Here is a 52,960-nt window from a genome sequence, read left to right as displayed (position 1 = left end):
GATGGCGCGAGATAACATGCACGAAGGCCGGCGCAAACGCCGTGCGACGTTTTATCCCCCGAGCGCGTCGCCGATCGAGGCAGACAAAGCCGGCCTGTGGCTCAATTCTCCAGCGTGCCGGCCTTGCGTGAAGCCTCGCTGGGTTCGTCGCAGGCGATCTTCATCAGGTCGCCGCGCCGCCGCACCAGCCGGTCGGATGTTCGGGTCAGGATCAGCCCATCCTGTGGCGCGCTGAGTTCGATGCTGCCGCCCGGCTGCCCTGGCCGGGTAATGATCGTCACTAGGCGGTCGCCTTCCGCAATCCTCTCGCCGATATTGCGATGAAAGAGCACGGCTCCGCCTTCCGGAGCGCGGATGATCTCGACATTGTCGAGCGGCACGGCCGGACCGGAAAATGCCGTCGCCGCCGGCTTTTCGTCGGCGACGATCCCCCGTGCCGCGAGGAAACGCCAGAGCCCGTCGGCGTCCTTTTTCGCCAATACCGGATCGACGTCGCGTTTGCCGCGCAGCTCGACGGTGACGGAAAGTCTGCCGGGCGGCTCGAATAGGCGTTCGCCGGGAATTTCATATTTCCATGCAAAGCCGACGGCCTCCTCGAAGGCCGAGCTTTCGCCATCCGAAAGCAGCACGGCTTCCATGTCGAGTGCAGCGGCAAGATCGGCCGCCTCCGGCCAGAAGGCCTCGTCGATATAGGCATATTGCAGCGATTCATCGTCGCAATGCAGGTCGAGCACGAGATCGGCCCCGAGCGCCAAATGCAGCAACTGTCGCTTCAATCTGTCGGTAGCCGGATAATCGTCGAGGTCTTCGATCAGCGTCGGGCGATCGGCCAGGGAGATCCGCGGAAAGTCCCGGTTGAAATTGGTGCGCGAGCCCAGGTCGAAACGGCCCTGCAATTCGCCGAAATGCGATTGCGCTGCACCGATCGGATTGGCCTGCGGCACGATGGTGATATTGCCGGCGATCCCGCCTTGGCTTTCCGCCTGCCGCAGCCTCTCGCAGAGGAAATGCAACAGCACCGTTCCCGGCAGCTCGCCGGCATGCAGTGCCGCCTGGATATAGGTCTTCGGCGCCTTCGGATCGCCGCCCGTAAAGCGCAGCACCGGCAGCCGCCACTCCGCTCCCGGCGTATCGCCCGGGATGATGATCTCTGAAACGTCCATGCTGATTTCGCTCCCCGTTTTGACCAATGTCGGAACAGGCTTTCGGAGCTTTATGCGCGGAAATCAGGCAAGCGCAAGCCGAGATCCGCGGACTCTTTGCCCTTAGCCCAGCAGTGGCCAGCGATCGATAATCCGATGTTCGGTTTTTCCGAGAACACTGTGGATGAGCAGGAATTCGGACGCCGTCCATGAAACGGGTGTGTCGAGGGTCGTCGGCGGCACGGCCTTGCGGTCGTAGAGCAGCGTCATATGCGGCGTGAAATCCCGGCTGATATTGTGCCGTAATCCGGCATTGTGCATGCCGATGCCCAGTTGGACATGCACTCGGGTGAGCGGTTTGCGTCCGCCCTCGCCGCAAAGCACAAGCGCTCGCGCCTGCGGGAATCGCATGATCCGGTCAAAGGTCACTGCGATCGGCGCACTTTCGACCGTGGCGCCGGCCTGCCGTGCCGCGAAGACCACATCCTCCGGCAGCTTCGGATAGTCTCCGACCCCGATGATCGACACATGCAATGTCGTCAAGCGCGGCCTGCCGGAAAGGGAGAAGGCTCGACGATAGTCATCGGCGATTGCGGCCGCCTGCTGCTCGATGGCATCAGGAGGACAGAGCGCAAAGAAAAGCCGGTGTCCGCTGGTGTAGCTTTCGTTCCGCTGTCCGCGATCATTTTTGTCGTCTCCGAAGTCGAGGGGCATTTGGTTCATGGAATTTCAGGTCGTCATGACCCGCCTCGTCGTTTCCAAACCGCGCCGAAGGATACTCCGAAAGAAGGCGATATTAAGAACAAAAAGAGAACATAATTTCCTGATAGGCTCGGCGTCACACTCATCCGAGCCGTCGCGGCAAAAGGGGCTGACTTGGAGGTTCGGGCAACAGTGCAGGGGTGCATCGCGATCTTTCCTGAAAGCCCGGCGCGCGCAAGAAACGGGTTGAAACCGACGCCATCCCATACGATTTTGAGGGTCATCGAAAACGCGGAGGCTGTGTCATGGCTGAGACAACGCACCACTATCTCATCTTCGAAACCGCGGGCGGTTTCTGCGGCATCGCCTGGAGCGACGCCGGCATTGCCCGCTTCCAACTACCGACCAAATCGGCAGAGGCGACTGAACGGCTGCTGCTGCGCCGCCTGCCGGATGCCGAAGCCGGCGCGCCGACGCCTGCCGTGCTGGAAACGGTCGCGGCCGTGAAGCGCTACTTCCAGGGCGAAGAGACGGATTTTTCCGGCGTCGAACTCGATCTTGCTGGGCAGGATGCCTTCTTCCGGGATATTTATGCGGCGGCAAGGCGTGTCGGCTGGGGCCGCACCACGACTTACGGCGCGCTGGCCAAGGAGCTCGGCGTCGGGCCGGAAGCCGCCCGCGACGTCGGCCAGGCGATGGCGAAGAACCCTGTCGCTTTGATCATCCCGTGTCACCGGGTGCTCGCGGCCGGCGGCAAGATCGGCGGCTTTTCCGCGCCCGGCGGTTCGTCATCGAAGGCGCGGATGCTGGAGCTCGAAGGCGTCAACCTCGCCCCACCGCCGCCTGCCCAGCAGTCGTTGGGGTTTTAGGCGGCTGAGCTTTTTTCGTTTTCCGCAATTCCCGGCAAAATCGCTTCGCGCTTTGCCTGGCAAAACCGCTCTACACTTTTGCTGGAATTGCTTTGGCAGGGTCTCAGCCGATCAATGCGGGCTGGCTGTGGGCCGGATGATGATCTCGCTGACATCGACGTCGTCAGGCTGGCTGACGGCGTAGAGGATCGAATTGGCGATGGCCTCGGGGCTGATGGTGATCGCCCTGAACGCCTTCATGGCGTCCCGCGCGGTTGGATCGGTGATCGTCTCGGCCAGTTCCGATGTCGTCGTGCCGGGCGAGATGACGGTGACGCGGATACGATCGGTCTCCTGCCGCAATCCGTCCGAGATCGCCCGCACCGCGAATTTTGTCGCGCAATAGACGGCGGCCGTCGGCGAGACGCTGTGGCCGCCGATCGAAGACAGGTTGATGATCTGACCTGATCTCTGCGCCTTCATGATCGGAAGTGCGGCCGCGATGCCGTAGAGAACGCCCTTGATATTGACGTCGACCATCCGGTCCCATTCGTCGACCTTGAGGGCTTCCAGCGGCGACAGCGGCATGACGCCGGCATTGTTGACGATGACGTCGAGCCGGCCGAATTCGGACCTGGCAAAGCCTGCAAAAGCTTCCACGTCCGCACGGTCGGTGACGTCAAGCTTCTGCAGGCGCACCGACCCGCCCTTTGCGGCGATGTCACCGGCGAGTTCCTCCAGGCGCTCGGTGCGGCGGGCGCCGATCACGATATGGGCGCCTGCGGCAGCCAGCACCTTTGCCGCCGCCTCTCCGATGCCGCTGCTGGCTCCGGTGATGGCAATGACTTTTCCTTCGATATCAGGCATTTCAAGCTCCGTTGTACGCCGCTCGCTTGGCGATGCGGCCCGGGGGTGGTCAGGTGGGAATATCGGCGCTGAGCGATGTCTCCGCCCAGGCGTCGAAGTTTGCGCGCAGCGCATCGAGCCGTTCGCGGGCGATCTTCAGGGCGGGTGCGCCGAGCAGCAGGCGCAGCGGCGGTTCGTCCGCTTCGAACGCCGATATGATCGCGGTTACCGCGCGCGCGGGATCGCCTGGCTGGTTGCCGGAGATCGAGCGGGTGGCCCGGCGCCGCTTGCCGGATGTTTCCGCATAGTCGTCGATGATCGTGCTGGATTCGACCATCGACCGACCGGCCCAATCCGTGCGGAAGGCGCCGGGTTCGAGGATCGTCACATCGATGCCGAGCGGCCTGACCTCATGCGAAAGCGATTCCGACAAGGCTTCGACCGCAAACTTGGTGGCGTGGTAGTAGCCGGTTGCGGCAAAAGCGACGAGCCCACCGAGCGAGGAGACGTTGAAGATATGCCCCCGTCGGCGTCGGCGCATGCCCGGCAGGGCCTGCTTGGTGACAGCGATCAATCCGAAGACGTTGGTCTCGAACTGGGCGCGTATCTCGGCGTCGTCGCCCTCTTCGATGGCCGAGAGGTAGCCGTAGCCGGCATTGTTGACGAGGACGTCGATCGCACCGAAATGCGTTTCGGCATCACGGACCGCGCCGGCGATGGAGCGGCTGTCGGTCACATCGAGTGCAAGGGCAAGCGCGCGGTTTCCGTGCGCTGCCGTGAGATCTGCCAGGGTCTCGGGTCTGCGCGCCGTCATGGCGGCACGCCAGCCGCGGGAGAGGACGGCTCCGGCAAGTGCCCGGCCGAGGCCGGACGATGCGCCGGTGATGAACCAGATGGGTGTTGGGGAAGACATGATTGTCATCCTTTCCGGCCGGCAAATGCGGCCTTCTCCTGTGGGATGTTGCCTTTCGGGCGGCACGTCATCTGCGCCGAAGCACCATGCCGCCGTGATGGAGGGTATTGCCGTCGACGAAATCGCCGTCGGCCGTGAAGCCCGTGTCATCCCAATATTCGATGTGGCTTCCGGTGACGTCGTAGCGTCCTCGATAGGCGCTTTCCCGGCTGCCGCGGGCCTCATCGTAGCGGCCATTGGGCAGAAGTTCGTGGCGGACGCGGCCATCATCCGTAACCCACATGCCGACATAGGGATGTTGCTGCATTCTGTTCTCGCTTGTTTGTTGCTGCTGATCTCTGCGGTTCACGCCATCGGTGGCGGACGAACTGGTCGCCGCGCAAGCCAGGGTGACCGCCGTGAAAAACTGCAGGACCGGGCTTTTGAAAATCTTTCGCATTGCCTTGCCTTTCGAAGCCTTCGTTGACCTCGACCGAAAGATAGTACGGACAACCTGAGTGATTAAGTTGCCAATCCGAGATGCCTTAGTTAGAAATGCTAACCAATGGTCGACGAACTCGAAGGCATTTCAGTTTTTCTTGCGGTGGCCGAGGCGCGGAACTTCCGGCTCGCCGGCGAGCGGCTCGGCGTCACCCGCTCCGCTGTCAGCCAGGCCCTGCAGCGCCTGGAGGATCGGCTCGGCGCCGCCCTGGTCCAGCGCACGACGCGCAGCGTCAGTCTGACCGAAGCCGGTGAAGTGTTCTTCGACGCGGTTCGTCCATCGCTCCGCCAGGTCAGGGATGCGATGCAGACGGTAAGGGAAATGCAGGCGCGTCCGAGCGGCCTGTTGAGGATCACCGTCTCCTCGATCGCCGAGAGTTTTCTATCCGGCACCTTGCTGGCCGGCTTCATGGAAGCCTGCCCTGATATCAAACTCGATATCACCATCACCGATGACGAATTCGATATCGTCGAGGCCGGCTTCGACGCCGGTGTCCGGCTGGGTGAGGTGATCGAAAAGGACATGATCGCGATCTCCGTCTCCGAAGAGCAGCGACAATGCGCGGCCGCCTCCCGCAGCTATCTCGAGCGCCGCGGCCATCCCCGCCATCCCCGCGAACTGCCGGATCATGCCTGCATCGGATGGCGGCCACGCCCGGATACGGCGCCCTATCGTTGGGAATTCACCGAAAACGACCGCGACTTCGACGTCTCCGTCGATCCCACTGTTACGACCAACGACATGGGAATGATGATCCGCATGGCCTGCGCCGGAGCAGGCATCACCTTCGGCATGGTGGAGACCTTCCAGTCCTATATCGAACGGGGCGAACTCGTGCCGCTGCTGGAGGATTTCTGTCCGCCCTTCCCGGGCTTCTATCTCTACTATCCCAGGCGCCAGAGGCAGCCGCTGAAGCTGCGCGAATTGGTCGATTACGTGCGCAGATTTGACGGGCGCTAGAGTTGCGATCTTCGATCGCAAGGTGCGACGCACGAGATGGCGGAGTTTAAGATACTGGTACCTCGGCGGCGAGCGACTGCATTGCCTTAGGCCGAGGACGCAGCAGCAAATAGAATGCGAAGACATGGCTGATCATCAGCAGCGGCACGTAAATGATCGGGATCGCATATGCGGCGCCCAAATCTCCCGCCCGCGCGGGAAGGCCGGCCTGGATCGCGTGATAGTAGTCGAGGATGAGGTCGCCCATTCCCACGAGATTGAAGGCGATGACGAATAGCCAGAAGATCTGAGGTATCCTGATTGTGATGAGCGCCAGCATGGCAAGCAGCCCGGCCGCGAGATCGCCGTAGGCAGCGAAGGTGGCGAAGCTGGCGGGCAGGTTGGGGCCGACGACGCCTGGGAGAAGGAAGACGAGCCCGAAGAAGCGGAAGCTGTGCAGAGTGGCGATGGCGCGGTGCGCCCTGACCCTGTCCATCGACATGAGCCAGGGCAGAATATACGCGCCGAAGCAAAGCAGCCACGCGACATAGCCTAGGACGAGATGGGTTTGGAAGATGGATTCCGTCGACATCGGGGTACTCCTGATTTGTGGGATCCAGATATACGGCCGCTTCCCGCGATCGACTATTCGCGATAATATCAATGCGGTATGAAGCAGAACTTCACAGTCAGGCAAGGCGCGCTCGATGGCGTTGAGGCGTTTCTGAGCGTTGCCCGGCACCGCAGTTTTCGCAGGGCGGCTGCGGAGCTCGGGGTGACCCCATCGGCAATCAGCCAGGCCGTACGCGCTCTCGAGGAGCGTGTCGGCGCAGTACTCTTCATCCGCACGACGCGCAGTGTCGGCCTGACGGAGGCCGGTGAGCGGTTCCTTATGCGTGCAAAGCCCGCCTTCGAGGAACTGGTCGCCGCAAGCGAAGTGGCGCGTGAACTCGGGCAGAGGCCGGCTGGACTATTGCGTCTCACGGTGCCGCCGGCAGTGGTGCCGATCCTGCTGGAGCCACTGATCGCATCCTTCTGCCAGGCCTTTCCCGAGATCGAGGTCGAGGTCGCCGCGAATGAAGAACTGGTCGACATCGCCGCCGAGGGATTTGACGCCGGTATCCGGCTCGGCCAGTTCATCGCAGCCGACATGGTCGCGGTCCGGCTGACGCCGTCCTTCCCGCTGGTGGTCGTCGGCAGCCCCGAATATCTGCGCCGGAGAGGGCGGCCCGAGCGTATCGACGATCTCCGTCAACATGCCTGCATCCGCATGCGCCGCTCGCACGGCGCAATCGCGCCGTGGTCGTTTGTCAGCGGCAAAAAGCCGATCGAGGCTGTTGTCTCCGGGCCGCTGATCGCCCACGACTTTCCCACCATGCTGGGAGCCGCTGTCGAAGGTATGGGGCTTGCGCAAGTGCCGGAGCCAATCGCCGCCGGACTCGCGAAAGCGGGAAAACTCGTCCGCGTCCTGGAGGCGTTCGCACCGGTGGCGCCGGGTGTGTTCCTCTATCATCCCAGCCGTCATCAGATGATGCCGAAGCTGCGGGCCTTCATCGATCACGTGAAAGGCCGAGCGGATGCCGCCGACAAAACCCGAATTCACATCGATGACTAAATGACGCTCACGATTGCCCATCACACGCGATTTTGGTATTCCCGATCCTCCAGGGATCGGTGTGGCGAGGCGGACGTCTTCATGCCGGTTCTACCGATCATGGCTGCAGTCTCACGGCCCGGCAGCCGGAGCCCCACGATCATTCATCCTTTTGCCGGAGAACATATGCTCGACGAGGTCTTTCCCATTCCGGCCAGGGCCTTGATCCGCCAGGGCGGGCGGGCCTGCTTCTACCGCCTCGTCAATACCACTCCCCTGTTGATCCAGGTCCAATCGGGAACGAAGATCGTCATGTCGGATGACAAGCCTTTGCGCTTCGAGGCGGGCGCCTATGGCTTGCTGCCCGACTACAGACCGTTGACGATGGAGAACATTCCCAAGGCGCCGCAGAAGTATCAGACCCTGGCGCTTCCCGTTCCGCGACCGCTGTTCGAGGAGGCCTATACCAGGATGGGATCGATTGCCGCTCCATCGAGGCCTGTGCCGGCAGGCACCTCATGCCTGCCGGAGGAAGCTGCGGCATTGTTTGAGTATTGCTGCCAGCCGGGCAATCTGGCGCGCCTTCCTGGCGCTATCGCCAAGGCTCGTCTGATGGAACTCGTCACCTGGTTCGCGCTCCACGGGGCGGTGCTCGGTCGATGCGAAAGCTCCCGGCTTGAGGACCGGCTGAGGCAGATGATCGAAGCTGATCCCGCCTCCGCCTGGACGTTGGCGCAAGCTGCGCGCTTGTTCAACATGAGCGAGGCGACGCTGAGGCGCAGGCTCTCCGCAGAGAATACCGCCTTCAGCGAGATATTGAGCGATACCCGAATGAACCGCGCTCTTGCACTCATTCAGACCACGACATTGCCGATGGCCCAGGTTGCGCTGGAGGTCGGCTATGACTCACCTTCGCAATTTTCCGCACGTTTCAAGGAGCGGTTTGGCGTCAGCCCGCGCCATGTACGCAGCGGCACCGAGCACTTTGAGCGGATCGGGGCAGAAATTGCGCAGAGCGGGGCAGATGCGCTTGCGCGGTGACGGTAGTTTCCCGGCATCGTCAACCACAGGAGAACAGCAATGCGTTTGATCACAGCAGCACTTATGGCCGCCTCATTCTTCGGCGCCACGGCCGCCCACGCCGAAATGAAGCTCACCTCTAAGGACCTGGTCGCCGGCAAGGCCATGGCCGACGCGCAGGTCTTCAACGGTTTCGGCTGCTCGGGCAGGAACATTTCGCCGGAACTGACCTGGTCGGGCGCTCCCGAAGGTACCAAGAGCTTCGCCGTCATGGCGTACGATCCGGATGCGCCCACAGGTTCCGGCTGGTGGCATTGGTCGGTGTTCAATATCCCCGCAGACGTCTCGCAGATTGCCACCGGCGCAAGCGGTGACAAGAAGCTACCCGCAGGCGCCGTGGAAGGCCATACCGATTTTGGCACGTCGGGATATGGCGGCGCCTGCCCGCCGGCCGGCGATAAGCCGCACCGCTACCAGTTCACCGTCTACGCGCTCAAGGTCGACAAGCTTCCGCTTCCCGAGACCGCGCCGGGCGCCATGGTCGGCTTCTATGTCAAGGCAAACACGCTCGACAAGGCCTCCGTCGAGGTTACCTACGGGCGCTGAAGCCGGCTTCGGATCGTAGTCGTCATTCCCTTTATGACAACGGTCGGCCGAGGTGACTGAACCTCGGCCGACCGTTTCCTGTGCGGGCTTCTCTAGCCTGTAAACCTAGACAGTCATTGCTTGCCAGCAGATCAACGGACCGTCTTCAGCATCGATCCGCTCGCCGATTTGGACAAAGCCATTGCGTTCAAGGACACGCTGGGACGCGATGTTGTCGACCCCGGTCTCTGCAGAGATCAGGGCCACGCGAGGATCGTTTCGCCCCCACTCCAGCAACTGCCTTATGGCCCGCGTGGTGCATCCGCGGCCCTGGCGTGAAGGCGCAACCCCATAACCTATATGGATGTTTCCATCATGTGGAACCCGAACGATGGAGCAGAGGCCGACGATCTCGCCATCCTCCACGATCATCCAGGCCGACGGCGAAAATTCGGCGCCGATGTCGGCCGCGAGGCGATTCAACATCGCCAGTACTTCAGGAGGCGCAATGGCGCTGTCTTGGACACGGCGCAGATTGCGAGGCGCGGTGCCCTTCAGCAGCGCGTCAAAATCACTGGAAATGAGTTCGATGATCATAGTTTTCCCGACATTGGACATGCGCCAGCATGGGCGCGCTAAGGCCGAGCGATAAGAGTGAGGATCAGCTCTCAGTGACGATGCCGAGCATCTTTACCCCTAGCGCCGCAGCCGGTGAGTTCTGGATCGTTGCGACGGCAAACAAAGGCATTCTCCTCTAAGATGGAAATGCGAATAACAGTGCCGGGCGAGGATCGCAAGATGCTCCGATCGGGCGGCACGCCGGGTGATCCATGCCAAACCGCAAGATCGGTCGAGCGCTGCGTTGCTGAAGGCAACTAGTTTGAGCTGCCACGGGGACCAAGACGAATGACCGCAGCGCTTCGGAACTATCATGAGCGGATGCAGCGAGTGCTGGATTATATCGATCAGCACCTCGATGACGATCTCGATCTTGACATTCTGAGTAGTGTCGCGGCCTTCTCGAAGTTTCATTTCCACCGGCAGTTCACGGCGACCTTCGGATTGTCAGTGCATCGCTATATCGGGCTTGCCCGCATGAAGCGCGCTTCATACCGGCTGGCCTACAGGGACGAAGAACGCGTCACTGAGATAGCGATGGATGCCGGTTACAACGCACCGGATGCCTTTGCCCGCGCCTTTCGGCAACGGTTCGGGCAATCGCCTTCGTCGTTTCGGAAGTCTCCCGATTGGGAGCCGTGGCTTGCCGCCTTCGGGCCTCTCGACAATGCAAGGAGCAAGCTCATGCAGAAGACCTTTACCACTGACGACGTGATAATTCGCAATGTACCCACCACGCCGGTGGCGATCATGGAGCACCGGGGCGACCCGGCGACGCTCGGCGCCACCATCCAGCGGTTCATCGCCTGGCGCAAGGCCGCTGGCCTGCACCCCAGGACAAGTCCGACCTTCAACGTCTGGCGTTCCGAGCGGCGTCCTCAGTCGCCCGCCTGCTATAGCGTAGACCTTTGTGTCGAGACCGACCAACCGATCGAGGCGAACGGCGAAGAAATCAAAGCCGGCGAGATCCCTGGCGGACGCTGCGCGGTGCTGCGCGTCGTCGGCAACACCGACAATCTGGAGCCCGCCGCGCTCTACCTTTATCGCGACTGGCTTCCGGCCAGCGGCGAGGAAGCACGCGACTTTCCGTTCTATTGCCAGCGGCTGAGCCTCTTCCCGGAGGTGGCGGAGCATGAGGCGGTGGCGGAACTGTTTCTGCCGCTGAAATAGCGCCCTCTGACGGCGGCTTGTCCATTCTGATCGCCGGAAGCGGAGAGGCCGTTGTCACGCCAGGCCGGCCGGTTGGCGACCATCAGGTCGCGGACTTATGCGCACTCAAAAACCAATTGCGATATAAAACCAGTTGAGCTAACTATAGCCGATTGCATTATGCAATCAGACATGCGCGGATATGCCGGTTAAGGAAAGGAAGTGAGGATGGCTAAGCTTGTGTTCGGAATGAACCAGTCCCTGGACGGCTACGTCGATCATATGGGGTTTGCGCCAAGCCCCACGCTCTTCCGCCACTTCATCGAGGAGGCGGAGCGGCAGGCGGGCAGTGTGTACGGTCGCCAGATGTATGAGGTCATGCGTTACTGGGACGACGAACATCCTGAATGGGATGCAGAGCAACAGGCCTTCGCGGCGGCGTGGCGGAACCAACCGAAATGGGTCGTCTCGCGCTCGTTGAAGTCGGTCGGATCTAATGCCCGGCTCGTTGGGGAAGATCTTGAGGCCGCAATCCGCGAACTGAAGGCGGAACGCGACGGGGAGATCGAAGTTGCCGGCCCCAATTTGGCGCAAAGCCTCACTCAACTTGGCCTGATCGATGAGTATCGGATCTACCTGCACCCCGTGGTGCTCGGTCACGGCAAGCCATATTTCGCCGGACCCCGGCCGCCGCTCCGCCTGATGGCTCATGACCGGATTGCCGAGGATGTGATCAGGTTGACCTACGTTCCGGCTTGATCACGCGACTCGCCAGATGAAAATCGCGGCTCGGCTTCTGACCGGATGACGGCAAGCGTCGCCGGCGACCTGCCGGGTGTCAGTCGCGCGATATGGACAGCCCCGCGAGAAGCGGAGCGTACGCGGCGAGCCTGTGGGATACGAACTCCGTGAAGAGCCGCACGCGCTTCGTTTTGCGTGTCTCCCCCTGTGTGAGAAGCCAGAGCGTTCCGTACATGTGCAGGTCGGTGCCCGGCACCCTAACCAGGTGGGGGTCGGCGTCTCCGACGAAGCACGGCAGTGTCGTGATCCCAAGCCCTTGCCGTACAGCAACGATCTGCGCCTCGGCGTCCGTGATCCTGAATGGAACCCCCGTGGTGCGAACCTCACCCTCGCTGGCCCAATCCGGAATTCCATGAATGCTTATGACGATCCACCGGATGGGATCAAGCGCGCCCGCACGCCATGCGGCTAGTCGATCGCAGGACATGTAGACGCCGCCGAACAGCTCCGGTCCCTTCAGGCCGTGCAGATTGAGCGGCAGGGTTTTGCGGTCGTAGACGACGCGGATCGCCACGTCGGCCTCTCGGTTGGTCAGATTTGCGAGCTCGCCGGACGACACGATTTCCATCTCGATATCCGGATGCAGCCGCGCGAAATCGGCGAAATCCGGCATGAGCAGGTGTGTCGCCAGGGGCGGAGCTAACGTCACCCGCAGAAGCCCGCGCACGCTCTGGTCGCGCCCAAAGACACGCGTCTCCAGCTGGTGCGACGACGCTTCCATCTGGTTCGCGAGCTCGAGCACCTCCTCACCCGCAGCCGTCAGGCGGTAGCCCGAAGGCAGCTTTTCGAACATCTGCGCCCCGAGGCGTTCCTCGAGCTGCGCGATGCGTCGCAGCACGGTCGCGTGATTGACCCCGAGACGCCCGGCGGCAGCCCGCACTGAGCCTCCGCGCGCCACGGCAAGAAAGTAGCGAATGTCATCCCAGTCGATCATGGTGCAATCCGGCACCGCACGGTGCGCCTTCCCAAGCCAGTATCTAACGCGTCGTACAGCAGTACTGGCGGTCATCATAGCCTATGTGGGCAAGCACGGCCCGATTCCAAACGGAGGACACCGATCGTCGCGGCTGGCATCAGTCGTCCGGTGGATCGATTTTGCACCACCGATGTGCGCGCTTCCGCACTCAACAACTGATGCCGGCGGACCCATTTCGACGGTCTCGGGGCGTACCCGAACGATCAAAGGATGCATGACATGAACAGACTGAATGGAAAGACCGCCGTGATCACCGGTGGCGCTACCGGCATCGGCCGCGCCGCAGCAAAGCGCTTCATCGAGGAGGGCGCCTTCGTCTTCATCTTCGGCCGCCGGCAGGAAGCGCTCGACGCGGCTGTGGCCGACCTCGGACCCAATGCTCGCGCGGTGAAGGGCTCGGTCTCGGATGAGGCTGACCTTGATCGCCTCTACGCGGTGGTGAAGGCAGAGCGCAAGACGCTCGACATCGTCTTCGCAAATGCCGGGGCCGGAAGCCCGATTCCGCTCGGCCAGATCACCGCCAAGCACATCGACGAAACCTTCGACACCAATGTCAAGGGTACGATTTTTACGGTCCAGAAGGCGCTGCCGCTAATGGGCAAGGGCGGTTCGATCATCCTGACCGGATCGAGCGCCGGCACCACGGGCGCCCCGGCATTCACCGCCTACAGCGCGAGCAAGGCGGCCGTGCGCAACCTCGCGCGGACCTGGGCGGAGGATCTGAAGGGCACCGGCATCCGCGTAAACGTGCTGTCGCCCGGGGCGACGGCGACCGAACTCGCGAAGGAAGCGCTGGGCGAGGAGGGCCAGAAGGCCTACGGCGCGATGACCCCGCTCCAACGCATGGCCGATCCGGCGGAGATCGGGGCCGTGGCCGCCTTTCTCGCGTCGTCCGACAGCAGCTTCATGACCGCCAGCGAAGTCGCGGTTGACGGCGGCCTTGCGCAACTCTGACGCGCTGCACCCGGCCAGACGCTCCATTTGATTATTCGGAGCGCCATAGGGCTCGTCAGATAACCCAGCCGTTCAGGGCCGGGAAATCAATATCATCACAATATCGGAGAAGCATTATGAGCTATGCAATTGTGGGATTCGGCAAGATAGGCCAGGCCCTTGCCCACGCCTTCGCCCGTAAAAACATCGAGGTGGCCGTCGCGGGCCGCCGTCCGCCCGAGGCGTTGGCGCCGCAGGCTCACGCGATTGGACCCACAATCGTTGCCAAGTCGCTGCGGGATGCGCTCGAGGCCGACACGATCATCCTGGCGGTCCCGTTCGGCGAGCATCGCGAGGTTGCGAAGGCCCTGCCGAGCTGGGAAGGCAAGACAGTCATCGACGCGACGAACACGTTTGGAGTTCCCCCTGAAGAGCTGGACGGCCTCCCGTCCTCCGCCTTCGTCGCGAAGTCGTTCACCGGTGCCAAACTGGTGAAAGGCTTCAATCACCTGATTGCGGCCACCCTGGCTGCCGATCCGATCGTCGAGGGCGGCCACCGGGTCGTCTTTCTGTCGAGCGACGACGAGGACGCGATCGCTCCCGTGGCGGCCTTGGCCAAACAACTCGGCTTCGCACCCGTCAAGCTGGGAAAGTTCGACGAGGGTGGCGCGCTGGTGCACGCACGCGGCCGCACTTGGGGCCAGCTCATCTTCCAGGATTTGTTCAAGAAGGAACAGTAATCGATCTATGATCGTGTGATATCGCCGAGAACTGGTCGCGCGCGCAAACCTCTTCGAGCAGCGCGCGACCGAATATTTAAGGCCACAAAGTAGCGCGAAGGTTGCGATGGACCTGACGGCGTCTGGGCACCGTCCGAACCGGCATGACGACCACGAACTACCCGCAACAGATCCGCATGAACAAGGGATCGCGAAATGCCTCAGCTCAGTTCAAGACCGATCGATGAGGTTGACTAGCCAAGCGGCTACACCGATGCCGGTGTATTCCGCAGGGTTTTTATTCAGATCGTAGGTTTGCCCCTCCGAATAAGGACGCCGTTTCGAGACATGATGCCGCGCCCTTGGCAGGATAGAATCCATCCCCAAGCTAGCCGTGGCGGTCAAGGTGCTATTCCTAAGGCGTTCAGTTCTTGTATTGCTTGCGAAACTTAATCGGGGTGAAACCGGTTTCGCGGCTGAAAAACTTAGCGAAATTGGTTGCCTCCGCGAAACCGAGGTCCTCTGCGATGAGGTAGATGGGCCTGTTGGTATGGACCAGGAGCCGTTTGGCTTCCAAGGCGATGCGAGCCGTGATGGCGTTTTTGGCGCTTTGCCCGGTCGCTTCCAACGCCGCTCGCGTCAGGCTTTTCTCGGTACAGCCTAGAGCTGCCGCATAGGCGGATACCTGATGCCAGCCAGCATAGTTTTGTTCGACTAGCCTGCGAAACCTGGCATAACGCTGCACACCCGGGCTTTGTGCGACGTCAATGCCCATGTGCTGATCCTGCAGGATGGCAAGGCGCAGAAGCAGCGCACAAAGTTCGTATCGCAAGAGCGCGTGTACATCCTTGGGCGGGGCGGGGCTCGTGGCGTCCTGCTGCATCCTGGCGATCGCCTCATTCACAGCGCCGAAATCGGCAGTGAGTAGGGATAGGTGATCCGGCAGCCGATCCAGACCCAGGACAGGCAGCAGATCGGCAGTCGTTTGCATCTCCGATGGGAGGAATTCTGCGCGGAACAGGACCATCCACCCGTCCCAGCCTTTATCACTACCGAAACTGTGAACCTGCCCGGGCCTCAACAAGAGGAGGGATCCGGCCGCACAATCGACCGGCTGGAAGTCCACGACCTGGGTCACCGCACCCTCGGTCACGCAGATCAGCGTGTGGAAGGAATAATGGTACAGCGCCAGGATATGTTCGGAGGTCACGCGGCGGCGCAAGTCCGAAAAATGAAATACCTCAACATCCAGATCGCGCCCGCTCGGACGGTAATTGAGTTGATCCAGCTTCGCTCGGCTCTTTGTCATTCGCGTTGCGCCAATTCCGGTCGAACATGTCCGATAAGTATCATATTTCGGCGACTACGAACCACGACGGAATGGGATGCTACCCATTATTATCACTCTTATGAACTGCGAAGGGCACTTCGCAGCAGGTTTCAACATCTGCAAATGAGAGACCGAAATGACGACTATCGACATCGGAAAAGCCTATATCAAAGCCGTCCAGACCGGCGATCAGGCCACGCTCGGCGAACTGCTTTCGCCCCAGGTCATTTGGCATCAGCCGGGCAATAACCAGTTCTCGGGCACCAAGAACGGCATTGTCGAGTTTGGTGCCATGATGGCAAAGTCTGGTGGTAGTTTCGCCATCACCCATGCCCATCGCTATCTCGCCAACGGCGACCTGGTTGCCATCGAAATCCAGTTCGCCGGTCAACGCGAAGGCGCCAAAGTCGACCAGCCCGGTATCGATCTGCTGCGCGTGCAGGATGGCAAGATCGTCGAAGTCTGGCTGTTCTCCTCCGATCCGGAAGAAGAGGACCAGTTCTGGGGCAAATAAGTCACCGCATCTGGGGCAGCGGAACGAAAGCGGCCCTGCTCCAACTACTTGTCCATTTTCCAAGGAGCTTCGCGATAAGCGCGAATAACGAGCAGATCGTCACTGCGCCTACCAGCGAATTTTCGGTGATTTGGACGGCTCTGCAGTGGACGATTAGATGAGCAACGATTGGGACTACTTGCGACGCCGGGCTCACCTTCACGAAGAAGAGGTCAACCACGCGCAGCTAGTGTCACGTTGCCGGGTTCTCCAGCCCTTCCACCAGCGTATTCAAGGCCGCACCCAAGGGGGCCGATCCGACCTTCTCGGGCACTAGGAGACCATCGATCGCAAGCATGGTCATACCGTGGATGAGCCCCCACCAGGCTACCGCCTGACCTTCTATCGGCCGCTTGCGAATGCTCCCCGCGGCTTGGCCGCGCCGGAGGATTTCGAGCGCAACATCAAACACCGCGAGCGCCCGCTCATTGAGATGCAGCCCTGCGACTTTCTCCTCCCCCGCGCTGAACATCAGGCGGTAGAGAGCCGGGTTGTTCGTTCCGAACTCGACGTAGGCGTGAGCGACCGGAGTAATTTCGTCGCGCAGAGATTTGGGCGCCTTCGGCTTCGCGGCCGATAGCGACTGCCGCAGCCGGTCGAAGCCAATCATGGCGAGTTCCGCAAGCAGCGCGGCTTTATCGGGAAAATGCTTGTAGGGTGCCGCGTGGCTGACGCCAGCCCGGCGCGCGACTTCCCGCAGCGTGAACTGCCAGCCCTTTTCCTCGGCAAGCATATCCAATGCCGTCTCGATAATCGCACGACGGAGATCACCGTGGTGATAGGGGCGGTTGGGTGCGTCCTGCATGATGCCTCAAAGTTTCTTGTGATTACATTGTTGACAGTGAATACATAAGTGCTTATGTCAGGGCCGAAGTTTCTCCTGTCTACATCGGAGTGGGCCATGAACGCAACCGCAAACATCACCGACGCTGATCGGCTAAGTGGTCTCCTTGCCGCCCAGCGTGCCGCCTTCCTGCTTGACGGTGCGCCTTCGCTGGCGCAGCGACGCGCCGATCTGACAAAACTGAGGGCGGCGATCATCAGCCACCGCAAAGCGATCGAAGACGCCATCAATACCGATTTCGGCCATCGCTCACGGTATGAAACTGCGATCATGGAGATCGTGGTCGTTGCCGAAGGTGTGAAGTATCTGATCCGCAATCTTCGTAGATTCATGGCTCCGACCCGCCGCCATGTCGCTATGACGATGCGAATGGGTAACGCGCGCATCGAATATCAACCGCTCGGCGTCGTCGGCGTAATGTCTCCCTGGAACTACCCGATCAACCTTGCCCTTATGCCGGTTGCCACGGCCATTGCCGCCGGAAACCGGGTGATGCTGAAACCTTCGGAGTTCACGCCCGTCACCAATGCACTGCTCGCCAAGATGCTCGGCGAGATCTTCCCTGAGGACCAGTTCGCGATCGTCACTGGTGATGCGGCGGTGGGAGCGGCGTTCACGGCTCTGCCGTTCGACCATCTCGTCTTCACCGGCAGCACCGCCGTGGGGCGGGCGGTGATGAAGGCCGCCAGCGACAACCTCGTCCCGGTTACGCTGGAGCTGGGGGGTAAATCACCGACTATCATCGCCAAGGGGCTCTCTCTCGACCGAGCGGCCGCGGCCGTGGTGTTCGGTAAGCTGGTCAACGCTGGTCAAACGTGCATCGCCCCGGACTACGCTCTCGTCCACGAAGACGATCTTGACGCGTTCGTTGCCGCGTATGGCCGACAGGTAGCGTCTTTCTACCCGGCTGGCCCGACAAGTGAGCACTACACTTCCATCGTAAACGAGCGGCAATATGTCCGGATCCGGGGCCTGATCGAAGATGCCAGAGCCAAGGGAGCCCGGATCATCGAGGCCGGCAACCGGCCCGGCGATGCGTCCAACCGTTCCAATACGCTGGCCCCAACCGTGATGCTCGGCGTGACCGACGACATGCGCATCGCTCATGAAGAAATCTTCGGTCCAATCCTGCCGATCTTTCCCTACCGCGACATCGGTGACGCAATCGCCTATGTCAACGCGCGGCCCCGGCCGCTCGCGCTCTACTATTTCGGAGCCGATAACGAAGATCGACGCAACGTGCTGAGTCGAACAACCTCAGGCAACGTCACAATCAACGGCACGATCATGCACATTGCCCAGGACGACCTGCCCTTCGGTGGCGTTGGGCCGAGCGGCATGGGCGCTTACCACGGCATTGAGGGCTTCCGCAGCCTCAGCCATGCCAAGGGCATCTATGAGCAGGGTCGATGGAACCTCTCCAGCCTGCTGCATGCCCCGTTCAAGCAGCCCATCGATGCGATCCTTAAAATGATACTTCGATGACCGGCCTTCCTTCCCCATGAATTCAAGGAGAGTCAGCACATGACCACCGACACGTCGTTGCCGCTACGCGGCGCATGCGAATGCGGCGCTTACTCGTTCGAGGTGCATACCTCACCGAAAGCCAGGTTTCGGTGCCACTGCCTGATCTGCCAGGCGTTCAACGGCAAACCGTTCGCCGATGTTGTCGCTATTCGCGCCAAGGATGTGGCACTGAAAGGTGCCGATAATATCTCGTTCAAGAAGTATCGTTCACCGCCGAACTTCGATCGCGGGCTCTGCCGCACTTGCGGCAATCCGGTCGTAGAGGTTATGGGGGCGGGGCGACTCAAGGTGATGTTCATTCCGACCAGCAACTTCGGCCCGCAAACCCGGCTGCCGCCGGTACGGATGGACATCTTCTATCACCGTCGTGTGATGGACATGGCAGACAGTTTACCCAAGTACAGCGGCTATTTCGCGAGCGAGTTCGCGGTCGGGAAACTGATCATGGGTGGTTTGCAGGGCTCCAGCTAAAGCACCGTTCGCGCGGAAGAGCCACGTGAAGGGCAGCTTTCAGATTGTGTCTCAAAGGCCTTGATTGCAAAAAAAGTATCGTCAGGCGGAAAACGGACTGACGGCACTTTTCTTAGACGTTTGGCCGCACACGACGACTACCTTCAAAAGTACCGTCAGACAGATCCGCCACACTTTCGCCGCCCGTGACCGCCGCCGGACAACTCTAGCCAAATCAGTCGCTTAAGTACATCGGCGGTTCAGTTGATGATGCATCGGATAGTGCGCGGCACAGTTCGAAAATCGTTGTATTGTCAACGACAGAATTCGACTTCCTACGCCAGGCTGCGCTATTCCCTACTCCCACTCGATCGTACCAGGCGGCTTACTCGTCACGTCATAAACGACGCGGTTGATGCCACGCACCTCGTTGATGATGCGGGTCGCGGCGCGGCCGAGGAATTCCATGTCGTAGTGGTAGAAGTCCGCCGTCATGCCGTCGACGGAGGTGACGGCGCGCAGCGCGCAGACGAATTCATAGGTGCGCCCGTCGCCCATGACGCCGACGGTCTGGACGGGGAGCAGCACGGCAAAGGCCTGCCAGATGGCGTCGTAGAGGCCGGCTTTGCGGATTTCGTCGAGATAGATCGCATCGGCCTCGCGCAGGATCTCCAGCTTTTCGCGGGTGATGCCGCCCGGGCAACGGATCGCAAGGCCGGGGCCTGGGAAGGGGTGGCGGCCGATGAAGCTGTCGGGCAGCCCGAGCTCGCGGCCGAGCGCGCGCACTTCGTCCTTGAAGAGCTCGCGCAAGGGTTCCACGAGCTGCATTTTCATGCGCTCCGGCAGACCGCCGACATTGTGGTGCGATTTGATCGTCACCGACGGGCCGCCGGTGAAGGAAACGCTCTCAATCACGTCGGGATAGAGCGTGCCCTGGCCGAGGAAGTCGGCGCCGCCGAGTTTCTTCGCTTCTTCTTCGAAGGTCTCGATGAACAGCCGGCCGATGATCTTGCGCTTGGTTTCCGGGTCGCTGACGCCTTCGAGTTCGCCGATGAAGCGATCGGCGGCATCGACGTGCAGCAGGTGCAGATTGTAGTGCTCGCGGAACATGGCGACGACGCCGGCCGCCTCGTCCTTGCGCATCAACCCGTGGTCGACGAGGATGCAGGTCAGCTGGTCGCCGACGGCCTCGTGGATCAAGAGCGCTGCGACGGAACTGTCGACGCCGCCCGAAAGCGCGCAGATGACGCGCTTGTCGCCCACCCGCGCGCGGATCTGCTCGACCGCCTTCTGGCGATAGGCCGACATCGACCAGTCGCCCTTGATGCCGGCGATGTTGTGAATGAAATTGCCGATCAGCTTGGCGCCGTCAGGCGTATGCACGACTTCCGGGTGGAACTGCACGCCGTAATATTTGCGCTTCTCGTCGGCGATGAAGGCATAGGGCGCGTTGGAGGAGGTGGCGACCACCTCGAAACCATCCGGCAGCGCGGTGACGCGGTCGCCATGGCTCATCCAGACCTGGTGGCGCGAGCCGGAGGACCAGAGGCCCTCGAACAGCTGGCAGTCCCTGTCGACATCGAGGAAGGCGCGGCCGAATTCGCGGTGATGGCCGCTCTCGACCTTGCCGCCGAGCTGCATGCACATTGTCTGCTGGCCATAGCAGATGCCGAACACCGGCAGACCGCTGTCGAAGATGATCTGAGGCGCTCGCGGCGATCCCTCGTCCACCGTGGAAGCCGGGCTGCCGGACAGGATCACGGCCTTCGGCTGCAGGCGGTGGAAGCCTTCTTCGGCCGATTGGAAGGGGACGATCTCGCAATAGACGCCGGCCTCGCGCACGCGTCGTGCGATGAGCTGGGTCACCTGGCTGCCGAAATCGACGATGAGAACGGAGTCGGGATGTGCTGTCTGGGTCATGGCGAGGCTTTAATGAAAAGCGCTTCGCCTGGCAATCCGGGAAATCGGCGGCATCAGGTTTTTATTGTTGCAATTGTCCCCGCGCGTCTGACAAGGCGCGGGGCGCTGAAGGGCTCAGAACCAGAAAACCCCGTCCTCCAGCGCCGTGAACAGACTATCGACGCCGTAAGAGAGCTTGCGGTCGACGATGTGCAGATATTCGGTCCAGCCCGAAATATGCTGCAGCTCGACGGCGCCGTCGGAAATGCCGCGGAGGCCGATCAGCGGCAGCTTGTAGCCCTGGCAGGCGCGCAGTACCGCATAGGTCTCCATATCGACCATGTCGGCGTCGACGCCCGTGTAGGCGGCACCTGAGATGATGTTGCCGCCGGTGGAAAGGCTTGCTTCGGCAATGCCGGGAATGCGCAGCGGCAGTTCGAGCGTTGCCGGCAGGTCGAGAAAGGGTGTCTTGCCCTTTTCGAAGCCGAGCGGCGAGGCATCCATGTCGCGGTAGGAAACCGAGGTCACCTGATAGATTTCGGTCTGCTCCAGTTTCGCCGAGCCGGCCGAGCCGAGGGACACGACGAGATCGGGCAGGTCGTCGGCTGCATCCAGCCGTGCCAATGTCTTGCTCAGCGCGATGGCGGCCTCGACCGGGCCGACGCCTGTCATCAGCGGTTCGATGCGCGAACGCAGGAAGGGACCGTATTCGGCCTCCGCCGCCATGACGAAAAGAATGGATTTCCCCGCGACCGATTTCAGTTCGAACTTCATCCCGTAATGCCCTCTCTACCGCGGATCACCATCATCGTTCCGGTCATGGAGGCGATGAGTTTCGCCGGCCCGTCGCCGATCGCGTAGCCTCGTCCGTCGGCGACGATGATGGTGGAGCCGGGTTTGGTGATTTCCCCGCGAAACAGGAAACGATCGCCACGCCCCGGCGACATGAGATTGACCTTGAACTCGATCGTCAGGATCGAGGCCTCCGGGTCGATGACGCTGTAGGCGGCAAAGCCGCAGGCCGAATCGAGCGCTGCGGAAATGATGCCTGCGTGCAGGATGCCGTGCTGCTGTGTCAGTTTGACGTCGAAGGGCAGCTCGATCTCGACGACGCCGTGCTCGACGCGCGTCAGCTCCGCGCCGATTGTCTCCATCGCCGCCTGCCGCGCAAAATTACGGCGGATTCGCGCGCGGAAATCGCCCCTGTCAGTCTCGCTCATGTCTGCCCCTCTTACAGCCGCGAAAATGGCATGGCGCGCCGCATTCGACAAGCTGGACATTGCTGAAATCGGTCCGGGCGCCGATGGAAACCCAGGACCGTGTCGCCGGGGCAACCTTTCACCTTTCCGTCGCCGGGCAAGCCGGTACCGCTGGCCAATACCGCTGGCCAGTACCGCTTGATTATGGCGATCCGATGCGAAGACGATTGCAGCTTCGCGCGGTGCGCGTATTCTTCGCATCGGGTCGCGAAATGATGGAGCGCCGGCATGACGACGATATCGCAATCGGTGCGGAATTTCGAGACTTGGCTGGCCGGCGAACTCGGCGACGATCTCGTCAAGGACGATCTCAGGGAGAAGCACGAGAAGATGCGAAGCGGCGATTTCGTCTTCCTGCGCGCCACCTATTGGCGCTGGTGCGAGATCATCCTCGATATCTGTCCGGAACTCACAGGCGCGCCCGAGGTGCTGGCGATCGGCGATACGCATCTGGAGAATTTCGGCACCTGGCGCGATATCGAGGGCCGGCTTGTCTGGGGCGTCAATGATTTCGACGACGCGGCGGTGATGCCCTATGCATTTGATCTCGTTCGCCTTGCAACAAGCGCCGTCTTGGCGCGCGGTGACGACGGTCCCTCGGTTCGCATGATCGGCGAATTGATCTTGAGCGGCTATCGCAGGGGCCTTGAAAATCCGCTGCCCGTCATCCTCGAGCGCGACCACAAATGGCTGCGCAAGGCGTTGATGCTGCCGAATTCCGGACGCAGGGAATTCTGGGAGAAATACGAAATGTTGCTTCCCGGCAGTAAGCCGCCGCCGCCAGCCTACGCCAAGGCGCTCGCCGCCGCGCTGCCGTCCGGAACGGCGCCCTTCGTGCCGAAGCCGCGCAGCGGCGGCACCGGCAGTCTCGGCCGGCCGCGTTTCGTCGCCTATGCCGAATGGCAGGGCGGGCCGGTGCTGCGTGAGGCAAAGGCGCTGCTGCCGTCGGCCTGGTCGCTTCGCCACAGGCCACAGGACGTGGCGATCCATGCAAGCGAGATCGCCAATGGGCGGGCGCGCTCAGCCGATCCGCACTACCGGGTTTCCGGCCGCATCCTCGTGCGCCGGCTCTCGCCGAACAGCTGCAAGATCGAAATCGACCGGCGTCCCGAGATCCTGCTTTCGCCGACAATGCTCGAACTGATGGGCTTTGAGATCGCCAATTGCCATTCCGACGATGCGGCAGCGGTTGCGGCGATCCTGAAGGATCTGGCGGTGCGGGGAAACGAATGGCTGCACGAGGCGGCAAGAGCGGCGGCATCGAGCGTCAGCGCCGAGCAGAAAGCCTATTCGCGTTCCGGCTAGAGCTCTGCTTCTCTCATTTAGATCCGCACGATGTGCTGATCCCAGGCGACGTCGCTGCGGGTCGACAGGAAATCGCCGTCATAGGAGGAGACGGCAAAGCCGCTCTTTGCCGGCGCGATGCCCGCTGCATCCGGAATGGTCGCTTCGGCCAGCACCTTGCCCGTCCTTGCGTCGATCGTCACCGAGGCGCCGCCCTTCGGTGAGGTGATGCCGACGAGACCTTCGCTGCGATTGACCGCGATCGCTCCGACGTAATTGGCTAGCCGGCGCGTCGTCTCCTCCGGCAGGTCGATGAAGGAGAGATTCTCGCCTTTGGCGAAATGGCCGACAAGCGGCGGCAAATCCTTGCGGTGACCTTCGTACTGGCAGGCGAACCAGATGCGGCCCTCGCCGCCGAGATCGACGTGGCGAGTGGAGAGTTCCGCCCATTCCGCCGGCAGCATATGTTTTTCGATCAGCGCTCCGGTCGCCGCATCGATCAGCGCCAGCGACGGCTGCATCTCGCCGAGATTGAGCTTGGTGCGGCCGAAATCCGGATGCGTCTCTATGCCGCCATTGGCGACGATGAGCAGGCGTCCGTCGTCGGAAACCGTCATGTCGTGCGGGCCGATGCCGTAGGTCTCGAATTCGCCGATGCGGGTGAAGCGGTTCGTGGCGTCGTAGAGACCGATCATGCCGCGATTGCCGTCGAAGTCGTTCTCGCTGGCATAGAGCAGACGACCATCGGGAGAGAAAGCGCCATGACCGTAGAAATGCCGGCCCTCTGGCGAACTGATGGCGACCGGCTCGCCCTTGTTCCGGGGATCGAAGATCATCGCAAAGGTGCCCGGCCGGCGCGCGAAGGCGACCGTCTTGCCGGTGCTGGCGCTGAAGGCCATGCCGTGGGCGCGGGCGGGAAGCGTCATCTGATCGACGATCTCGCCGCGCTCGGTCACGGTCGCAATGGCAAAGGAGCCGTCGGCTGCCCGAATGCCCGAGGCATAGACCGCATCAGTCTGCTCCAGCGCCATCAGCGACCTTGGTGTCAAGGTGGCAAGGAAGCCGAGGCCGGCCGCCTTGACGAAGCTGCGTCGGTTGATTGCGGCACTTCGCATCATCGTCTCAATCTCCGTCCGAAAAGGAAAAGCCGGCCGAAAGGCCGATCGCTGCGCCATATTCGTCGCTGATCCGGGTGATCAGGTTGCGGCTGTCGGCAAGCAGCGTATCGAGCTTGGCCTTCTCTGCATCGCTCGTGGCGACGTCGATGTCGGGATTGAGCTTCGGTACGCTGTCGAGCAGCGATTTGAAGTCCTCGTCGATCGAGGCGGCAATCGGTTGCTTGTCCGGCGGCAGAAGCTCGGCCATGCCGGCCTTCTGCCAGAGCGTGCGCAGGCCTTCCAGATTGGCGGCCATCGATTTCCAGGTATTCTTGGAGCGCCAGTAGATCGCCATGCGCGGCCGTGGCGCAGCGTCCTTGCCCTTGTAGAACTGCTCCAGCCGCTGGTCGCGGACATTCTCCGCACCATGGACGAGAATGCCGAGCAGCGCCGTCACTGCTTCCTTGTTGTCCATGAAATCGTTGCTCTGCGGGCCTGTATGTTTCCAGCTCGCCTGCACGCCGTCGGGCTTTTCCCAGGCGGCGACGACTTCGCCGGCTTCACGCTGGATATTGCCGGCGACCGCCTGGCCGTAAAGGCAGCGGAAGCCGTTTTTCTTCCCGACGAGATCGTTGGAGCCATTGCCGTAGAGCACGTATTCCAGCGCCGTCAGGCCTTGCAGCGCAACACTCTTGCCGGCGATCGCATCGACCGTTGCATCCTTCGGATCGGCCTTGGCGATCAGCGCCTGCACCTGCTTGAGGCCGACGCCCTTGCGGTCGGGATAAAACAGGATGTGCTCGAAGAGATTGTCCTGGATAACCGGTCCGGTCTGGACGATTTCGATGATCGACCAATAGCGGATCGTATCGTCGAAGGCCGATTTCGCCTTGTCGAGCGTCTGCTGCGTGCCGTCGCTGCAAAGATCCTTCATCGCCGTCGTCAGCCGGGCGGCCGATTGCTGCATGTTGCGATAGCCGGGACGGATCACCTCGTCGACGGCGCGCTGCATGACGGCGGGAACGGCATCCTCGTTCAGCCCTGCCGGGGGAGCTACGGTCTGGGCGGCTGCTGATGTGGCGAGGCCGATCAGAGTAAGGCAGAGCAGGGGGTGCCAAAGGCGCATCAAAGTGACTCCAGGAATGTAATCAGGGCCGCCCTGTCGTCTTTCGGCAGGGAGGAGAAAGCGTTGCGGGCCTTTTCAGCTTCACCGCCATGCCAAAGGATCGCTTCGGTGAGGCTCCGCGCACGGCCGTCATGCAGGAAAAAGCTGTGTCCGCTGACAGTCCGGGTCAGTCCTATACCCCATAGCGGCGGCGTGCGCCATTCACGTCCGCTTGCAAGGCCGACCTGCTGTCCGTCGGCAAGCCCGTCGCCCATGTCGTGCAGAAGAAAGTCGGAATAGGGCCAGATCAGCTGGAAGGACTGTGCTTTTTCGGGCGTATCCCGCCGGGTGACGAATTTCGGCACGTGGCAGGAAATGCAGCCGCTTTCGTAGAAGATCCGCTTGCCCCGCAGCGTCTCGGCGAAGCTTGCCTTGCGCCGTGCCGGAACGGCGAGATTTTCGGAATAAAAGGTCACGAGGTCGAGAATGGGACCCGGCGCTTCTTCTGCGCCCAGCCGTTTCTGCACCCCGGTCGGCATATCAAGGCATTTTTCTTCCGCCCTGGTGCAGTCGCCCTGCGCATTCGACTGATCGGGCGTCGAGATGCCGATATCATTGGCGAAGGCATCGGCACTCTGGTCGCGCACCGTGGCGTTCTGCGCCTTCCAGCCGAATCGTCCGAGCGCGATCTTGCCGCTGCGATGGTCGCGCACGATCGCCGCCTTCCCCGAAATGCCGTCGCCATCGGCATCGTCCGGATCGGCATGGGCGAGGATATCGGCTTCGGGAATGGCCTCGATCAGTCCGAGGCCGATCATCGCCGAGGCGACACGCGGCGAAATTGTCGTCGCGGGATCGAGCGGTCCATAGGCGGGATTGACAACCGCATAGCTCGGCCGGCGCAGCGACGCGATCTCGCCGTCGACGAGCGTCACCCTCTCTTCGCGGTAGCTGATCGCCATTTTCCCCTCGGCGGCAAGGCCGGGAACGGCGAGGTCCTGCAGCTGATGGCCGTAGACTGGATCGGGAAAATTGACGACATCAGCACGCGCAACCGCCTTTTCTTCCTCCGGCGTCCTGGCCGCACGGGAAAGCCGCAGCAACATCGAGGTGGCGCTCGGGCCTCCCTCCGGCGGCCTGCCGCGGCCATCATTGACATGGCAGCTCATGCAGGAGCGGGCGTTGAACAGCGGCCCGAGACCATCGGAGGCCTGCGTCGAGGACGGAGCGGACACCCAGAGCTTGCGGAAGAGCGCGTTGCCGAGCTTGAAATTCTGCTCTTCCTCGAAGGGGATATTGGCCGAAATATGCGAGAAGCTGTCCTCGGTGACAGGGTCGATCGAGGTCGTCGCCCCTGCCTGCATGGCCTCGTATTGTTCGGCCTTGGAAAAATCCGCCGTCGGCCGGGTGACGTCGGCGACGCGTTGCAGATCGGCTTCGGAAAGGTCGGTACGTTTCGTCGGCAGATCGAAACCGGCGGCGATGCTGACGGAATAACCGGCAAGTGTGGCGCAGAGCGCTGCGCTGGCGATCAATCGGCGGGCCGGGACATGCGACATTTCAGGGTCCGGGCCGCCCCGGCTTTCGAAGCGGCCCGCCTTTTTGCTTATTTGAAGACGGCGTTAGGATTATCCAAGCTGTCGGAACCTTCAAGCTGAACCGTGCCGAGATCGAGTGCGGCAATGACGCGCTGCACCGATTTCGTCTGGTCGATCAGGCCGTCGATGGCGGCCTGGACGACGGCGTTGCCGTCCTTGTTGCCCTCGCCGATCATCTGGTCGTACTTCTCGACGGTCTCGCCGCGCTTTGCCATGGCATTCATCGCATCGAGCGTCTTGTTGAGCTTGCCTTCCACTTCGGCATCGAGCGCCTTGTCCTTGGCGGCCACCAGATCGTGCAGCGACGGGCCGCTGAGCTTGGTGCCGTCGGCGCGGGTATAGTTGCCGGTGTAGGCAGCAGCGATGCCGATCGCGTCGTTGAGATGCGAGTTGTAGGTGTTGTCCGAGAAGCAATCATGTTCTTCTTCCGGATCGTGCAGCAAGAGGCCGAGCTTCATGCGCTCGCCGGCAAGCTCGCCGTAGGAAAGCGAACCCATGCCCGTCAGAATCGCCACGAGGCCGGCCTTCGGATCGGCTTCGATGTTCTTGGTCGCCGCACCGTCCGGCGTCCAGTTGTCGGTCATTTCCTGCAGGTCGGAAACCAGCAGGGTGGAGGCGGACTTCAGATATTCGGCGCGCCGGTCGCAATTGCCGTGCGTGCAATTCTTGAGGTCGTAATCGGTTGCCGGGCGGTCGCCGGCGCCAGGGCCCGTGCCGTTCAGATCCTGTCCCCAGAGCAGGAATTCGATGGCGTGGTAGCCGGTCGCGACATTGGCTTCGATGCCGCCGGCCTCGGCCAGCGTGCCGGAGAGGAATTCCGGCGTCAGCTTGGAGGCGTCGACATCCTTGCCGTCGATCTTGATCGTCTTGTTGGCAATGACATTGGCCACATAGAGAGAATTTTCGTCGCTCTCGGTGCCGTAGGAGGCATCGACATAGTCGACCAGGCCTTCATCGAGCGGCCATGCATTGACCCTGCCTTCCCAGTCGTCGACAATCGGATTGCCGAAGCGATAGACTTCCGTCTGCTGGTAGGGAACGCGCGCCTTGATCCATGCCTCCCGGGCGGCCTTGAGCGTCGCATCGGTCGGCGCCTTCAGAAAGGCGTCGATCGCAGCGTCGAGCGCCTTGGCCGTCGTCAGCGAGTCCTCGTATTTCGCATGCGCCACATCGGCATAGTGTTTCACCACGCTAGCGGCATCGGTCTCGGCATGCGCGGGAAGGGCGAGCAGGGCGGCGGGGGCGATCGCCAGCACGGCTGCACGGAATTTGCGGTTGAGCTTCATGATCCTCTCCTGTGACGGGATTTTCCGTCTACGGCACCGGCCCGAAAATCGGAATCGATTTTCGGAAAGCGCGATGCGTCGATTCAAAGTGTTACAGCGTCCTTTGCGCGTCTGATAAGACGCGCGGCGCTGTCATCGGGCTTCGTCTCTTCGCGCAAAAGCAAACTGGTGTCAAACACTCTAGTTTGGAATGATTTTAAGAATGGACAGGCGCGGCTAACCGGTCATTTTTGAACGGCATTTGCTTGAAAAACCGGCAGCTGCGTATGCCTCCGCTAAACCGCGTCAACCCTTCCGCTGCATGCGGCAGAAGAAGAAGCCGTCGGTATCGGTGGAGGCGGCGGTCAAAGTCACCGACAGGCCGTCGGAAGAGTGCGGACGCGGGGCGTCCTTGCCGAAGAGCTGATCCCAGGCAGGCAGGGCACTGACGATCTGAAAATCAGGATTGTCAGCCGTGAAGCGGCGCGCCTGTTCCTCGTTTTCCCGAGGCAGGACCGAGCAGGTCACATAGATCAGGTCGCCGCCTGATTTGACGAAGCTGCTCGCCTGCGCCAGCGCGTCCTGCTGCTGGGCGGTGCGCTCGTCGAGGTTCTTCGCCGTCAGCCGCCACTTCGTATCGGGGCGGCGGCGCCACGTGCCGGTGCCGGTGCAGGGTGCGTCGACCAGCACCTTGTCGCAGCGTCCGGCAAGGCCGGAGAGCGCCCTGGCGTCGTCATGCACCTGGACATTGCGTGTGCCCGCCCGCTTCAGCCGCTCGATGATCGGCGCCAGCCGTTTGCGGTCGGCGTCATAGGCGTGAACCTGTCCCTTGTTCTGCATGGCCGCCGCCATGGCGAGCGTCTTGCCGCCGCCGCCGGCGCAATAGTCGAGAACCTGTTCGCCGTCGTGGGCGAGCACTAGGTCGGCGACGATCTGCGATCCCTCGTCCTGAACTTCGAACCAGCCTTTCTGGAACGATAGCTCGGCTGTCACGTTGGGAAGACGCGAGGCGCCTTCGCCGGCGGCAATCCGGATGCCGTGGCGGGCGATCTTCGCTGCATGCGCGTTGGCTCTTTCGAGCGCCTTGACGACCTTGTCGCGGGAGGCTTTGAGCAGGTTGGCGCGCAGATCGAGCGTCGGGCGCGCTGCGAGTGCCTGTGCCTCGGCGAGCCAGCCGGCGCCGAAGGCCCGCTCGAAGGAGGGTTGGACCCATTCGGGAATATCGCCGCGGATATGCGGCGGCGCATCGTCGAGCGAGCGGCTTTGAAAGGCCGAGACGGCGTCGGCTGAAAGCGGCGCCGGCGCGAACTTGTCATCTGCCAGCTCAGTGGCAAGACTGTCTGGCGTGAAACCCCATTGGCGGAACATGACGGCATGGGCAATGGCCGCGGCACTCTCGTCATCCATCAGCCAGGCGTGGGAAAGCCGCATGCGCAGTGCGTCATAGACGATGTTGCCGATCGCTGCACGATCGCCGGAGCCGGCGAAGCGGTGCGCGAGGCCCCAGTCCTTCAGCGCGTCGGCGACGGGCCGCTTGCGGGCATCGATGTCCGCGAGCACAGAAATCGCCCCTTCGAGGCGGCCGCCCAGACGCATTCACATGTCTCCTGTTGCCGTGGCGTGGGAACGACCAGCGCAAACGTGAGTGTCACGCAGTCAATTGTTCACAAGTCTCAACCGCGTGGTAACCGCGATTGACGGCAAGAGCAAGCGCCGCTTCCGGCGCAGTCAGTGCTGGCCTCAGCTGATGATCTGGTAGCAGACCTTCGCAGTGCCGGAGCTCACCATGCCGATATTCTGTGCGGCGGCGCGCGACAGGTCGAGCACACGACCGCGGATGAACGGACCACGATCGTTGATGCGAACGACGACGGTGCGGCCATTGTTGCTGTTGGTGACCTTCACCTTGGTGCCGAAAGCAAGCGAACGATGTGCGGCAGTCAAGATGGCAGGGTTCATACGTTCCCCGGAAGCAGTTTTGGAGCGAAGTGCGTACCATGAAGCACCGCCACAGCCATTGCCAGCAAAACCTTCCGCCGGAAGCATGGAAGAACAGGCTGCAATAGTTACAGCGGCGACAATAGAACGACGTATTTTCTTCAAAACAGAGTATCCCTCAACTATTGAACTCGCGCCCTTGCAGGCGGCGGGGCTTAAATCTGTGAAAAAGTGGCGAAAAAGTGCCGTGCAGCTTCACGGAATATTACAATCTGTAACATTCGTGAGTGTGACGTCGGGATTCCGGGAATGCACGCCGCGCCCAAGCGTGGAAAAAACCTAATAAAATCAGCTAAAATCCGAACGAATTTTCCGAAGGGATAGTTAACGCCTCGGCGTTCACGAAAATCGCGAAAATATTTTTCCGATTTCGCCATATTTACTGCCACATTTGGGCAAATTCAAAGGCCGTTAACCATAAGATGCGGCGAAGATTGTCCGGCCAAAGCGGGAAAGTAGGAATTTCCTACTCATTCTGGGTGAATGCGTCCGTCGCAAACAAGACTGCGTTCTAACCCGCGCCAACATCCGTCCCGCCACAATTGCGCAAGCGACATAGGATAGTTCGGGAAGGAAAATGCGAAGCCGGCGGCCTTCAGTTTGGCATTCGAAACCCGTTTGTTCTCGCCGTAGAAAGTGCGCGCCATCGGCGTCAATTCGGCGGTCTCGAACGCCTGCTCCGGCGGCGATTCTACCCCCATCAGGCGGGCTGCCTCGACGATCACATCCTGCGGCGGGCCGGGTCGGTCGTCGGTGACATTATAGATGCCGCCGAGGCCGCGCTCCGACAGGAAACGCGTCGCCGCGCCGATATCCTCGACGCGGATGCGGTTGAACACCTGGTCCTTCTTGATCAGCCGTCGCGCCGTGCCCTTTTCCAGATTGCAGAAGGCGTTGCGTCCCGGCCCATAGATGCCGGAAAGGCGCAACACCGCCGCCGGCAGGCCGCGCTCCCGGCCCATCGCCAGCCAGCCCTCTTCCGCCTCGAGCCGCTCCTTCGACCGGCCGGAAACGGGCAGGCACGGCGTTTCCTCGTTCACCCAGGCGCCCTGGTGATCGCCATAGACGCCGACGGTCGAGAGATAACCGATCCATTCGAGCTTCGGCAGCAGGTATGCGCCGTCTTTACCGAGCAACCGCAGCAGTGGGTCGGCCTTGCCAGGGGCGATCGACTGCACCAGATGAGTGACGCCGTCCAAAGCCTGGCGCAGCCCCCCTTCGATACTCTCTCCATCGAAAAGGAAAGCTTCGATGCCGTTCTGACGGAGCGCGTCCACTTTGTCAGGTGAGCGCGTGGTGCCGGAAACCCGAACGCCGTCGCCGGCAAAGGCCTTGGCGATCGCCGTGCCGGAATAACCGCAGCCAAAGATCATCACATGCATCAGCCCACTCCCGCCAATCGCCATTCGTTCAGGACGTCGTCATCTCTCTCATCCGCCCTTTGTGCGGCAAAGGCCGCAAATTCGCCAGCCTCCATCAGCCGCAAAAGCGCCCAGACCGCCATGCCGCGCACCACGGGCGAGGGATCCTCCGTAAGTTCGCGACATGGCCCGATGAGCGCCGTCTCGCCGGAATTGCCGGCGGCGATCAGCACGTTGCGGATAAAGCGGTCGCGGCCGATCCGCTTCACCGGCGAGCCGCTGAAAAAGGCACGGAAGGCGGCATCGTCGAGCGTCAGCAGAAAGGCGATCGACGGCTCCTTGAGATCGTCCCGGGCCTGTAGCTTCATCTCGGAGGCGGAGCTTGCGAACTTGTTCCAGGGACAGACGGCAAGACAGTCGTCGCAGCCATAGATGCGGTTGCCGATCAGCCCGCGCAGATCGGGGTCGATCGGTCCCTTGTGCTCGATGGTGAGATAGGAGATGCAACGCCGCGCATCGATCTGGTAAGGCGCCGGGAAGGCAGCCGTCGGGCAGATATCGAGACAGGCGCGGCAGGAACCGCAATGATCGGTCTCGGCTGCGTCGACCACAAGATCGGCGGTCGTGAACATCGTGCCGAGGAACAGCCAGGAGCCATGAACGCGGCTGACGAGATTGGTGTGTTTGCCCTGCCAGCCGAGCCCGGCTGCCTCCGCCAGCGGTTTTTCCATGACAGGCGCCGTATCGACGAACACTTTCACATCGGCGCCCGCCCGCGCTGCAAAGCGCGTGGCGATCTCCTTCAGCCGGCCCTTGATGACGTCGTGATAATCGCGGTTGCGGGCATAGACCGAAATCGCCGCCTTATCAGGCTTGTCGAGAATGCCGCGCGGATCTTCCTCCGGGGCGTAGTTGAGGCCGAAGACGACGACGGAGCGCACCTCGCTCCACAGTGTGCGCGGATCGCCGCGCCGGTCGCGCGTCTCCGCCATCCATTCCATCGTCCCGTGGCGCCCGGCATCGATGAACTGGCCGAGACGCTCCTTGGCTTCGGGGATCGCATCCGGGCGCGTGATACGGCAGAGATCGAAGCCCTTGGCGGCAGATTCCGCCCGGACGAACTCGGTCAAATTGTCGCGGCGGCGGCGTTCTTTGTCGTCATTGTCAGGTTCGGGCATGAAGAGCCCTCGTCAGAAATCCAGATCGGCATAGTGGGAAACCGGTGTCAGTCCGCGCACGCGCTCGGTCAGCATCGGCCGGAAGGACGGACGCGACTTCAGCCGCTGGTACCAGTCCTTGACGACTGGCGAATCCGCCCACTCGATCTCGCCGAGATAATCGAGGATCGAGATCGAGGCCGCGGCGGCAAGGTCGGCATAGCTCATTCGCTCGCCAGCCAGCCATTGACGCGAGCCGGCAAGCCAGGTCAGGTAGCGCATATGCTGGCGGATATTCGCGCGCGCCGTGCGCAAAACCTTCGAATCCGGCGCTCCGCCGCCCTGATCGGCGCTCATCTGCAACTTATAGACACGCTCGCGGGCGAGCGGCTTGGTCACGTCGTTTTCCATCTTCTGCATGAACCATTCGGTCAGCCGGCGGATTTCGGCCCGCTGGAAAGGGTCTTCGGCGAGCAGCCGCCGGTCGCGTTTCAAGACGCCGTGCGTCTCGTCCAGATATTCGGAAATGACGCTCGTGCCGCAAAGCGCGCGCATGCTGTCGTCGACATAGACCGGCAGCGTGCCGGCCGGATTGAGCGCCAGGAAATCCCGGCGCTTCTCCCATGTCTGCTCCTCGATCAGATCCGCCTGATAGCCGTATTCCGCCAGGATCAGCCGAACGAAGCGAGATGCGGATGACATGGGATGATGATAAAGCGTGGGCATCGATACTCGGGCGTTGTGATTGCTGTTACAGGACTGTGTGGCAGCTCGATTATAGCGCCCTAGTCATGACTCATTGGTTGAAGCTATAGGAGTTTGGCCCCGCCAATACAAGCGAATCGGATTTTTCGGGCCATCTGATAATGGCGAAACACGGTCTAACGAACGAATGGAAGCGGCAGCCTGATCGACCCAAGCGCTCAGGCCCGACCGAACTTTAAACCGGAGACAATGTATGGATTATATAAATGCTGCAATACTCGGTGTCATAGAGGGGATCACCGAGTTCCTGCCGATCTCGAGCACCGGCCATCTGATCATTGCCGAGCAATGGCTCGGACATCGGTCGGATATGTTCAACATCGTCATTCAGGCGGGCGCCATCCTCGCCGTCACCATCATCTACTGGCGCCGCCTGGTGGATCTGGTGCTTGGCTGGCGCGACCCCGCCAACCGCGATTATGCCGCCAAGCTGATCGTCGCCTTTCTCATCACCGCGATTCTCGGACTGATCGTCAAGAAGCTCGGCTTTGAACTTCCGGAGACCGCAACACCGATCGCCTGGGCGCTCATCATCGGCGGTATCTGGATGATCTTTGCCGAATGGGCCGCCGCGCGCAGGCCGCCGCATAAAGAGATCACCTGGCTTGTCGCCATCCTGGTCGGCATCGCCCAGATCGTTGCCGGCATCTTCCCGGGAACCTCGCGCTCCGGCGCCACGATTTTCGTCGCCATGCTGGCGGGTACCGGTAACCGCGCCGCGGCGACCGAATTCGCCTTTCTCGTCGGCATACCCACAATGTATGCCGCCAGCGGCTATGAATTGCTGAAGACCTTCAAGGACGGCGGAGCGGCAGGCGAAGACTGGACGGCGCTCGCCATCGCCTTCGTCGTTTCCACGGTCGTCGCCTTCATCGCGGTCAAATGGCTGCTGGCCTATATCAGAAGCAACCGATTTACCCTGTTTGCCATCTACCGCATCATTCTCGGTGTCTTGCTGCTCGGCATGGCCGCGACCGGCTTGATTGCCTGAGACATCCATCCCGCATTGCATTCGCGCAACTCCCGGCGCGAATGCAAATGCCCCGTCGGACCGCACAAACAGGCACCCGATTACCGGCAATGTGCCGATCTCTCAGTTAGTCATTGAGGGGCAGGCGAGACATGACGTTCACTGTCGAGCGCCCTGTTTCAGGCGTTCCGATCGACTGCTTGGTTGGAGCAGGATGCCGGCGCAGGGGCCAGGCTTTTCGTCAATGGATGATCGAAGCCGTCGAGCAAGGATCGACGCCGTAGGCCGGCGAGCAATCGCCCTTCACCGCCGCGACCGAACCGGGCGCAACGAAAGAGCCTGCAAGGATAACCAGCGCCGCACACGCAAACAGGAGCGCGATTGACTTGCCCATCGAGAATTGCCTTTCACAGTGATTGCCGCGCGCGACCGCTGGCGTTGAGTCCGTTGGAAGACGCGCGGGTTTGGTAGTCAGTGGAATGGCAAATAGCAATAAACGTTCCTGCTAAATTTGGCGTTAATTCCACAAAATTTCCGATGCGTCTTTTATGCAACGCCGCTGAATATGCCGAGAACCAGAACACTTCGAACTTGCGCCGGGCTTTGCGGGACACGGCAACGCCAAAAGGCCGCCCGCAGGATCCGCAGACGGCCAAGTCTCGTCGTCTGGAAAAGATACTCAGGCGGCCTTGCCGGTGCCGGTATATTGGCCGTGCGGACGATAGTGCACGAGATAGGAGCCGAGCACCGATGCCACCATGGTGGGCGTAATGCCGAGGCCCTTCAGCGTGCGGCCTTCCGCCTCGGCTTCCCGGGAGACGACATTGTCGCGCTTCAGCAGGCGCACCTGATCCGGCGTGATCGGCGGCGTTATGAAGGGGATCAGCGAGGCGATGCTGCCGATCATCGAAGCGATGCCGAAGGGCAGGGATATCAGCCGGTTCTTGCGGCACGTTACCTTCAGCATCGTCTCGAGACATTCGCGGAAGCTCAGCACCTCAGGCCCGCCAAGTTCGTAGACCTTGCCGCCGGCGACCTTGCCGTCGACGGCGCGGGCGACGGCCTCGGCGACATCCCCGACATAGACAGGCTGGAATTTCGTCTTGCCGCCGCCGACGAGCGGCAGGATCGGCGACATGCGTGCCATCTCGGCAAACTTGTTGAAGAAACTGTCCTCCGGTCCGAAGACGATCGACGGACGGAAGATCACTGCATCGGGCTTGACCGAGAGGATGGCCGTTTCGGCGCGACCCTTGGTGCGGCCATAGGCGGAATCGGATTTCGCGTCGGCGCCGATCGCCGAAATATGCGTCAGCGTCGCACCTGCGCCGCGCGCGGCTTCGGCAACCGCACGACCGCCGAATTCCTGCACGGCGTCGAAAGTGTTGCGGCCGGTTTCGTGCAGAATGCCGACGCAGTTGACGACGTGGCTCGCACCGTCGACGGCGCGGTCAATCGAGCTGCGGTAGCGCAGGTTCGCCTGGACGAAGGAGATCTGGCCGACATTGCCGAGCGGCTGCAGGAAGCCGGCGAGATCGGGACGGCGCACCGCGACGCGGATGCGATAGCCGCGCTTGGCCAGCGCCCGAACCACGTGCCTGCCCACGAAGCCGGACCCTCCGAACACGGTAACGAGCGGCGGCAGGTTGGCAAGGGTCATGGCAGGCTCCTCGAAAGGCTTTGCGGGATGCTGAATTGGCTCTCGTCTTAGACGAATCCCGGCGCGACGGGAAGGCCCATCACGCCGTCAGTTTTTTGCGCATGCGAAGCCGCTCAGACGCCTTCGACGACGACCATTTCCGCATCCGCGACTTCCTGGCGGATTTTGGCGGCGATCTGGTATTCCGGCGAATTGTAGCAGTCGACCGCATGCTGCATCGAGGGGAATTCGATCACCACGTTGCGGGCGCGCGCCTTGCCCTCGAGTTCGGTGAAGGCGCCGCCGCGCGCCAAGAAATTCGCCCCATATTTTTCGAAGGCCGGCTTGGCCGCCGCCACGTAATCCTTGTAGCGCTCGGCATCGCGAACGTCGACGCGGGCGATCCAGTATCCTTTGGCCATGGTCTTCTCCCTTTAATGGTTAGCGGTTTGCCGGCCAGAGTGCGCTCACCATCTCGCTGAGGATCGCGCGGGCGGCATCTCGGGGATCCGGCGCCTTTACGACAGGCCGGCCGACGACGAGATGCGTCGCTCCCGCCTTCAGCGCGTCGAAAGGCGTCATCACCCGCTTCTGGTCGCCTCTGTCGCTTCCGGTCGGGCGAATGCCGGGGGTGACGATCGCCAGGTCGGGACCGACGATCTCGCGCACGGCAGCCGCTTCCTCCGCCGAGCAGACGATACCGCCCATTCCGGCTGCGCGCGCCTGTTTGGCGCGGCGCAGCACCAGGCTGTGCGGATCTTGGCTGTAGCCGGCCTCGGCAAGGTCATCGGCATCCATCGAGGTCAGCACGGTGACGCCGAGCAGACAGAGCCCGGAGCCGGCCGCGGCCTCGACCGCCGCCTTCATTGCTTTCGGATAGGCGTGCAGCGTCAGCATCGACATGCCCATCTTGGCGATGTTCTCGACGCCGGAGGCGACAGTGTTGTCGATGTCGAGCAGCTTCATGTCGAGGAAGATCTTCTTGCCGCCGGCGGCAAGATCGCGGGCGAATTCCAGGCCGCCGGCAAAGACCAGCTGATAGCCGATCTTGTAGAACAGAATGTCGTCGCCGAGCGTGGAAACCAGTCTTTCCGCCTCGCCGATCGTTGGAACATCCAGGCCGACGATCAACCGCTCGCGTGCGTCCATCTGAAGTCACCCTTGCCAGTCTTCGATGGGTGTCCAGTCGCATGATAAGCGGCGATCCGCAAGGCCGAAAGCATAGAGATTGCCGCCGCCGCCCGGCTGGTCGCGGTCGCGGGAAATCGGTCTGCCCGCCAGATGGCATTTGAGCAGCGTGCCGACGCCGCCATGGCCGACGAAGGCGATCGGCGCCCTGGCTTCATGCGTCGCAAGAACGGCGTTCACGGCCTCGACGATGCGGCGTTGCGCATCGACGGCGCGCTCCCAGCCCCTGAAGCTTTGTTCCGGATGGGCGAAGAACCAGTTGGCGGCCTCTTCGAACTGCGGCGGCGGCAGGAAGCCGGTGGCCGAGCGGTCGTTCTCATGCATGCCGTGGACGATCTCGACTGTCACGCCGGAGGCTTCCGCCAGGATTTCGGCCGTCTCGATCGCCTTCGTCTCGTCGCTGGAGACGATGCGCCGCAATTGCCTCGCCCAGCCGCTCTCGGCCGCTTTGCGGGCGCGCGCCGCGCCGACATCGGAAAGCCCCCATTTCGGCACGGGCACGTTCGCATCGATCCTGACCTGCGGATGGGTGATATAGATCCCGAACATCTCAGCCGCGCCTGTAGATCCAAAGCTGCGCCGGCGGAATGTTGCGCATGACGAAGTCGAAATGCTGGATATGGTAGCGGTCGGGATTGGCCGCGATCGGCGAGATCGCGCCGTAGGAAATCTGCACCATCGGCCGGCCGGCCGGCAGGCGATCGAGCAGGCTTTCAAGCAGCGAGATGCGCTTCGCCATCGGGAAATTCAAAAGCGGAATGCCCGAGACGACGGAATCGAACATCTGATCGCTGAAATCGCCGAGCGTCTTCTGCAGATCGAAGGCGTCGCCGTTGATGAAGTGCACGCCGGGATAGGTCCGCTTGAGATGTTCGTGGAAATCCGTCGAATATTCGATCGCCACGAGATTTTCCGGCCGGACGCCGCGGCCGAGGATGGCCTTGGTGATGGCGCCGGTGCCGGGCCCCAGTTCGAGCACCGGCAGCCCCGAGTGGAGGTCGACGACGCTTGCCATGCGCTTCGCCGTGATCGAGGAGGTCGGCACGATCGAGCCCACCGTCTTCGGCCCCTGCATCATGCCCCGGAAGAAGCGGATCTCGTCGTCGAACCTCTTGCCCAGCCGTTCCTTCACCTTGACCCGTAAGCGCATTCTCCACCCGTCCGCATGTTGATCGAATGCCTTAATATGCCGCTTGTCGCTTAAGGGACAAGGATTTTCGCAACAAGGACATCGACATCAACAGCTCATGCGGCTTTCGGCGCCGAACCCGGCATGAGATCGGCAAGCCTTTCGCTCAAATGATCGGCGTCGACGGGTGCGCGCAGCTTCACGTCGGTATTGTCGAAATAGAGATAGACGTCGCGGCCCTTGTTGCGCGCTGGTACGGGCGCCAGCACCCGCGTCGCATCGTCAGGTTCTTCGCCCGTGGCCCAGGCGCGGATGCGTTGTGCCCACATGTCGAGCGCTTCGTCCTCATAGCCGCTGATATAGAGCTTTTCGGAACCATGCAGGCGGCAGTAGATGAAATCGGCGGTGATATCCATCAGCAGCGGCCATTGCACCGTATCGGCGCAGACGAGGGCGACCTTGTGGCGCCTGAGCATCTCGATGAAGGCGGGTGCGCGGAAGCTTTCGTGGCGAATCTCCAGCGCATGCCGGATCGGCTGATGTCCGTCGCATGTAAGCCAGGCCGGTGCCTTGATATGCCAGTCGTGCCGCTTGGCAAGCGCTATCGCTGCGTCGCGGTCGTGCGGCAGCAGCGACAAAAAACTTTCGAACAGGGATGGGTCGAAGACCATGTTCGGTGGGAATTGCCAGAGGATCGGCCCGAGCTTGGGGCCAAGCCGCAAAACGCCGGAGGCGAGGAAATTGGCGAGCGCCGTCTGGATATCCTGCAGCCGCAGCATATGGGTGATGAAGCGCGGTCCCTTGACGGCGAAGACGAAATCCTCCGGTGTCTCGTCGCGCCAGCGGCCGAAGCTTTCGGGCCGCTGTAATCCGTAGAAGGTGCCGTTGATCTCGATCGACCGGAAGTGCCGGGCGGCGTAGGAAAGTTCCTGCTTCTGCGGCAGGTCCTTCGGGTAGAATTGGCCGCGCCAGGGCGCATAGGTCCAGCCGGATATGCCGATGCGCACCGTTCCCGTCTTTTTCACCATGGGATCCTCCGTTTTGACAGGAGGAAAAACGGCAATGGGCGGCCTTCGTTCCCGTCAGACGCGCATCGGCATCAGTACGTAGAGCGCATCGTCGCCCGCCGTGTCGCGGATCAGCGTCGGCGAGCCGGCATCGGCAAGCAGGAAGATCGCTTCCTCGCCGGAAAGCTGGGCGGTGATGTCGAGCAGGTACTTGGCGTTGAAGCCGATTTCCATCGCATCCGTGTCGTAGCCGACGGCGACTTCCTCGGTCGCACTACCGGAATCGGGATTGTTGACGGTCAACATCAACTGCCCCTCGGAAAGCGCCAGCTTGACGGCGCGGCCACGCTCGGAGGAGATGGTCGAGACGCGGTCGACGGCCTGTGCGAAACTCGTGCAGTCGACCCGCATTTCCTTGTCGTTGCCCGTCGGGATGACCCGCTGATAATCCGGGAAGGTGCCGTCGATCAGTTTCGAGGTCATGACGATCGAGCCGATCGTCAGGCGGATCTTGGCGTCGGAGACCTCGACGGTCACCGTCACCTCGGGATTATCGACCAGCTTCTGCAGTTCGCCGACCGTCTTGCGGGGAATGATGATGCCGGGCATGCCCTCGGAGCCGGAGGGCGCATCGACATCGGCGCGCGCCAGCCGGTGGCCGTCGGTCGCAACCGCCCTGAGTTTCAGCTGGCCGTTGCTCTCGATTGTGTGGAAGAAGATGCCGTTCAGATAATAACGCGTCTCTTCCGTCGAGATTGCGAACTGGGTGCGGTCGATCAGCATCTTCAGATCGGTCGCCTTCAGCTTGAAGGAATGCGTGAAGGTGCCGGCTGTGAGATCCGGAAAGTCCGATTCCGGCAGGCACTGCAGCGAGAATTTCGAGCGGCCGGATTGCACGGTCATTGAGCCGCCATCGGTGCTGGTGGCAAGCAGCACTTCCGAGCCGTCGGAGAGCTTGCGCACGATATCGTAGAGAAGATGGGCGGGAACGGTGGTGGCGCCGGGCTGCTCGACGCTTGCCGGGGTCGCCTCGGTGATTTCGAGGTCGAGGTCGGTCGCCTTCATGTCGAGCTTCTGGCCGTCGGCCTTGAGCAATACGTTGGACAGGATCGGGATCGTGTTGCGACGTTCGACCACGCGGTGGACGTGGTTCAGCGATTTCAACAGGTTTGACCGCTCAATAGTAATACGCATGGGATGCTACCGCTTTCGACCGTGACTGTCCGGGCGCGTCGAGCACCCGAAGAATGCTGTCCCGGCCTGAGGCCGGGGGAGTGGACGGGCAAAATGGCAGACTTCAGCATTGCTTTGCAAGAGGCATGGACGCCGGCGCTCCTGCATTTGCGGTTTTCCAGATCAATGCTCACAGAAATCCGAACCCTTGCCGAAGCGGTGCGGCTCGCCCATAAGGGCTTCGATGCCGGCGACGAGCCGGCGGGACGAAAGCAAATGGCATGACTGAGGAAACGACAGCGGACGCCGCCAGCCGGCGAAGCTTCCGCCTGCACAATATGGCGGTGCCGGCGCGGCCGCTGGAGCCGGCGCTCTATCTCGTCGCCACCCCCATCGGCAATCTCGGCGACATCACCCTGCGCGCGCTCGAAACGCTGGCCGGCACCGACGTGCTTGCCTGCGAGGATACGCGCGTCACCCGCGTGCTGCTCGACCGTTACGGCATCCAGAACCGCCCTTTCGCCTATCACGAGCATAATGCCGACGAGGCTGGCCCAAGGCTGCTGCAGGCGCTCGAAGCTGGCCGCTCGGTGGCGCTGGTTTCCGATGCCGGCACGCCGCTCGTCTCCGATCCCGGTTATCGGCTGGCGCAGCAGGCGATAACGGCAGGTTACCGCGTCATCCCCATTCCCGGCGCCTCAGCCCCGCTCGCAGCCCTTGTCGGCTCCGGCCTGCCGAACGATGCCTTTCTTTTCGCCGGTTTCCTGCCGGCCAAGGACAAGGCCCGCCGCGACCGCCTCGGTGAACTTGCCGCAGTACCCGCGACGCTGATCTTCTTTGAATCGCCGCATCGCATCGGCGCAACGCTTCTCGCCGCCGCCGATGTGCTGGGCGCCGCCCGGCCCGCCTCCGTCTGCCGTGAGATGACCAAGACCTATGAGGAGTTCCGCCGCGGCACGCTTGCCGACCTTGCGGCGCATTATCAGCAGGTGGAAAACGTCAAAGGCGAGATCGTCCTCGTGATCGGTCCGCCGGAGCCGGTCGAAACGGATGCGGCCGATGTCGAAGCCATGCTGGCCGACCTGTCGAAGTCGATGCCGACGGCCAGCGCCGCGACCGAGGCCGCCCGCCTCACCGGCCTGCCGCGCAAGGTGCTCTACCAGCGCCTGCTGGAGATCAAGAACGCCGATGGGCGATAATGATCTCACCGCGATCAGAAGGAAGGCGCTGCGCCGGGGCCGCATGTCGGAATATGTCGCGGCCGCTTTCCTGATGCTGAAGGGCTATCGCATCCTGGCGCTGCGCCATCGCACCCGGCTCGGCGAGATCGATATCATCGCCCGCAAGGGCGATCTCGCCGTCTTCGTCGAGGTCAAGGCCCGCCGTGGCGAGGCCGCGGCGGTCGATGCCGTCTCTACCGCCGCACAGAAGCGCATAAGGGCGGCAAGCGATCTCTGGCTCGCCCGCCAGGCGGATCAGGCCCGCCTTTCCCAGCGTTATGACATTGTGGCGATCATGCCCGGCCGATTGCCGCGGCACTTTATTGATGCCTTCTGACCTCCTTCCGACCTATCGGATTTCCGGATCGTTAAACTTTTAGTCCCCGCGTGAACCAGGTTCTTACGACTCTCTGCTACCCCAAATCTCGGTAGGGATAACAATTGGGGGTTGCTTCATGGCCTGGAAGCTGATGCTTGCAAGTGCGGTCGCCACGGCCGCGCGCTCGGTGCCGTATGCCGTAACGAAGCCGGCCGGAAAATCCTTCGTCGCGCATGCGAGCGATCTGTTGCCGCTGAAATCCACGCCGATCAATCCGGACTGGATCGTCAGCGGCTATCCGCAGGCCCGCACCGCCGAACATTCGCGCGGCCATGACGAGGCGTCACTAACGGCGATCTGGGATTGCACGGCGGGCGAATTCCGCTGGTATTTCGGCTGGGACGAGACGGTGATGATCCTCGAAGGCGAGGTGCATATCACCGCCGAGGACGGCACCGAACGAACCCTGCGTGCCGGCGACGTCGCCTTCTTTGCCGGTGGAACCTGGGCAAGCTGGCGGGTCGACAATTACGTCCGCAAGGTCGCGTTCCTGCGCAAACCCTTCCCGAAGCCCTTGGCGATCGCCTACCGCCTCCGCAACATGCTGCGCAACAGCGGCAACCAGGGCATCGCTGCCTGAAAACTGCGACCGGAAGCCCCTGATTGCCCGTTGCGTTTGGTATCTGGCCGACCTACATCTGTCCGGCATTCAGCGAGGGATGGAAATGGCCAAGATCACCAATGTAGCGGTCCAGATGGACCATGTCGCAGGCATCAATATCGCAGGCGATTCCACCTTCGCCATGAGCCTGGAAGCCCAGGTACGCGGCTACAAGCTCTTCCATTACACCCCCGAACGCCTGAGCTTTCGCGACGGCAAGCTCTATGCCAGCGTCGAGCCGATGGTGCTGCGCGACGTCAAGGGCGATCATTTTGAACTTGGCGCGCCGGAGCGCGTCGATCTCGCGACCATGGATGTCGTGCTGTTGCGCCAGGACCCGCCCTTCGACATGGCCTATATCACCTCGACGCATCTGCTCGAGCGCATCCATCCGAAGACGCTCGTCGTCAACGATCCGGCCTGGGTGCGCAATTCGCCGGAAAAGATCTTCGTCACCGAATTCGCCGACCTGATGCCGAAGACGCTGATCACCAAGGATGCCGACGAGATCCGCCGCTTCCGCGACGAGATGGGCGATATCATCCTGAAGCCGCTTTACGGCAATGGCGGCGCCGGCGTCTTCCATTCGACCCGCGACGATCGCAACCTCTCTTCGCTGCTCGAAATGTTCGGCCAGCTTTTCCGCGAGCCCTTCATCGCCCAGCAATATTTGCCTGACGTGCGCAAGGGCGACAAACGCATCATCCTAGTCGACGGCGAATTCGCCGGCGCCATCAACCGCGTGCCGGCCGAGCATGACAGCCGCTCCAACATGCATGTCGGTGGCCGCGCCGAGGCGACCGAACTGACGCCGCGCGAACAGGAAATCTGCACCCGCATCGGCCCGGCGCTGAGGGAGCGCGGCTTCCTACTCGTCGGCATCGATGTGATCGGCGATTACATGACCGAAATCAACGTCACCTCGCCCACCGGCATCCGCGAGGTCAAGAAATTCGGCGGCGCCGATATCGCCAGCCTGCTTTGGGATGCGATCGAGCGCAAGCGCGGCTGAGCCAGCCGCCCATGACCGTTCTGGTCCCGCACCCCAAGCACAAACCAAGGTCACAGCGGATGCCTGACTACGTTCTTTGATTGTTCTTGTTTTATTCCAGATTCCATGCCAGATTGCAACCGCTGGCCCTGAACGGCCGGGGGCGGTATAAGAGTTTGCGGCAAGGGGATGGGCATATGGTCGCGCGTGTCAGTACGGTGGCATTTCAGGGCATCGAAGGTGTGCCGGTCGAGGTTCAGGTCATGGTCGCGCCCGGCAAGGTCGGCATGCAGATCGTCGGTCTGCCCGACAAAGCGGTGGCCGAAAGCCGCGAGCGCGTGCAGGCAGCCCTCCACGCCTCCGGCCTGGCCCTGCCGGCAAAGCGCGTGACCGTCAATCTGGCGCCGGCCGACCTGCCGAAGGAAGGTTCGCATTTCGACCTGCCGATCGCGCTTGCCCTGATGGCGGCGCTCGGCGCCATTCCCGCCGATGCACTGTCGGATTTTGTCGTCGTCGGCGAACTCAATCTCGACGGAACGATCGCCGCCATCTCAGGCGCGCTGCCGGCGGCGATCGGCGCCAATGCGCTCGGCAAGGGGCTGATCTGCCCGGCCGAAAGCGGCGCCGAAGCCGCCTGGGCAGGCGCCGAGGTCGATATCCTCGCCCCGCGCAGCCTGATTGCCCTTGCCAATCATTTCCGCGGCACGCAGGTCCTGTCCAGGCCGGAAGCGTCGATCCGCGCCAATGCCGCAAACCTGCCGGATCTCGCCGAGATCAAGGGCCAGGAAAGCGCCAAGCGCGCGCTCGAAGTGGCTGCTGCCGGCGGTCATAATCTTTTGATGGTCGGTCCTCCGGGCTCCGGCAAATCGATGCTGGCGGCAAGGCTGCCGTCGATCCTGCCGCCGCTTTCGGCCGCCGAGCTGCTGGAGGTCTCGATGGTCCATTCGATCGCCGGTCAGCTCTCCGGCGGCAAGCTTTCCGATCGAAGGCCCTTCCGCACCCCGCATCATTCCGCCACCATGGCGGCTCTCGTCGGCGGCGGGATACGCGCCCGCCCGGGCGAAGCCTCGCTTGCCCATCACGGGGTGCTGTTTCTCGACGAGTTTCCCGAATTCACGCCGCAGGCGCTGGATGCGCTGCGCCAGCCGCTCGAAGGCGGCGAATGTGTCATCGCGCGGGCCAATCACCGCGTCTCCTATCCGGCGAAATTCCAGCTGATCGCGGCAATGAACCCCTGCCGCTGCGGCATGGCCGGCGAGCCCGGCCATAGCTGCGCCCGCGGCCCGCGCTGCATGAGCGATTACCAGGCCCGCATCTCCGGCCCGCTGATGGATCGCATCGATATCCGCATCGACGTGCCGGCCGTCTCCGCCGCCGATCTGATCCGGCCGATGGCGGCTGAAACCAGCGCGGACGTTGCCCGCCGTGTCGCCCGCGCCCGTGAAATCCAGCAGGAGCGCTTCGAAAGCACCGGCGCAAAAGGCATCGGCACCAATGCCCGCTGCTCCACCGCGATGATCGAGAAACTGGCCGAACCCGATGCCAGCGGCCTGCAGCTGCTGCGAGACGCCGCCGAAAAGATGAAATTCTCCGCCCGCGGTTACCACCGCGTGCTCAAGGTCGCCCGCACGCTCGCCGATCTCGACGGCAAACCGACCGTCGGCCGCATCCATCTCGCCGAAGCGATTTCCTATCGCATTGCCGGAGAGAGGTTAACGGCTGCGGCCTAAGAAGAAGGGTGGATGCGCGCAGATATTTTGAAGTATTAGTCGTCAGGCCGCCTACCTCCGTCGATCCGTCAATCGCGTTTGCGCTGATCGCTGCCAAAACGGGCGCGTTGCCAGCCGCGATCGGCGCGAATGCCGTGGCAAGGGGATGATCTGCCGAAGGCGGTGCCGAAGCTGCCTAGGACGCCGATTTAGGCATCCTCCATGTCGCTTAATCCATTAGGGGCAAGAGCCTCTCCTCACTTCGTTGCTCTTTACAATATTAGCTTCGGCTGAAAAAATCTTAAGAAGGATGTCGGTCTGTTCGACATAGTCGATCGGAAGTGAAGGATGAGAAAGCCTGTCGCCGGGGATGCCCATGAGTAATGAATTTCCGGGCTCAAACGCCAAACCCTGGGAAGTCCTAAACTTGGCGAATGCCTACTCTCGCGCTTCGATCCTCCTATTCAGCGAGGGTCAGAAGCAAGTTGCACTATCCATCGCACCAGCTCGAATGTGCGCCATTCACGCCATTGAACTCTACTTAAACGCCTTCCTGCGTCATGAGGGCGTTACTCCGGAGGAAATACGAAAACGGATGCACAATCTCGCTGAGCCAATGTTCGTTGCTAAACTTAAACTGAGAAAAAAGACTGCCCTGCATCTGGAAGCAATGACAGCAAAGCGTGAGTACCTCATCTCGCGCTATGCTCCGGAGCGGACGAAAGAGCACACTGAGCTGAATCGTTTGCACGCGACAATGGCGGAAGTCATGGCAAAGGTTCGCAATCATTTGGATTCAACTAGCTCAAGTGGGACATCGACAATCGTTATTCCGGATTTCCACAGAACTTTCGTCGGACTTCGATTGGGATGCAGGTGACGGCATAAAAGAAGGGGCGCCGAAGCGCCCGCTATTTTGCAAGATAAATGGCCGCAGGAAAGGCCCCAGGCACAGCCACCGTTAGCTCCCCAGCCCTTCAAACAGCGCCGTCGACAGATAACGCTCTGCGAAGGACGGGATGATGATGACGATGTTCTTGCCGGCGTTCTCCGGACGGATGCCGACCTTGATGGCGGCGGTCAGCGCCGCACCCGAGGAGATGCCGACCGGCACGCCTTCGAGCCGGGCGACGAGGCGCGCCTGTTCGAAGGCCTCGTCATTGGTTACGGTGACGACCTCGTCATAGATGCCGGTATCGAGGATCTTCGGCGCGAAGCCGGCGCCGATGCCCTGGATTTTGTGCGGGCCGGGATTGCCGCCGGAGAGGATCGGCAGATCGGCCGGCTCGACGGCGATGATCTTGATCTCGGGCTTGCGGCTTTTCAGAACCTGTCCGACGCCGGTGATCGTACCGCCGGTGCCGATGCCGGAGATGACGATGTCGACCGTGCCTTCGGTATCATTCCAGATTTCCTCGGCCGTCGTCTTGCGGTGGATCTCGGGATTGGCCGGGTTTTCGAATTGCTGCGGGATGACGGCATCGGGAAGCGAGGACGCCAGTTCCTCGGCCTTAGCAATGGCACCCTTCATACCCTTCGGTCCCTCGGTCAGCACCAGCTCGGCGCCGAGCAGCGCCAGCATCTTGCGGCGCTCGACGGACATCGTCTCCGGCATGGTGAGGATCAGCCGGTAACCCTTGGCGGCGGCGGCAAAGGCAAGCGCGATGCCGGTGTTGCCGGAGGTCGGCTCGATCAGCACCGTCTTGCCGGGCGTGATCTTGCCCTGGGCTTCGAGGCTTTCGATCATCGCGACGCCGATGCGGTCTTTGACCGAGGCGATCGGATTGAAGAATTCGAGCTTGCCGATCAGGTTCGCGACGACGCCTTTTTCCCGCGCCAGCTTGTCGAAGCGCACGAGCGGCGTGTCGCCGATGGTCTCGGTGATCGAGGAATAGATGCGGCCGCGGCCGGGCTTGTGCGACATGGGTGCTCTCCCTTTGAAATCCTGCTCCTAAAATCGAGGGGGAGAATAGGGTCAAAGGCCCGTCTAGGCCAGACCGCGTTCGACCTGGAGGAGCGATCAGGAGAGAAAAAAACCTTTGAAAACCGTTTCTTGCCGAATGTTTATTTCAGGCCGCCCGCGTGGCGATAAAGGTGGCCGTGCCGGCGAGGATGCCGGCGGCAACCCGGTTCAGCGCCTGCAAGGCGCGCGGCTGCTTCAGCATCGTGCGAGCCCGCGAGGCAAGCAGCATATAGGGCACGAGCACGACGATCAGCACGACGAATGTGACGGCGAGCAGGATCGCATAGTCTCGCAGGCCGATATTGCCGATATCGATCAGCGTCGGCACCAGGGCGACATAAAAGAGCATCGTCTTCGGATTGCCGAGCGTCACCAGCAGGCCGGAGAGGAAGGATAGGCCGATATTGGTGGATTTGCGTGCCGCGATATCCTGCGGCAGCAGCCCCGCTGTCCAGAGTTTCCAGGCAATGTAGCCGAGATAAAGGGCGCCGGCGATCTTGATGACGATGAAAACCTCGGTGAAGGTCTGCGCCACGAAGGCAAGGCCGAGAATGACCGCCGTCAGATAGGTCATGTCGCCGAGCACCAGGCCGAGACCCATGAAGAAGGTCTCGCGGAAATTCGAGCCGAGCGCACGCGCGACGATCGCGGTGATCCCGGGTCCCGGAATGGCCGCGGCGATGAACAGCGCTCCGGCATAGGTGATCAGGACGGTGAGGCTCATCTTCTTAACCCTCAGGGGTTCCACCGCCCATCTATAGGCAAGCGCCGCTTCCTCATCAATGCTTTGGCGCTGATCGATCCATAACCATAAGGAATAGGTCTGCTGGACCATGATCTACTTGGAAAGCGACCAAGCCTTGCTATTTCTCTCTCTGCAAAAGCGCGATCAGCGCGGCCCGCCGCGGTTTTCCCGGCCGGTGGCGCTGGAGATTTTCATCACCAAGGAGAGATTAAATGTCCCATACGCCAGCCAGATCCCGCAGGCTTTCGCCACTCAAGACGCCGTCCAGCCTGTCGACCAACGCCATTACCGATATTTCGGCAGCGCTGACCGCACTGCTCGCCGATGTCTTTACCCTTTATGTGAAGACCAAGAATTTCCATTGGCACATGTCCGGCCCGCATTTTCGCGATTATCATCTGCTGCTCGACGAACAGGCGGAACAGATCTTTGCGATGACCGACGACATTGCCGAGCGTGCCCGTAAGATCGGCGGCGCGACGCTGCGCTCCATCGGCCAGATCGCTCGCCAGCAGCGCCTTTCGGACAATGACGCGGATTTCGTCACGCCCGAGGACATGTTGTCGGAACTGCGCGAGGACAACGCTCAGCTCGTTTCGCTGCTGCGCGAGGTGCATGGCCTCTGCGACGAGCATAATGATGTCGCGACCGCCAGCCTGATCGAGAACTGGATCGACGAGGGCGAGCGCCGCACCTGGTTCCTGTTTGAAACGACGCGCCCGCAGAGGTAATGTCGGCAACCCGGCGTCTCAGCCATCCCTATCGGAACGCCCGGTTCAGCTCTCCAGCGCCCGCGGCCGCAGCCAACGCGGCGTCCAGCCGAGATTCATGCCGGCGGCGGCAAGGAGGATGATCGCGGCACCGGCGATCTGCATCGGTTGCAGCGCATGGCCGAAGGCCAGCCGGTCGACCATGATCGCCGCGATCGGATAGATGAAGGACAGGGCGCCTGTGAGATGCGTCGGCAGCCTCTGGATCGCGCCGTAGAGCAGCACATACATCAGCCCGGTATGAACGACGCCGACGGTCACCAGGATCGCCCAGGACCCAACATCGCCGGGCGGATGGGAAAAATCCGTCATCGGCGCCAGCATCAGTATGCCGGTTGCGACCTGGATGAGCGCGATCAGATGCGGCGGCGTGCCTTTCAGCCATTTCGCGGCAAGGGCAGCGAGCGCGTAGAAGAAAGCCGCACCGAGCGCCATCAGGATGCCGAGGCCGTAGCCGTCAGATGTCGCCCCGCCTGTCTCCGGTTTTGCCTCGACGATGGCAATCATGCCGGCGAAGGCGAGTGTCAGCCAGAACAGCTTGGTGGCGGTGATCTTCTCGCCGAGAAAGAGCGCGCCGAGCGCCAGCAGCATGAAGGGCTGGGTGTTGTAGACGGTCGTCGCTATCGAGATCGTCGCATGCGAATAGGAGGCAAACAGCAGCAGCCAGTTCAAGACGATGGCGATGCCGCCTGATATGGCGATGCCGAAGGCGCGCAGCGTGATGATGCCGGGCCGCAGCAGCCCGAGAGCGCCGCAGATGACAAGCAAAGTGACCGCGCCGAACAGGCAGCGCCAGAAGACCACGCCGCTGACCGGCTGTCCCGACATGACGACGAACCAGCCGATTGTCCCCGAAATCAGCATCGCTGCCGTCATTTCCACTGTGCCTCTTTTGATGTCACTGCCCATGATTGCCTCCATTTCGGTGGCATAAGAATATTGCGGCGAGAGGCGATTTTATATAATGATAGAAAGGGAGATGACCGATATAATCTAATAAAAGAAGGAAAATTGATCGCCATGGCTAATGATGTGCAATCGCTCGACGAAATCGATCAGGCCATTCTGGAGGCGCTGGCTGGCAATGCGCGAATCTCGCTGAAAGAACTGGCGCAGCAGGTCGGCCTGTCCTCGCCAAGTGCCGCCGAGCGCCTGCGCCGGCTGGAGGAACGCGGCGTCATCAAGGCCTTCACCATCGATCTCGATCCCGCCGCCGTCGGTTATCCCCTGCAGGCGATCGTGCGGGTGCGTCCGCTGCCGGGGCAGCTGCACATCGTCGAGCGGATCATCCAGGACATTCCCGAAATCATCGAATGCGACAAGGTGACGGGCGAGGATTGTTTTATCGCCCGCCTGGTCATCCGCTCCATGGCCGACCTCGACGGCATCCTCGACCGCGTTGCCGAAAGGGCGGAGACTAACACCGCGATGATCAAAGCCTCTCCCGTCAAACGCCGCCTGCCACCGCTTTCACGCCGGAAATAGGGCGCGGCGAAACGCCAGCCATTAGCGTAAATATGCAATCGCTAGAATTTTGCGGCTCCACATTTGTAGCCATGACCGCCGACGGACCCAAAGGCGGTCGTAATGTTTTCAAACAACGGAAGTTCTTGTGCAATCCAGACAATCATTTAAGTTGTAGCGATGATAAAATTGATATTGGTGATTGCGGCAACTTTGACATTTGGAGCGGTTTTTTGCGTTATGCTGACCGAGATCGCGAAAAAAACCGATATCATGAGATCGCCTCCGTCATTCCATGCAAGGCAAGCCAAGGTGATACTTCCGCTTATGGCGCTTTTCGTCTTGCTTATTTTGCTCGCCAGCCAAGCCGAATCGTGGGGATGGCCATAGTCGGGTGACTTCATGTCCGCTGGCGGTTCCCGCATTTCCTTGGGCGGAGCGATTATTCGAAATACAAAATGTCCTCAAAAGCGCATCGCGCCCTTGGCGAGGCCCAAGCGCATCGCAGGAGTATTTCCGTCTTTCCCCTTAACAATCAAGTTGAAGTACGTGCTGAAGATCACGAGGCCCGCGCTGTCGAGGCGCTTGGCCATCAGACGCCGGTGGAGCCGAAGCCGCCTGCGCCGCGCACCGTTTCGCTGGCCGCGGTGATCTCGGCCACCCGCGCCTGGGTTACCGGCGCGATCACCATCTGGGCGATACGCATGCCGCGCGAAATGATAAAAGGCTCGTCGCCGAGATTGATGAGCAGCACCTTCACCTCGCCGCGATAGTCGCTGTCGACGGTGCCCGGCGAATTCAGGCAGGTGATGCCGTTTTTGAAGGCCAGGCCGGAGCGTGGCCGCACCTGTCCCTCGAATCCTTCGGGAATCTCGAAGATGAAGCCTGTCGGCACCAGCGCCCGTTTGCCGGGCAGAAGCGTCAGCGGCGCTGCCTCGTCGACGGCAGCACGCAGGTCCATGCCGGCCGCTCCCTTGCTTTCATAGGCGGGCAGATCGAGGCCTTCGCCATTGGGTAGGCGGATCAGGTTCAGCGTCGGGCTGATGAATGGTCATGGCCCATTACTTTGTGCCCGAAGGCCCGAGGTCAATTGCATTGCCGGGCTTTAATCGCTAGATACGCGACAATTCCACAGGATTCACAAGCATGGCCGAAAGTCTCGCCGAGGCGGTCTCCCGCCGCCGCACATTCGCTATTATCGCCCACCCGGACGCGGGCAAGACGACGCTCACCGAAAAGCTGCTGCTGTTCGGCGGCGCCATTCAGCTTGCCGGCGAAGTCAAGGCGAAGAAGGATCGCATGCAGACGCGCTCCGACTGGATGAAGATCGAGCGCGAACGCGGCATCTCCGTCGTCACCTCGGTGATGACCTTCGAATATAACGACAATGTCTTCAACATCCTCGACACGCCGGGTCACGAGGATTTCGCCGACGACACCTATCGCACGCTGACCGCCGTCGACGCCGCCGTCATGGTGATCGATGCCGCCAAGGGCATCGAGCCGCGCACGCTGAAGCTTTTCGAAGTCTGCCGCATGCGCGATATCCCGATCATTACCTTCATCAACAAGATGGACCGCGAAAGCCGCGATCCCTTCGAGATCCTCGACGAGGTGGAAGAGAAGCTGGCGCTGGATACGGCGCCGATCACCTGGCCGATCGGCCGCTCGAAGACCTTTTGCGGCTCCTACAATATCGCCGCCAACACGGTGCGCGGTTCGGATACCGAAATCGAGGGAACACCGGTCAACGGCCCGCAAAGCGTGGCCGGCAGGCTGCCGGAAAACGAGCGCCAGGTCTTCATCGAGGAGACCGAGCTGGCGATCGAGGCCTGCCGTCCCTTCGACCGCGAAGCCTTCCTGGAAGGCCATATGACGCCGGTCTTTTTCGGCTCGGCGCTGCGCAATTACGGCGTTCGCGACCTCATCAACGCGCTCGGCGATTTTGCGCCGCCGCCGCGTGACCAGGTCGCCGATACCAGGACCGTGCATGCGACCGACGACAAGATGACGGCCTTCGTCTTCAAGATCCAGGCCAACATGGACCCCAACCACCGCGACCGCATCGCCTTTGCCCGCATCTGCTCCGGCAAGCTCGAGCGTGGCATGAAGGCAAGGCTCGCCCGCACCGGCAAGCAGCTCGGCCTGACGGCGCCGCAATTCTTCTTCGCCTCGCAGCGCCAGCTCGCCGACACCGCCTATGCCGGTGACGTCGTCGGCATTCCGAACCACGGCACGCTCCGGATCGGCGATA

The 52,960-nt window shown here is 61.8% G+C and carries 59 protein-coding genes (1 of these 59 cut by a window edge); 24 read left to right on the top strand and 35 right to left on the bottom strand.

What is annotated here, in order from left to right:
* Window positions 1-101: 101 nt before the first annotated feature.
* Complete coding sequence (locus ACS4RR_RS01130; protein WP_456189595.1) at window positions 102-1,163, bottom strand: M14 family metallopeptidase; 1,062 nt, start codon at window positions 1,161-1,163, stop codon at window positions 102-104.
* Window positions 1,164-1,265: 102 nt separating this feature from the next.
* A complete protein-coding gene (locus ACS4RR_RS01125) occupies window positions 1,266-1,865 on the bottom strand; it encodes a 2'-5' RNA ligase family protein (RefSeq protein WP_456189594.1) in 600 nt (199 codons plus the stop codon).
* Between the two features lie 284 nt (window positions 1,866-2,149).
* On the opposite strand from ACS4RR_RS01125, the gene ACS4RR_RS01120 reads away from it, so the two are divergent.
* Window positions 2,150-2,713, top strand: a complete 564-nt coding sequence (locus ACS4RR_RS01120) for a methylated-DNA--[protein]-cysteine S-methyltransferase (protein ID WP_456189593.1) — start codon at window positions 2,150-2,152, stop codon at window positions 2,711-2,713.
* Between the two features lie 111 nt (window positions 2,714-2,824).
* Here the strand turns inward: ACS4RR_RS01120 and ACS4RR_RS01115 are convergent, their stop codons facing one another.
* From ACS4RR_RS01115 to ACS4RR_RS01105, 3 genes are read right to left on the bottom strand one after another with little or no spacing between them, the layout of a single operon-like run.
* Window positions 2,825-3,559, bottom strand: coding sequence for an SDR family oxidoreductase (locus tag ACS4RR_RS01115; protein ID WP_456189592.1), 735 nt, complete (start codon window positions 3,557-3,559; stop codon window positions 2,825-2,827).
* A 49-nt stretch (window positions 3,560-3,608) separates the two neighbouring features.
* A complete protein-coding gene (locus ACS4RR_RS01110) occupies window positions 3,609-4,460 on the bottom strand; it encodes an oxidoreductase (protein ID WP_456189591.1) in 852 nt (283 codons plus the stop codon).
* A 58-nt stretch (window positions 4,461-4,518) separates the two neighbouring features.
* Window positions 4,519-4,890, bottom strand: coding sequence for an Atu4866 domain-containing protein (locus ACS4RR_RS01105; RefSeq protein ID WP_456189590.1), 372 nt, complete (start codon window positions 4,888-4,890; stop codon window positions 4,519-4,521).
* 105 nt (window positions 4,891-4,995) lie between these two features.
* Between ACS4RR_RS01105 and ACS4RR_RS01100 the strand changes: the two genes are divergently transcribed.
* Window positions 4,996-5,892: a LysR family transcriptional regulator gene (locus ACS4RR_RS01100; protein ID WP_456189589.1), complete on the top strand. Its 897-nt coding sequence runs from the start codon at window positions 4,996-4,998 to the stop codon at window positions 5,890-5,892.
* A gap of 46 nt (window positions 5,893-5,938) precedes the next feature.
* Here ACS4RR_RS01100 and ACS4RR_RS01095 read toward each other — a convergent pair whose 3' ends face one another.
* On the bottom strand, window positions 5,939-6,463 hold the full coding sequence (locus ACS4RR_RS01095) for a DUF8737 domain-containing protein (RefSeq protein WP_260109874.1): 525 nt from the start codon (window positions 6,461-6,463) through the stop codon (window positions 5,939-5,941).
* 78 nt (window positions 6,464-6,541) lie between these two features.
* Here ACS4RR_RS01095 and ACS4RR_RS01090 point away from each other — a divergent pair, with 78 nt between their 5' ends.
* The 3 genes from ACS4RR_RS01090 to ACS4RR_RS01080 all read left to right on the top strand — a co-directional run bounded on the left by ACS4RR_RS01090 (window position 6,542) and on the right by ACS4RR_RS01080 (window position 9,091).
* Window positions 6,542-7,486, top strand: a complete 945-nt coding sequence (locus ACS4RR_RS01090; RefSeq protein ID WP_260109875.1) for a LysR family transcriptional regulator — start codon at window positions 6,542-6,544, stop codon at window positions 7,484-7,486.
* Window positions 7,487-7,651: 165 nt separating this feature from the next.
* Window positions 7,652-8,506, top strand: coding sequence for an AraC family transcriptional regulator (locus ACS4RR_RS01085; RefSeq protein ID WP_260109876.1), 855 nt, complete (start codon window positions 7,652-7,654; stop codon window positions 8,504-8,506).
* Between the two features lie 39 nt (window positions 8,507-8,545).
* On the top strand, window positions 8,546-9,091 hold the full coding sequence (locus tag ACS4RR_RS01080; protein WP_222385566.1) for a YbhB/YbcL family Raf kinase inhibitor-like protein: 546 nt from the start codon (window positions 8,546-8,548) through the stop codon (window positions 9,089-9,091).
* Window positions 9,092-9,196: 105 nt separating this feature from the next.
* Here ACS4RR_RS01080 and ACS4RR_RS01075 read toward each other — a convergent pair whose 3' ends face one another.
* Window positions 9,197-9,688: a GNAT family N-acetyltransferase gene (locus ACS4RR_RS01075; RefSeq protein ID WP_222385565.1), complete on the bottom strand. Its 492-nt coding sequence runs from the start codon at window positions 9,686-9,688 to the stop codon at window positions 9,197-9,199.
* 288 nt (window positions 9,689-9,976) lie between these two features.
* Between ACS4RR_RS01075 and ACS4RR_RS01070 the strand changes: the two genes are divergently transcribed.
* On the top strand, window positions 9,977-10,858 hold the full coding sequence (locus ACS4RR_RS01070; RefSeq protein ID WP_260109877.1) for an AraC family transcriptional regulator: 882 nt from the start codon (window positions 9,977-9,979) through the stop codon (window positions 10,856-10,858).
* A gap of 207 nt (window positions 10,859-11,065) precedes the next feature.
* The gene (locus ACS4RR_RS01065; RefSeq protein ID WP_260109878.1) at window positions 11,066-11,596 is read left to right on the top strand and encodes a dihydrofolate reductase family protein; all 531 of its coding nucleotides are present in this window, start codon (window positions 11,066-11,068) and stop codon (window positions 11,594-11,596) included.
* Between the two features lie 79 nt (window positions 11,597-11,675).
* Here ACS4RR_RS01065 and ACS4RR_RS01060 read toward each other — a convergent pair whose 3' ends face one another.
* Window positions 11,676-12,572 carry a LysR family transcriptional regulator gene (locus tag ACS4RR_RS01060; protein ID WP_260109879.1) on the bottom strand — a complete coding sequence of 299 codons (897 nt, stop codon included), beginning with the start codon at window positions 12,570-12,572 and terminating at the stop codon, window positions 11,676-11,678.
* Window positions 12,573-12,833: 261 nt separating this feature from the next.
* Here ACS4RR_RS01060 and ACS4RR_RS01055 point away from each other — a divergent pair, with 261 nt between their 5' ends.
* Window positions 12,834-13,568: an SDR family NAD(P)-dependent oxidoreductase gene (locus ACS4RR_RS01055; protein WP_260111089.1), complete on the top strand. Its 735-nt coding sequence runs from the start codon at window positions 12,834-12,836 to the stop codon at window positions 13,566-13,568.
* 116 nt (window positions 13,569-13,684) lie between these two features.
* The gene (locus ACS4RR_RS01050; RefSeq protein ID WP_260109880.1) at window positions 13,685-14,287 is read left to right on the top strand and encodes an NADPH-dependent F420 reductase; all 603 of its coding nucleotides are present in this window, start codon (window positions 13,685-13,687) and stop codon (window positions 14,285-14,287) included.
* A gap of 403 nt (window positions 14,288-14,690) precedes the next feature.
* On the opposite strand, the gene ACS4RR_RS01045 is transcribed toward ACS4RR_RS01050, so the two are convergent.
* Entirely contained in the window at window positions 14,691-15,575 is an 885-nt protein-coding gene (locus tag ACS4RR_RS01045) for a helix-turn-helix domain-containing protein (RefSeq protein WP_260109881.1), read from the bottom strand.
* Between the two features lie 157 nt (window positions 15,576-15,732).
* Between ACS4RR_RS01045 and ACS4RR_RS01040 the strand changes: the two genes are divergently transcribed.
* Complete coding sequence (locus ACS4RR_RS01040; RefSeq protein ID WP_260109882.1) at window positions 15,733-16,110, top strand: nuclear transport factor 2 family protein; 378 nt, start codon at window positions 15,733-15,735, stop codon at window positions 16,108-16,110.
* A 232-nt stretch (window positions 16,111-16,342) separates the two neighbouring features.
* On the opposite strand, the gene ACS4RR_RS01035 is transcribed toward ACS4RR_RS01040, so the two are convergent.
* Window positions 16,343-16,954: a TetR/AcrR family transcriptional regulator gene (locus tag ACS4RR_RS01035; RefSeq protein WP_456189588.1), complete on the bottom strand. Its 612-nt coding sequence runs from the start codon at window positions 16,952-16,954 to the stop codon at window positions 16,343-16,345.
* A 96-nt stretch (window positions 16,955-17,050) separates the two neighbouring features.
* Between ACS4RR_RS01035 and ACS4RR_RS01030 the strand changes: the two genes are divergently transcribed.
* Both ACS4RR_RS01030 and ACS4RR_RS01025 read left to right on the top strand, forming a co-directional pair.
* Window positions 17,051-18,478, top strand: coding sequence for a coniferyl aldehyde dehydrogenase (locus ACS4RR_RS01030; protein WP_456189587.1), 1,428 nt, complete (start codon window positions 17,051-17,053; stop codon window positions 18,476-18,478).
* Between the two features lie 39 nt (window positions 18,479-18,517).
* Window positions 18,518-18,991, top strand: a complete 474-nt coding sequence (locus ACS4RR_RS01025; RefSeq protein WP_260109885.1) for a GFA family protein — start codon at window positions 18,518-18,520, stop codon at window positions 18,989-18,991.
* Window positions 18,992-19,327: 336 nt separating this feature from the next.
* Here ACS4RR_RS01025 and guaA read toward each other — a convergent pair whose 3' ends face one another.
* The 3 genes from guaA to ACS4RR_RS01010 all read right to left on the bottom strand — a co-directional run bounded on the left by guaA (window position 19,328) and on the right by ACS4RR_RS01010 (window position 22,089).
* Window positions 19,328-20,890: a glutamine-hydrolyzing GMP synthase gene (gene guaA, locus ACS4RR_RS01020; protein ID WP_456189586.1), complete on the bottom strand. Its 1,563-nt coding sequence runs from the start codon at window positions 20,888-20,890 to the stop codon at window positions 19,328-19,330.
* A 114-nt stretch (window positions 20,891-21,004) separates the two neighbouring features.
* Window positions 21,005-21,643, bottom strand: coding sequence for a 5'-methylthioadenosine/S-adenosylhomocysteine nucleosidase (locus tag ACS4RR_RS01015; RefSeq protein WP_017966649.1), 639 nt, complete (start codon window positions 21,641-21,643; stop codon window positions 21,005-21,007).
* Window positions 21,640-22,089: a PaaI family thioesterase gene (locus ACS4RR_RS01010; protein WP_170280245.1), complete on the bottom strand. Its 450-nt coding sequence runs from the start codon at window positions 22,087-22,089 to the stop codon at window positions 21,640-21,642. The genes ACS4RR_RS01015 and ACS4RR_RS01010 overlap by 4 nt, the downstream gene beginning before the upstream one ends.
* Window positions 22,090-22,356: 267 nt before the next feature.
* Here ACS4RR_RS01010 and ACS4RR_RS01005 point away from each other — a divergent pair, with 267 nt between their 5' ends.
* Window positions 22,357-23,433 (top strand): DUF2252 family protein, encoded by a 1,077-nt coding sequence (locus ACS4RR_RS01005; RefSeq protein ID WP_260297576.1) that lies wholly within the window; start codon window positions 22,357-22,359, stop codon window positions 23,431-23,433.
* A gap of 17 nt (window positions 23,434-23,450) precedes the next feature.
* On the opposite strand, the gene ACS4RR_RS01000 is transcribed toward ACS4RR_RS01005, so the two are convergent.
* The 9 genes from ACS4RR_RS01000 to ACS4RR_RS00960 form a co-directional block, all read right to left on the bottom strand.
* Complete coding sequence (locus ACS4RR_RS01000) at window positions 23,451-24,530, bottom strand: DUF1513 domain-containing protein (RefSeq protein ID WP_456189585.1); 1,080 nt, start codon at window positions 24,528-24,530, stop codon at window positions 23,451-23,453.
* Window positions 24,531-24,534: 4 nt separating this feature from the next.
* Window positions 24,535-25,635, bottom strand: coding sequence for an imelysin family protein (locus ACS4RR_RS00995; RefSeq protein WP_260297579.1), 1,101 nt, complete (start codon window positions 25,633-25,635; stop codon window positions 24,535-24,537).
* On the bottom strand, window positions 25,635-27,173 hold the full coding sequence (locus tag ACS4RR_RS00990; RefSeq protein WP_456189584.1) for a di-heme oxidoreductase family protein: 1,539 nt from the start codon (window positions 27,171-27,173) through the stop codon (window positions 25,635-25,637). Before ACS4RR_RS00990 ends, ACS4RR_RS00995 begins: the two co-directional genes overlap by 1 nt.
* 47 nt (window positions 27,174-27,220) lie before the next feature.
* Window positions 27,221-28,498, bottom strand: coding sequence for an imelysin family protein (locus ACS4RR_RS00985; protein ID WP_260057118.1), 1,278 nt, complete (start codon window positions 28,496-28,498; stop codon window positions 27,221-27,223).
* Window positions 28,499-28,783: 285 nt separating this feature from the next.
* On the bottom strand, window positions 28,784-30,073 hold the full coding sequence (locus ACS4RR_RS00980; RefSeq protein ID WP_456189583.1) for an RsmB/NOP family class I SAM-dependent RNA methyltransferase: 1,290 nt from the start codon (window positions 30,071-30,073) through the stop codon (window positions 28,784-28,786).
* A 144-nt stretch (window positions 30,074-30,217) separates the two neighbouring features.
* A complete protein-coding gene (locus ACS4RR_RS00975) occupies window positions 30,218-30,580 on the bottom strand; it encodes a septal ring lytic transglycosylase RlpA family protein (RefSeq protein WP_017966657.1) in 363 nt (120 codons plus the stop codon).
* A gap of 365 nt (window positions 30,581-30,945) precedes the next feature.
* Window positions 30,946-31,857 (bottom strand): SDR family oxidoreductase, encoded by a 912-nt coding sequence (locus ACS4RR_RS00970; protein ID WP_456189582.1) that lies wholly within the window; start codon window positions 31,855-31,857, stop codon window positions 30,946-30,948.
* Window positions 31,857-33,014 carry a tRNA epoxyqueuosine(34) reductase QueG gene (gene queG / locus ACS4RR_RS00965; protein ID WP_456189581.1) on the bottom strand — a complete coding sequence of 386 codons (1,158 nt, stop codon included), beginning with the start codon at window positions 33,012-33,014 and terminating at the stop codon, window positions 31,857-31,859. The genes ACS4RR_RS00970 and queG overlap by 1 nt, the downstream gene beginning before the upstream one ends.
* Window positions 33,015-33,026: 12 nt before the next feature.
* Window positions 33,027-33,719, bottom strand: a complete 693-nt coding sequence (locus tag ACS4RR_RS00960; RefSeq protein WP_162115458.1) for a glutathione S-transferase family protein — start codon at window positions 33,717-33,719, stop codon at window positions 33,027-33,029.
* A gap of 232 nt (window positions 33,720-33,951) precedes the next feature.
* Here ACS4RR_RS00960 and ACS4RR_RS00955 point away from each other — a divergent pair, with 232 nt between their 5' ends.
* Complete coding sequence (locus ACS4RR_RS00955) at window positions 33,952-34,749, top strand: undecaprenyl-diphosphate phosphatase (protein ID WP_260297587.1); 798 nt, start codon at window positions 33,952-33,954, stop codon at window positions 34,747-34,749.
* 220 nt (window positions 34,750-34,969) lie between these two features.
* Here ACS4RR_RS00955 and ACS4RR_RS00950 read toward each other — a convergent pair whose 3' ends face one another.
* From ACS4RR_RS00950 to dnaN, 8 genes are all read right to left on the bottom strand, one after another.
* Window positions 34,970-35,122, bottom strand: a complete 153-nt coding sequence (locus ACS4RR_RS00950; RefSeq protein ID WP_003544729.1) for a hypothetical protein — start codon at window positions 35,120-35,122, stop codon at window positions 34,970-34,972.
* A gap of 285 nt (window positions 35,123-35,407) precedes the next feature.
* Entirely contained in the window at window positions 35,408-36,388 is a 981-nt protein-coding gene (locus ACS4RR_RS00945; RefSeq protein ID WP_260297589.1) for a complex I NDUFA9 subunit family protein, read from the bottom strand.
* A 113-nt stretch (window positions 36,389-36,501) separates the two neighbouring features.
* Window positions 36,502-36,789, bottom strand: coding sequence for a DUF1330 domain-containing protein (locus ACS4RR_RS00940; protein ID WP_017966663.1), 288 nt, complete (start codon window positions 36,787-36,789; stop codon window positions 36,502-36,504).
* Between the two features lie 19 nt (window positions 36,790-36,808).
* Window positions 36,809-37,516 carry an orotidine-5'-phosphate decarboxylase gene (gene pyrF, locus ACS4RR_RS00935; protein ID WP_260297591.1) on the bottom strand — a complete coding sequence of 236 codons (708 nt, stop codon included), beginning with the start codon at window positions 37,514-37,516 and terminating at the stop codon, window positions 36,809-36,811.
* Between the two features lie 6 nt (window positions 37,517-37,522).
* Window positions 37,523-38,104: a histidine phosphatase family protein gene (locus ACS4RR_RS00930; protein WP_222280064.1), complete on the bottom strand. Its 582-nt coding sequence runs from the start codon at window positions 38,102-38,104 to the stop codon at window positions 37,523-37,525.
* Window position 38,105: 1 nt separating this feature from the next.
* A complete protein-coding gene (gene pmtA / locus ACS4RR_RS00925; RefSeq protein WP_260297592.1) occupies window positions 38,106-38,705 on the bottom strand; it encodes a phospholipid N-methyltransferase PmtA in 600 nt (199 codons plus the stop codon).
* 95 nt (window positions 38,706-38,800) lie between these two features.
* Window positions 38,801-39,712, bottom strand: coding sequence for a DUF72 domain-containing protein (locus ACS4RR_RS00920; protein WP_260109894.1), 912 nt, complete (start codon window positions 39,710-39,712; stop codon window positions 38,801-38,803).
* 54 nt (window positions 39,713-39,766) lie between these two features.
* Complete coding sequence (gene dnaN / locus ACS4RR_RS00915) at window positions 39,767-40,885, bottom strand: DNA polymerase III subunit beta (RefSeq protein ID WP_162115452.1); 1,119 nt, start codon at window positions 40,883-40,885, stop codon at window positions 39,767-39,769.
* A 260-nt stretch (window positions 40,886-41,145) separates the two neighbouring features.
* Between dnaN and rsmI the strand changes: the two genes are divergently transcribed.
* The 6 genes from rsmI (at window position 41,146) to ACS4RR_RS00885 (ending at window position 46,644) form a co-directional block, all read left to right on the top strand.
* Window positions 41,146-42,063 (top strand): 16S rRNA (cytidine(1402)-2'-O)-methyltransferase, encoded by a 918-nt coding sequence (rsmI, locus tag ACS4RR_RS00910; RefSeq protein ID WP_456189580.1) that lies wholly within the window; start codon window positions 41,146-41,148, stop codon window positions 42,061-42,063.
* Complete coding sequence (locus tag ACS4RR_RS00905; protein WP_222280060.1) at window positions 42,053-42,421, top strand: YraN family protein; 369 nt, start codon at window positions 42,053-42,055, stop codon at window positions 42,419-42,421. Before rsmI ends, ACS4RR_RS00905 begins: the two co-directional genes overlap by 11 nt.
* A gap of 118 nt (window positions 42,422-42,539) precedes the next feature.
* Window positions 42,540-43,043 (top strand): cupin domain-containing protein, encoded by a 504-nt coding sequence (locus tag ACS4RR_RS00900; RefSeq protein WP_260297595.1) that lies wholly within the window; start codon window positions 42,540-42,542, stop codon window positions 43,041-43,043.
* An 85-nt stretch (window positions 43,044-43,128) separates the two neighbouring features.
* Window positions 43,129-44,076: a glutathione synthase gene (gene gshB, locus ACS4RR_RS00895; protein ID WP_260297596.1), complete on the top strand. Its 948-nt coding sequence runs from the start codon at window positions 43,129-43,131 to the stop codon at window positions 44,074-44,076.
* A gap of 176 nt (window positions 44,077-44,252) precedes the next feature.
* Window positions 44,253-45,785 (top strand): YifB family Mg chelatase-like AAA ATPase, encoded by a 1,533-nt coding sequence (locus ACS4RR_RS00890; RefSeq protein WP_131627796.1) that lies wholly within the window; start codon window positions 44,253-44,255, stop codon window positions 45,783-45,785.
* A 355-nt stretch (window positions 45,786-46,140) separates the two neighbouring features.
* On the top strand, window positions 46,141-46,644 hold the full coding sequence (locus tag ACS4RR_RS00885; protein WP_260297598.1) for a hypothetical protein: 504 nt from the start codon (window positions 46,141-46,143) through the stop codon (window positions 46,642-46,644).
* Window positions 46,645-46,725: 81 nt separating this feature from the next.
* Here ACS4RR_RS00885 and cysK read toward each other — a convergent pair whose 3' ends face one another.
* Entirely contained in the window at window positions 46,726-47,688 is a 963-nt protein-coding gene (cysK, locus tag ACS4RR_RS00880; protein ID WP_456189579.1) for a cysteine synthase A, read from the bottom strand.
* Window positions 47,689-47,833: 145 nt separating this feature from the next.
* Window positions 47,834-48,451, bottom strand: a complete 618-nt coding sequence (locus ACS4RR_RS00875; RefSeq protein WP_222385536.1) for a LysE family translocator — start codon at window positions 48,449-48,451, stop codon at window positions 47,834-47,836.
* A gap of 233 nt (window positions 48,452-48,684) precedes the next feature.
* On the opposite strand from ACS4RR_RS00875, the gene ACS4RR_RS00870 reads away from it, so the two are divergent.
* The gene (locus ACS4RR_RS00870; RefSeq protein WP_456189578.1) at window positions 48,685-49,203 is read left to right on the top strand and encodes a Dps family protein; all 519 of its coding nucleotides are present in this window, start codon (window positions 48,685-48,687) and stop codon (window positions 49,201-49,203) included.
* Between the two features lie 45 nt (window positions 49,204-49,248).
* Here the strand turns inward: ACS4RR_RS00870 and ACS4RR_RS00865 are convergent, their stop codons facing one another.
* Window positions 49,249-50,163: a DMT family transporter gene (locus ACS4RR_RS00865; RefSeq protein ID WP_456189577.1), complete on the bottom strand. Its 915-nt coding sequence runs from the start codon at window positions 50,161-50,163 to the stop codon at window positions 49,249-49,251.
* A gap of 99 nt (window positions 50,164-50,262) precedes the next feature.
* Between ACS4RR_RS00865 and ACS4RR_RS00860 the strand changes: the two genes are divergently transcribed.
* On the top strand, window positions 50,263-50,727 hold the full coding sequence (locus ACS4RR_RS00860; RefSeq protein ID WP_130787920.1) for an Lrp/AsnC family transcriptional regulator: 465 nt from the start codon (window positions 50,263-50,265) through the stop codon (window positions 50,725-50,727).
* A gap of 71 nt (window positions 50,728-50,798) precedes the next feature.
* Window positions 50,799-51,104, top strand: coding sequence for a hypothetical protein (locus ACS4RR_RS00855; protein ID WP_456189576.1), 306 nt, complete (start codon window positions 50,799-50,801; stop codon window positions 51,102-51,104).
* A 66-nt stretch (window positions 51,105-51,170) separates the two neighbouring features.
* Here ACS4RR_RS00855 and ACS4RR_RS00850 read toward each other — a convergent pair whose 3' ends face one another.
* Window positions 51,171-51,299 carry a hypothetical protein gene (locus ACS4RR_RS00850; protein WP_456189575.1) on the bottom strand — a complete coding sequence of 43 codons (129 nt, stop codon included), beginning with the start codon at window positions 51,297-51,299 and terminating at the stop codon, window positions 51,171-51,173.
* The gene (dut, locus tag ACS4RR_RS00845) at window positions 51,299-51,751 is read right to left on the bottom strand and encodes a dUTP diphosphatase (RefSeq protein WP_456190174.1); all 453 of its coding nucleotides are present in this window, start codon (window positions 51,749-51,751) and stop codon (window positions 51,299-51,301) included. Before dut ends, ACS4RR_RS00850 begins: the two co-directional genes overlap by 1 nt.
* A gap of 101 nt (window positions 51,752-51,852) precedes the next feature.
* On the opposite strand from dut, the gene ACS4RR_RS00840 reads away from it, so the two are divergent.
* Window positions 51,853-52,960 carry the 5' portion of a peptide chain release factor 3 gene (locus ACS4RR_RS00840; RefSeq protein ID WP_456189574.1) on the top strand. The gene runs 476 nt beyond the window's last position, so 1,108 of the gene's 1,584 nt are visible here — the first part of the coding sequence; it begins with the start codon at window positions 51,853-51,855; its stop codon lies off the right edge, out of view.

The organism is Rhizobium zaerense (genome assembly GCF_051810725.1).
Lineage (GTDB): Bacteria > Pseudomonadota > Alphaproteobacteria > Rhizobiales > Rhizobiaceae > Rhizobium > Rhizobium leguminosarum_I.
This window is presented reverse-complemented; position numbering and strand designations above follow the sequence as displayed.

Excerpts from the sequence above, each read along its gene's own strand:
- pmtA (WP_260297592.1), bottom strand. The coding sequence starts at position 38,705 with ATGCGCTTACGGGTCAAGGTGAAGGAACGGCTGGGCAAGAGGTTCGAC.
- ACS4RR_RS01110 (WP_456189591.1), bottom strand. The coding sequence starts at position 4,460 with ATGACAATCATGTCTTCCCCAACACCCATCTGGTTCATCACCGGCGCA.
- ACS4RR_RS00870 (WP_456189578.1), top strand. The coding sequence starts at position 48,685 with ATGTCCCATACGCCAGCCAGATCCCGCAGGCTTTCGCCACTCAAGACG.
- ACS4RR_RS01015 (WP_017966649.1), bottom strand. The coding sequence starts at position 21,643 with ATGAAGTTCGAACTGAAATCGGTCGCGGGGAAATCCATTCTTTTCGTC.
- ACS4RR_RS00855 (WP_456189576.1), top strand. The coding sequence starts at position 50,799 with ATGACCGCCGACGGACCCAAAGGCGGTCGTAATGTTTTCAAACAACGG.
- ACS4RR_RS01000 (WP_456189585.1), bottom strand. The coding sequence starts at position 24,530 with ATGATGCGAAGTGCCGCAATCAACCGACGCAGCTTCGTCAAGGCGGCC.
- ACS4RR_RS00850 (WP_456189575.1), bottom strand. The coding sequence starts at position 51,299 with ATGGCCAAGCGCCTCGACAGCGCGGGCCTCGTGATCTTCAGCACGTAC.
- ACS4RR_RS00985 (WP_260057118.1), bottom strand. The coding sequence starts at position 28,498 with ATGAAGCTCAACCGCAAATTCCGTGCAGCCGTGCTGGCGATCGCCCCC.
- queG (WP_456189581.1), bottom strand. The coding sequence starts at position 33,014 with ATGCCCGAACCTGACAATGACGACAAAGAACGCCGCCGCCGCGACAAT.
- ACS4RR_RS01075 (WP_222385565.1), bottom strand. The coding sequence starts at position 9,688 with ATGTCCAATGTCGGGAAAACTATGATCATCGAACTCATTTCCAGTGAT.
- ACS4RR_RS01095 (WP_260109874.1), bottom strand. The coding sequence starts at position 6,463 with ATGTCGACGGAATCCATCTTCCAAACCCATCTCGTCCTAGGCTATGTC.
- cysK (WP_456189579.1), bottom strand. The coding sequence starts at position 47,688 with ATGTCGCACAAGCCCGGCCGCGGCCGCATCTATTCCTCGATCACCGAG.
- ACS4RR_RS01105 (WP_456189590.1), bottom strand. The coding sequence starts at position 4,890 with ATGCGAAAGATTTTCAAAAGCCCGGTCCTGCAGTTTTTCACGGCGGTC.
- ACS4RR_RS00890 (WP_131627796.1), top strand. The coding sequence starts at position 44,253 with ATGGTCGCGCGTGTCAGTACGGTGGCATTTCAGGGCATCGAAGGTGTG.
- ACS4RR_RS01040 (WP_260109882.1), top strand. The coding sequence starts at position 15,733 with ATGACGACTATCGACATCGGAAAAGCCTATATCAAAGCCGTCCAGACC.
- ACS4RR_RS00920 (WP_260109894.1), bottom strand. The coding sequence starts at position 39,712 with ATGGTGAAAAAGACGGGAACGGTGCGCATCGGCATATCCGGCTGGACC.
- ACS4RR_RS00885 (WP_260297598.1), top strand. The coding sequence starts at position 46,141 with ATGAGTAATGAATTTCCGGGCTCAAACGCCAAACCCTGGGAAGTCCTA.
- ACS4RR_RS00930 (WP_222280064.1), bottom strand. The coding sequence starts at position 38,104 with ATGTTCGGGATCTATATCACCCATCCGCAGGTCAGGATCGATGCGAAC.
- ACS4RR_RS00990 (WP_456189584.1), bottom strand. The coding sequence starts at position 27,173 with ATGTCGCATGTCCCGGCCCGCCGATTGATCGCCAGCGCAGCGCTCTGC.
- ACS4RR_RS00865 (WP_456189577.1), bottom strand. The coding sequence starts at position 50,163 with ATGGAGGCAATCATGGGCAGTGACATCAAAAGAGGCACAGTGGAAATG.
- ACS4RR_RS01010 (WP_170280245.1), bottom strand. The coding sequence starts at position 22,089 with ATGAGCGAGACTGACAGGGGCGATTTCCGCGCGCGAATCCGCCGTAAT.
- pyrF (WP_260297591.1), bottom strand. The coding sequence starts at position 37,516 with ATGGACGCACGCGAGCGGTTGATCGTCGGCCTGGATGTTCCAACGATC.
- guaA (WP_456189586.1), bottom strand. The coding sequence starts at position 20,890 with ATGACCCAGACAGCACATCCCGACTCCGTTCTCATCGTCGATTTCGGC.
- ACS4RR_RS00940 (WP_017966663.1), bottom strand. The coding sequence starts at position 36,789 with ATGGCCAAAGGATACTGGATCGCCCGCGTCGACGTTCGCGATGCCGAG.
- ACS4RR_RS01045 (WP_260109881.1), bottom strand. The coding sequence starts at position 15,575 with ATGACAAAGAGCCGAGCGAAGCTGGATCAACTCAATTACCGTCCGAGC.
- ACS4RR_RS01090 (WP_260109875.1), top strand. The coding sequence starts at position 6,542 with ATGAAGCAGAACTTCACAGTCAGGCAAGGCGCGCTCGATGGCGTTGAG.
- ACS4RR_RS01100 (WP_456189589.1), top strand. The coding sequence starts at position 4,996 with ATGGTCGACGAACTCGAAGGCATTTCAGTTTTTCTTGCGGTGGCCGAG.
- ACS4RR_RS01060 (WP_260109879.1), bottom strand. The coding sequence starts at position 12,572 with ATGATCGACTGGGATGACATTCGCTACTTTCTTGCCGTGGCGCGCGGA.
- ACS4RR_RS00905 (WP_222280060.1), top strand. The coding sequence starts at position 42,053 with ATGGGCGATAATGATCTCACCGCGATCAGAAGGAAGGCGCTGCGCCGG.
- ACS4RR_RS01080 (WP_222385566.1), top strand. The coding sequence starts at position 8,546 with ATGCGTTTGATCACAGCAGCACTTATGGCCGCCTCATTCTTCGGCGCC.
- ACS4RR_RS01125 (WP_456189594.1), bottom strand. The coding sequence starts at position 1,865 with ATGAACCAAATGCCCCTCGACTTCGGAGACGACAAAAATGATCGCGGA.
- ACS4RR_RS00860 (WP_130787920.1), top strand. The coding sequence starts at position 50,263 with ATGGCTAATGATGTGCAATCGCTCGACGAAATCGATCAGGCCATTCTG.
- ACS4RR_RS00980 (WP_456189583.1), bottom strand. The coding sequence starts at position 30,073 with ATGCGTCTGGGCGGCCGCCTCGAAGGGGCGATTTCTGTGCTCGCGGAC.
- ACS4RR_RS01115 (WP_456189592.1), bottom strand. The coding sequence starts at position 3,559 with ATGCCTGATATCGAAGGAAAAGTCATTGCCATCACCGGAGCCAGCAGC.
- ACS4RR_RS00900 (WP_260297595.1), top strand. The coding sequence starts at position 42,540 with ATGGCCTGGAAGCTGATGCTTGCAAGTGCGGTCGCCACGGCCGCGCGC.
- ACS4RR_RS01050 (WP_260109880.1), top strand. The coding sequence starts at position 13,685 with ATGAGCTATGCAATTGTGGGATTCGGCAAGATAGGCCAGGCCCTTGCC.
- ACS4RR_RS01055 (WP_260111089.1), top strand. The coding sequence starts at position 12,834 with ATGAACAGACTGAATGGAAAGACCGCCGTGATCACCGGTGGCGCTACC.
- gshB (WP_260297596.1), top strand. The coding sequence starts at position 43,129 with ATGGCCAAGATCACCAATGTAGCGGTCCAGATGGACCATGTCGCAGGC.
- rsmI (WP_456189580.1), top strand. The coding sequence starts at position 41,146 with ATGACTGAGGAAACGACAGCGGACGCCGCCAGCCGGCGAAGCTTCCGC.
- ACS4RR_RS00955 (WP_260297587.1), top strand. The coding sequence starts at position 33,952 with ATGGATTATATAAATGCTGCAATACTCGGTGTCATAGAGGGGATCACC.
- ACS4RR_RS01120 (WP_456189593.1), top strand. The coding sequence starts at position 2,150 with ATGGCTGAGACAACGCACCACTATCTCATCTTCGAAACCGCGGGCGGT.
- ACS4RR_RS00960 (WP_162115458.1), bottom strand. The coding sequence starts at position 33,719 with ATGCCCACGCTTTATCATCATCCCATGTCATCCGCATCTCGCTTCGTT.
- dnaN (WP_162115452.1), bottom strand. The coding sequence starts at position 40,885 with ATGCGTATTACTATTGAGCGGTCAAACCTGTTGAAATCGCTGAACCAC.
- ACS4RR_RS01025 (WP_260109885.1), top strand. The coding sequence starts at position 18,518 with ATGACCACCGACACGTCGTTGCCGCTACGCGGCGCATGCGAATGCGGC.
- ACS4RR_RS01005 (WP_260297576.1), top strand. The coding sequence starts at position 22,357 with ATGACGACGATATCGCAATCGGTGCGGAATTTCGAGACTTGGCTGGCC.
- ACS4RR_RS01035 (WP_456189588.1), bottom strand. The coding sequence starts at position 16,954 with ATGCAGGACGCACCCAACCGCCCCTATCACCACGGTGATCTCCGTCGT.
- ACS4RR_RS00875 (WP_222385536.1), bottom strand. The coding sequence starts at position 48,451 with ATGAGCCTCACCGTCCTGATCACCTATGCCGGAGCGCTGTTCATCGCC.
- ACS4RR_RS01030 (WP_456189587.1), top strand. The coding sequence starts at position 17,051 with ATGAACGCAACCGCAAACATCACCGACGCTGATCGGCTAAGTGGTCTC.
- ACS4RR_RS00995 (WP_260297579.1), bottom strand. The coding sequence starts at position 25,635 with ATGCGCCTTTGGCACCCCCTGCTCTGCCTTACTCTGATCGGCCTCGCC.
- ACS4RR_RS01070 (WP_260109877.1), top strand. The coding sequence starts at position 9,977 with ATGACCGCAGCGCTTCGGAACTATCATGAGCGGATGCAGCGAGTGCTG.
- ACS4RR_RS00945 (WP_260297589.1), bottom strand. The coding sequence starts at position 36,388 with ATGACCCTTGCCAACCTGCCGCCGCTCGTTACCGTGTTCGGAGGGTCC.
- ACS4RR_RS00950 (WP_003544729.1), bottom strand. The coding sequence starts at position 35,122 with ATGGGCAAGTCAATCGCGCTCCTGTTTGCGTGTGCGGCGCTGGTTATC.
- ACS4RR_RS01085 (WP_260109876.1), top strand. The coding sequence starts at position 7,652 with ATGCTCGACGAGGTCTTTCCCATTCCGGCCAGGGCCTTGATCCGCCAG.
- ACS4RR_RS00970 (WP_456189582.1), bottom strand. The coding sequence starts at position 31,857 with ATGCATGTGATGATCTTTGGCTGCGGTTATTCCGGCACGGCGATCGCC.
- ACS4RR_RS01065 (WP_260109878.1), top strand. The coding sequence starts at position 11,066 with ATGGCTAAGCTTGTGTTCGGAATGAACCAGTCCCTGGACGGCTACGTC.
- ACS4RR_RS01130 (WP_456189595.1), bottom strand. The coding sequence starts at position 1,163 with ATGGACGTTTCAGAGATCATCATCCCGGGCGATACGCCGGGAGCGGAG.